Here is a 44,722-nt window from a genome sequence, read left to right as displayed (position 1 = left end):
TCCTTATGTTTTTTAAGACTGATTATATTTCATTCGAAAATGATTGACAAGAAATACCTTTAGGCTATCGCCTAACCGACATTCATCTCCCCCTTATCATTGGGCTTCGCACTTCACACGATTGAAGAGGGAGTCTTCTGTCGGAAAATGATAAATGGTATGGCCAAATGAAAGAAGCGATAGCAGTATCAGCGGCTACCAAGCACTACAAGCCATTAAGGATCAAATTAGAAAAACAGCTTAAGACTTAATTTTTTTGTGTCCAGATTATTGACTTAAGTCCATCCCTTCTTTTTTAGTTGATATCTAAACTTTATCCTCCTTTGATAAAAAACGGTCTCATTTTGACGTGTTTCTTCTATCTTTATTTTGACTTTTATTATGAGTGGATAAGGGGAAGGGTCAAGCCAGCGTCTTAATTTGACCCATTTTAAACTCAAAAATACACCAGCTATATATAAAAGAACTAAGACAGTCATCGTTATCATAGATCTCTTTAGTCCCAATTGTTCATCCGACAAAGGATGGGCAATAATGTTTCCAATTAAAATCGCCATAATAAAATCGAGCACTCTTAAAGGAGGAATTCTTCGCCCTCATTTTCATAAAGTGTAGGAGAAGGATAAGAAAGGTGGCGAAAAACACATATGGAAATACCGGTTACTGGTTTGATTATGCATTCAGACGATTCAAATTCAGATTCTGGCCATTCTCACCATTTGTATATTACAACATGGAATGGCCGGCCCGTACCCGTCCATATCCATCATTTTTCAGGAGTGACCTCTTTTAATGAAGGACATCATCATCACTATGCTGGAACAACGGAACCTGCGCCTACCGGAGTACCCCATACTCATCGATACTTTACGGTTACTTCATTTGATGATGGACACAAACATGAAATCCGAGGATTGACTGGTCCTGCTATTCCATTACCTAATGGTGGACATTATCATACTTTTCAAGGGGTAACGACCGTTAACGGCTCTCATCCCCATTCCCATAAATATAGGGGCAACACCAGCACCTGAAGCAGATTTATAAATAAGCTGTCGGAAAGTACCAACCGTTTAAGCCCACATATTTTAAATATGTGGGCTTTTTAATACAACATAATGTCCTTATGCTGCATTAGATTATGTACTTTCTGTTTGTTTAGCCGCAAAAAGTAAAAAGCAACAACTGCTCTTAAAACCCATTGAATGGCCGTAAATGATTCCTGTTCATGAACAAAATCCATTAATCCATTATATTCACGTCCTTTATTTTAATCAAATGGATGTTTATATCGTCTCCTGTAAATCAATATTTATGAGAAAGTCTGAAAAAGCTCCCCCTGGCAGGAGAGCTTTTTTCCATGACCTTCTATGTTTACTTTTTGCCAGTGCGACGGATATTGGAATCTAACTTTGTAGACTGGGTTCGTATATGTCTTTCTCGATAAATCAAGAATCGGCAAAGGTGACCACTGCAGAGACATGATCCTAACTCCTTCGATAAGGCGAATGGGAACAGGGTGATGGAGATCAAGAACCCATATCTCACTGGCAAACTCCTGTTCCTTGCAGCCGGAAAGATAAGCGATTTTTCTACCATTTGGTGACCAGGTGACAGGTGTCGCAAAGCAATTGGAGATCGCCCCTATCCGATCATTTTCTCCTTGGCGTCCCACGGTTCTGATCTGCGAGAAAGATCCTCTGTCGTCAAAAGCAGTCGCGCTGTAAGCAATTTGCGAAGAGTTAGGAGACCATTCCGGGAAATAATTTTTGGCAAGCGGGCCTCCTTTCACTTCAAACACATTGCCTGTTGAGAGCTCTACGGTGTGAATGATCGAAATACTAGCACCAGGCGTTGTATAAAGCGCAAATGTTCCATCGGGAGATAGACGAGCATTATGGAGAGGACCGTCCGTGTTTTTTGTGATTGGCTGTTTACCTGTTCCGTCTGTTCGAATACGGAAAAGCTGACTTATACTCGATGCGTCTGGTGCTTGAAACAGCAGTTCCGTCCCGTTTGGAAACCATCCGACATCGGATGCACCAGGCTGCCGAATGCTTTGCTCTTCGTGTGATAGGACGTTATACAAAACCATGTGTTCCTGCTTCGTATAGGCTAATTGTTGGCTGTCCGGCGACCACCCCAAACCTAATTCCGCCCCTTCCTCCAACTGATCAATACGGGCTATTGAACCGGTAGTGATAAAAATAACGTAGAGAATTCTTTTCTTCCCTACAAAAGCGATTTTACGGCTGTCCGGCGACCATATCGGTTTCGAGAAAGAGTCGCCTAATTCGTTTGTTAGCTGCACATTCATTCCATTTTGAGGATGATATAACCAAATATCGTCATGTCCACCGCGATCCGATGTATACGCAATCAGCCCTCGATCACCAGGAGGGGCGTAAGGAATGACTAATTTCATTCCCGGAAAAATGGTCGAGGATGGAAGTCGGTTGACCTGCCGGATCAGCTCGTAATTACTTTGTCCTCCCGTTGTCACGTTATAGCGTCTGGCGATCTGAAACAGTGTATCGCCGGATTGCACGACATAGTAAGGGACACCAGGCGGAATATTCAGTAGCTGACCGGCCTGTATAACGTAAGGGGGCTGAAGCCGGTTTGCTTCAATGATCACGGTTGACGGTACTCCATAAATTTGAGAAATCCGATTGATCGAATCTCCCGGCTGTACGCGGTATGCATTGACACCAGGCGGAATCGACAGCTGTTGCCTCACAAAAATCGTGTAGGGAGGCGTCAAATTGCTTGCCGCAATAACGGATTCAACTGGAAGTTCCCATCGCCTCGCAATCTGGTACAATGTATCACCGGGACGAACCGTATAAAAAAATTGCATCTTTATCACTTCCCTCTAGTGAAATTATATTTCGGCACTGGATCACGAGATTTTACAGACAAAAACGGTCTTCACCTCTCTGCCCATACGTTATGCTATTCGTATGGGCAAGGTGAGATTCAACAATCGGATGGAAAGTGGATTTTATCTATTCTCCCAAAAATCAAAATAAAAAAGAGCCCCTCATCGGAGCCCAAAATAATGCGTACACACATACCAAATCCCCAAAATCACCACCGCAAAAAAAGCCAATCGGAATAATTTTTTCAGAAGCCATATTACGATCAGCACAACGAGCAGGACAATGAGCACTGTCCGCGTTATCATTAACAGTTCTAACACCTTATCACTCCTTCTTTCAAATGGTTTGAACGATAAAATTTTTCAATTGTCGTTCAAATCCGCTGACGCCTGTTGTGTTTACATATTCAAACGGAACATCGTATTTGGCTGCCGCTTCTTTCGTTTTATAATAAAGCGAATGGCCCGCAAAACCGTGCATAAAAAAAACGACGTCTGCCCGGCTTACTGCACCGTCGACAAGTGTCAAATCGGTTTCTGATACAAAGTTCATTTTCCCGTTGTATTTATGAACAACTTTTTGGAAATGGCGCACTTTTTCCCCACCGATGAATGCGACAACCGCACCACGTAAATCAAGAACAGGTTCCTCTTTCTGTCCATCTGTTTCACGTTTCAACGTGCGAATGACAAGCGCCTGCTGTTCCACTTTATCATTCAGTTGCATCACGACATCATGACATATATTGCACTCTTCTTGCAGCGTAGTCACTTCCTTCGTCGCCTCTTCCAAAAAAGAATCCAATTCACATTGTATGTCCTCTTTTTCCTTTTGCAACAAACGAACCTGTTCGGTCAATTTTGCTATTTCGCGGTCTTTCTCCCCATCATTTCGTTCGTCGTCTAGAAGGTTGGATGGGGCTGTATCTTGCGTCTTTTTAAAAGAAAAGACATCACTCGGAATATCACCGGCAAAGGTCAACAGGTCTGTTTGCAATTTCACATACTCGAGTGGGGCGTGTTTGATCAAGTCGCCCATCCAGTCTGGGCGCTGGTCGTTTAGTGCCGTGAACAATATGGATACAGGTGACGGTTCCGCTAACTCATCTGCCATCGTCTCCTCTTTTCGTAACGCGACCGCCGCTTCACGTACCGACGATGCAACAATTTGCTCGACGCGCGCGCGTACAGTCGACTTATGATAGTGCCTGTACAGCCGCTCCATCGCACCTGTGGTCCCTTTCTTTTTATCCTTATCTGTCAATTGAATACCGAACGAGCCGAGTACACCCGACCGTTCACTCGGCGTCATCTCGAACATACTCTGCTTAAATATAAATAACTTCACTGCGTCGAGTTCTTCCACCCGAAGCAGTTGCCAATACCTCTTTATCTCTTTTATGTAAACAGGATAATCCGCTCCACTGACGTCCACACCTTGCTCCTTATAGGTAATAAGCGTGTCCACCGTTTGTTTTAATTTTAAAAAGTTTTCGTCGTTCACCATTTCTTACTTCCTTTCAAAAAAACGCCCCGGACTTTGTCCGAAAGCGTTCAGAAATATAACTTAAGTAAGTTTATTTGTATTATTGTTTGTACCATGGTTGTCTCATGATATCTTCCGTTTTCAAAAAGTAATCTGTACAGGAGTATTGTACCATGCTGGAGACATGTTCTACAAACGATGATCGAGATAAAAACGATTAATCTGCATATCTCTATACAACCTACTCTTTCATTCTCTGCAGTTGATCCAACAAGCGCAAAATACAATGGAGCGAGCAAATAATGCGCTCAGTAATGCTATCCAAAACAGTGAACATCTGGAACCTATTAACAGACTTCAAGAGCAGTTGCACCAAAATAAAGAGCAATTACAGCAGTTGCAGCTGCTAAAGAATAAATAATCAAAAAAGATTCATTAAAATGGATTTCTCATTGATGATTCTTTGTTCAGTTGCTTACACTTCTACTGCACTATCGCTTGGTGGCCTCTATGTAATAAAATGGGTCGAGACCTATTCCATTACATAGAGGAATCACTTTCTTCATACAAAACCATCTGTTTAGGCTTGTGGCTGTGGTTTTGACATTTCTGCCGTTGAAGGATGGGAAGACGGTTTTAATGATGGCATCTCTTGATCATTGAAGCCAGTAGCAATAATGGTTACGATAATTTCATCGTTTAAGTTTTCATTAACGACAGAACCGAAAATCATGTTTAACTCGTAGTCTGAAGCAGATGCAATAACATTTGCTGCCTCTTGTACTTCATATAGACTTAAATTGGTGCCGCCTGTGAGTTTCATTAGCACACCTTGAGCTCCATCGATGGATGTGTTAAGTAACGGACTGGAAATGGCTCTCTTTGCAGCTTCAGCAGCGCGGTCTTTACCTGTTGCCCTGCCAATACCTATTAAAGCAGATCCTTTATTAGACATAATCGTTTTCACGTCAGCAAAATCAACGTTGATTAAACCTGGTACGGTAATTAAATCCGAAATACCTTGTATGCCTTGGCGAAGGATATGATCTGCTTCACGGAATGCTTCAAGCATGGGTACATGTTTATCGATAATCTCCAATAAGCGATCGTTTGGAATCACAATTAATGTGTCCACCGCTTCCTTCATTGAGGCAATTCCGCCCGCCGCTTGTGTTGCACGCTTACGGCCTTCAAACTTGAACGGACGTGTTACAACACCAATGGTTAATGCACCAAGCTCACGGGCAATTTGAGCAATAGCAGAGGCTGCCCCTGTTCCCGTACCGCCGCCCATTCCGGCTGTAACGATTACCATGTCTGCACCTTTTAATGCTTTTTGGAGCCTCTCTTTGCTTTCTTTAACTGCGTTTTTACCTACTTCTGGATTTGCACCTGCTCCTAAACCTCTTGTCAATGTTGCACCGATTTGTATCTTGATCTCTGCTTTTGATAAATTAAGAGCTTGTGCATCTGTATTAACAGCAATAAACTCTACGCCTTGAACTCCGTGCTCGATCATACGATTAACGGCGTTGTTTCCTCCGCCACCAACACCGATTACTTTAATAGTGACTAATGGGCCTACACTTGTATCAAACTCCATCTTATCGTTCCTCCTAGTTCATCGTAATTACCTTGTTTCAAACTATTCAAAGAAATATTTGAAGCATTAATTCATTTTATTCGAAATGTTTTTTCTTTTGTTTTGATTTAGCAGGTTGTTAGGAGACTGACTCTTTCTCAACAATTACTTCTTCATACTGGCTGACTTCACTTATATTAAATACGCTAAATGAGACTGTTCAAAAGCGTGAAGCAACTGAAATTCTTTTACACAGCGATCAAGGTTCTGTATATACGTCCTATGCCTATTTAAGATTTATCTAAAGAAAAAGGCATTGCCATTAGCAGTCCCTTAAAGGAAGCTGCTTTGACAATGCCTTTCATTGAATCCTTTCATTCCTCGCTAAAGTCGGAAGGATTCTACACCCTAAAAAGGGAATCTTTACTCTATTTTAAGGTAGTACAACTTATAAATCAATATATACATTATTATAATCAAATACGTATTCAGGAAAATGGTTCTGATGCAAAACATTTACTAAAAACAGAAGAATTATTTACCATACCCCTCTTTTCCATCTCAAAGACCTTAAATAATAAAAAAGGAAGAGATATGATGAATCGTCTCTCTTCCTTTTATTTCTAATTCTACTTAGCTATTAAAGATACATGATCTGCAGTTGCCCAATTGTTCATTGGTACTACTGTGTATTTGACGCCTGATTGCAATGTTTTGTCGTTCAGCACATCAAAGATTCCAACAGGTCCTTTACGGGAGGAGAAGCGGTATTGGGCTTCTATACTTCTGCCGTCATCACCTTTTAATTGCACTTTACGACCAGCAAATAACTCCATACCCGGATCTTTATCTACTGTTATTTGGAACGATTTGCTGTCGATTGCTTCTGCTGACTTGATTGTAAGAGGAGCAATCTCTTCAGCAGTAAAGGTTGGGCTCTTGATCGTTGCCCAATCAGATGTCACCGTATATTCTGTACCAGGCGTTAATATTTGCCCTTCTGGTAAACGGAATTTTGGCGCTTGTCTGCCATCTGCAGCTTGGGTAAACGGAACATAATTTGCTGTGATTTTTTCCCCTTTATCCGATGTCATTGTGACTACACGATCTCGTAAAGATGAGATCACTTGATATTGTTTTCCATTTTCATCTTTATTTTCGTTATCTACTTGAAAAGCCAAATCACCTCTATCAGCCCGATACGCTTCAATAATATTCGCATAATCGGTTACGCCATCTTCTTTAAAGGATTCAATTTCAAATGTATCGTTTGTAACCTGTTTGGTTTGACGTATATTGATTTTCTCCTTACTCGCTTCAAAGGACTGTTTTTCTTCACCTTTATAACTAACTGTATATGTGGTTCCTGGTTTTTGGATTGTCACGGGCACAATATAGGTACTTTCTGTACCCGTCTTTAATCGTGGAACGTTGACAATGCTCATATCATTATCAAATCCAAAGTTTTTCTTAATATTTTCCAAGTTTTCTGTATTTACATCTTCCTCAAGTAATGGCTCAGTAAATGTTATTTGTAATGTCATCATATTTAACGGCTGTAACTCCGTAATTTGTGCTTCGTTTTGTGTTTCTTTTTGAGGTTGTTCTTGCTTCTGTTCACTTTGGGTGTCTTGTGTGTTCGTGTTACATCCTGTTATAACTAATGTTAATCCGAGTAGTAAAGGTGATAATACTTTTGCTTTTTTGTTCATGTCGTCAGCTCCTAATTATTTAATTTTGTTTATTGATAATCATTTCAATAAAACCATGTGATTTCACTGATGAAGGCTTGTACGATGGTTATTTTGCTCCTGCTTTTAACAAAATTTGTTCAATCTCTTTAAAGCCTTTCTCACGTGCATATTGTAAAGGGGGCACATTATTATGATCAGATATGTTCACATCCGCCCCATGATCTATAAGCAATTGCACCGTTTGCTGCTGTTTTTCATTTCCATCATTCAAAATAATTGCTTCTAATAAAGCCGTCCAGCCTAGGTCATTTACATGATTAACATCGGTATCCGTGTTGGTAAGAAGTTCTTTAACAACATTCACATATCCATGTTCCGAAGCAGATGACATTGCTTGTTCCAAAAATTTTTGAGGTTCTATGAGAATTCCCCCCTTATAAATTTTCAGTTGGACTTTGTGATTCCGTCTAAAATGTATGTTAGTACTTAATCTTAAACTCCCTCTAAACAATTTCTTAAAAAAAGATAAACTTATTAATAAAAGTTCTTAATATTTATAAAAAAATCCCGCCACCTTTGTGACAGGACATGAGACACACTATTTAAACATTGAAGCGATATCCTGCACCCCAAACGGTTTCCAAAAATTTTGGATGTGCAGGATCTCTCTCGATTTTTTCACGTAATTTTCTGATATGGACAGTCACAGTTGAAACATCTGCAGCTGACTCCAACCCCCAAATACGTTCATAAAGCTGCTCTTTACTCAACACTTGATTAGGGTGCTTCACAAAAAACACTAACAAATCGAATTCCTTCGTAGTAAATGGAATTTCCTCTCCGCTAATATGAACTTTACGAGCCAACTTATCAATCGAAATCCCATGGACAAAAATGGTATTTATTATCGCTTGGCTTCCTGCTAAACGTTCATAACGTGCTAAATGCGCTTTCACTCTTGCTACTAGTTCACTTGGACTAAATGGCTTAGTAATATAATCGTCTGCCCCTAAACCGAGACCTCGAACTTTATCGATATCTTCCTTTTTGGCGGATACAAGCAAAATAGGAATGTTTTTAACAGCGCGTATTTGTTTGCATATATCAAATCCATTTACCCCTGGAAGCATAATATCCAGAATAATTAAATCATAATTTCCTTGAAGACCCTGTTGAAGTCCACCATCACCTGTATGTTGAATATCGACATAAAAATCATTAATTTCTAAATAATCTCTTTGCAATTCTGCAATGCTTACTTCGTCTTCAATAAGTAATATTTTTTTCATATTTTCTCACCTTTCTTTAAAGAAAAGAAGACACTTGTGCCTTTTCCTATCCCACTAGTAGCCCAAATATCCCCTCCATGCTCCCTGATAATTTGTTTTGCGATTGCAAGTCCTAATCCACTTCCTCCTGTCTGAGAATTTCTGGATTGTTCAGCACGGTAAAAGCGATCAAAAATGTAAGGTAAAGCGGAAGGTTCTATTCCGTGCCCATTATCTGTTATCTGTACAGTGACATCATTCATTCCTTCCTGTAGAGAAATGATAATGTTCTTTTGATCTTTATTCATATACTTCACACAATTGCTGATTAAGTTAGCCATTACTCTTTTTAATTTCTCTCTGTCTGCTGTCACATAAACAGGCTGATCCAGAAGATGAAGGTCAATCTGGATTCCTTTTTGAAGTAAATCGAGATAAAGTTCTTCAACGAAGTCTCTCATATAGTTATTCAGTTCGACAGTTTCAAAAGTAAAGGGCTCTTTTTTTAAATCCAGCTTTGAAAATAAAAACAGTTCATCAATTAATGAATCCATATCTCTTGCTTTTAAATATACAGTTGATAAATACTTGTCCATTTTCTGTGGAGTATTTGCCACACCGTCTTTGATTCCCTCAACATATCCAATAATCGAAGTAATGGGTGTCTTCAAATCATGCGAAATATTGGACAGAAGCTCTTTTCGATTTTCCTCGTACTGAAGCTGGAGATTTACAGACTCTTTTAATTTTATTCTCATCTCTTCAAACGTTTGATTCAATTGTCCGATTTCATCATTCGAAGTAGCCATGATTTCAAAATTTAAATCGCCTGATTTGATTCGTTCTGCACCTTCTTTAAGAATGGAAATAGGCCTAATGATACTTCTTGAAACTAAATAGTTCAAAAGTCCAATAATTATGATAAACAAAAAAAGCAACAGGCCCGATAAAATGGGAAACAACTCTCGGATCAACTCAGCATAGGAACTTGCCTTTGTCAATACAAAAATGCTTCCTTTGCTTTTATCTGAAAAATAAAAGTCAAACTTCACATACGTGAAAAAATTTTTTTCCATTTTTATCGTATCACGCGTATTAATGTTCGTTTCTTCAAATCCAGGAAGAGACTTAAGCAATGACTGCTTGTCAAGTGTTGGGGAAGCGTACACGACATTCGTATCTTTTCTAACGACAATTTCGATATCCTTCTGTTCAATCTTCTTCAGCTGCTCTTCGTTTAGAAGCTGCTCAGGATTATTTTTAGCCAATAGCTTTAAATCGAGAAACATACTTTCTTCTACTGTAGTTAATGGTTTTTGAACATACGATTTTTTGTAAAAATGCTCTATCGATTTTATATCGCCTGTAATCGTAAAAATAATTAAAAACCCAGCTACCAACAGTAAAGCGATAGAGATAAGTATCACTCCGACGTAAGACAACAAAAATCTCGTTTTAATCGATATGATTAATCACTCCTTATCCGCCTTTCACTCTGTTAGAAAATTTTTATTGATAATTAGCTTGTTCTTAAAGTTCGAAAATCTCGTTTACAAACCACACTTTCACATTTAGAGATCATTCGCTCATAAACTAAAAGAACCTTATCACACATATCTTAAAACTTTCTAAAATATTTATGAAAAATCCCTAAACAGCTTACAATAAACGACTTAAATGTTTATGAGTCAAACTGGACTTGAGTCAATAACTCGAACACATCGTACAGGCATCCTTTGCGGCTAAAAGACAGAATGATTTCTTGTTTTTCAAGCACCTGGCCAACATCTTTACTCGTGTATGGCAAGCCAAGATCCATATGCAAAATGAGGTCAGGCTCCATCTGTTGGACAGAAACAGCATTGTCTAAAGCATGTAAAACAAGTTCTGTCATCACGGGACGAAAGATAGAATGCCCAATAAATTTGTTGGAATGAATGTATAAAACTTATGAATAAAAAAGGGGCTGTTTTTGCATAGTAAGAGCGTACTACTATCAAAAAAATGATATGGAGGATTTTGCTATGGTGGACCACACGAAAGTGAGCTGGAAAAATGAAAATGTCATCTCTCAATTGCGTAATTCTGTAGATCATGTAACGACAGCCGTAGAACAAGCTCAATCGCATCCTACTCCGCAATTGATTCAACAAGCACAAAATGTGATGGATCGGGCAGATAATGCGCTCAATAATGCGCTCCAAAACAGTGAACATCTAGAACCCGTTAACAGGCTTCAAGAGCAGTTGAATCAAAATAAGGAGCGATTGCAGCAGGTGCAGCCGCTAGGGGATGAATGAAGAAAAAGGATTCTCTTACACCATTTGTATATATTTAGATAATCGTTTCTTTTCGTTTTTAATTCGTTATAAGTTAAGTTTAGTTACTATAAATAGGAAAAACAGCCAAGACTTTGTTAAAAAAGCGCTTGGCTGCTTATTTATTTCTGGCCGTTCGGCTAAAAATAGGTTCCTCTTTAAGAAGATCATGAGCACTCCGACCGTCCATATCATAAAATCAACTCCTGAGAATAGCCCCTATCATGATCATAAATGAGATAATAGCAATTGATTGAATAACTTCGTTTAGTTCCCTATTAATACCGGCCTATTCCAATAACTTAACGAAAAATCGATAAAAACGATTATGCAATTTTATTTTTAAAACACTTCCGTATAAGGAATTTTATACCTTTTCATAAAGGCTTTATTAAGCATTCCTGTTGATATTTCGTCTTTGTTTAAACTTTAAAACAACGGGTATGCTACATAATAATTCAGATTTAGATAAAGGAGGACATAGAAATGGATTTTAAATGGAAAAAGAAATTAATCGTTGGTGGAATGGCTGCTACATTAACACTTGGCGGACTAGCCGGGTGTGCAGATGGAAAAGATCAGGATAATGGAGTGGATGACGGTGAAGTCGATGATCAGTTAGATCCAGAAAACAACCCTGTCGATGAAGACAACGGTGTAAACGATGGCGTTGATCAAGATAATGGAATGGATGATGGCGAAGTCGATGATCAGCTCGATCCAGAAAACAATCCTCCGAATAAAAGCAACAATCCAGACGATGGACTCGATCAAAATAATGGGATTGGGGATGGTGAAATCGATGATCAGCTCGATCCAGATGTCAATGCTCCAGAAGGGGATAAGAAACAATAAATAAGCCTGTTTGACGTTTCATTGAAAAATTCCCCAAAAAGCTTTTATTTAAAATGCACAACGCTTCCAAATGGTGATTACCACCCCGGAAACGTTGCGCTTTTTTAAAAAAATCGAAAAGTTTTAAGATGAGAGAAATGGCATTTATCGTTATCCACATAGCTATTCAAAGGCATACATTTTTAACCATTTCACTGTCATTGTTGCCTGCTCCTTTTGAAAAGCGTTACTCGTATATGGACGTAGCATGATATCCCTGTTCAATAAATAATTCATACGCCTTATCTGTAACATTCCTTTTTTTCTTATTCATATCATCTGTACTCCTAATGAAAGAATCAAGACATCGAGTCCACAAATGTTTTCCTCAGACACGGATTTGGAGGTACAATGGAATAAGTCCTGGGCCTGCCATCGAAGCAACAAAGGACAAAACCACTTATGTAAAGTATTTGACTAAGCTGCAAAAAACATTTTCCCCCAATTGATCATACCCTTCACGGTGCTATTGATACGCCCGAGGTTAGGTCTGTCGTTCATCTTCACGGAGCAAATGGATCAAATGTAGACTGGAAAAGCGATGGTCATCCGGAGGCCTGGTATTCACTGATGACGCTTGTCCAGTAAAATGGAGACCATTCACTCCCATCATTTTAGGCTTTTGCTTAATCTATTTACAATAAAATCTGTTTTTTGAAAATTTATAATTTTAAGTATTTACAACAAAAAAATTTTTTTGTATGCTTAACAAACTATAGCTAATATATAAAAGTGGGTGATACTAACGGCAGGTGAAGTCATGCTTATGTATATGCTGGGTATTAGTTTGGTTTTAAAACTCTAGTATGAGTTAATCATTAAGCCCTCTTAAAATAAGATTCTATAGCAATGAAAGAGTTAATAAACATAATGAGTAAGGAAATAAGTGTAAACAACCTTATTATTCTGATCAGAATGAATAAGGTTGTTTATTTTCGTTACAGGGGGTCCCACTAACATTTTGACGTAAAATCCATGATAATACATTTATTAGCAGTTAAATAGGTGTTTTTCTTACTCTAAGTCATTTCCCTCTAAAGTAAATAACCTTGTAGAAAGGGACTTTGATTTAGGGATAAGTTGAGGGAACGCAAAAACACCTAATTACCATTGTCAAAGTGTTACCGTTACTCCTTTTAGGTAATCACCTTATTTATCAAGGGTTTCAGCTATAGCGTTGGAAATGTGATAAAAAGTTGGTGCTACCCCATTACATAACTATGAGTTAACCCCGTCGTACATTATAAGATGCATTTATTTATAAATTTCACATGCTGTTAAATTAGACTCAGTCCTCCGAAATTAACCAAATGGCATCATTTATATTCAGATTATACAGACTATTATTATTATTATTATTCAAGAAAATTCTATGTGATAAGAGTCTGCTACTACAATCATTTATTTGGAGGAATAGCTATGGTCATGAATAACCTAATAGCTCTGGATAAGTATACTTGTCCGAAAATAGAAAAACTAAAGCTTGAACATGAATGGGAAAATTTTATTACTGGTAATAACACAACCCCAACAATCCGATCTTTAATGTATGATTCATGGCAACGTTGTTTGGAACATGGAATCAGTCCGCTTCAAAGTAAGACTTCCATCAACCTCAATGAAGAACAAATTAAGGAATATGTGTCAACAGATCCCTTATTTCGCACTTTAAAACCGGTACTTACGAAATTAAAGGATATGTATATGGATTCCGGCCATTTGATAACGTTTTGTAATCCTTCCGGCGATATTGTTTATTTAGACGGAGATTTGTCTTTAATGCTCAAAGCTGAAGATATGAATTTTGTCGCTGGCTCATCTTGGGCAGAAAATAACGCAGGTACGAATGCTATTGGAACAGCAATTGCCACCGGTTCTCCGATTCAAGTGTTTGCTGGAGAACACTTTTGTCAAGAGGTACAAAAGTGGACATGTACGGCTGCTCCTATCCGTGATCCAGCTACCCAAAAAATTTTGGGAGTCATTGATTTAACAGGGCTATGGGCAGTCAACCATCCTCATTTTTTGTCAGTAGTAACTTCAGCGGCACAAGATGGAGCTCAGATGCTGCTTAACCAATTAAAGTTGGAACGCTCTAAGCTATTCGAATATTATCAAAGCCAAAATATTTCTCGGCAGTCAAAGTCCTATTTAGTAGTTTTAGATCGCGGATGGAAGGTGATTAAAGCATCTCCTATTTTATATGAACAAGGTTTGATCGATTCGAACCATTTCTTGGTCAGCACCCCTTCTCTATCGCTATCCTTAACCTCAAGGAAACATTGGGAATATGAACATCCAAAAGGAATTTGGCGCTTTGAACTAACCCCGTATATTTATGGAGGAATGCCTATCGGTGCCGTTGTTCACGTTATTCCTCCAACCATACCAAGTTCTAAGGACATATCCTTTGCTACAAAATATTCCCTCCCTAGTGTGATAGATGGAACGCTCCAATCTTTATCAAGTATAGATAGTGGGGATTTAATTCCCAATCTTAATGACAAGGAACAAGTTATGGTGAAAAAATCGATTAAATGTGCAGAGTTTTATAAATCCCTTTTTGATCATCATCCTGATGGTATCTATTCTTGTGATTTACAGGCAAATTTATTGGATGCGAATCCGGTTTTGGAGAGACTGATTGGATACACGGTTGAAGAACTTCAAAAGATTACACTTCCATCCCTATTTCTGCCAGATTATCTAGAAAACGGATTGAAATATTTTGAAAAAACAATGAAAGGAAGGCCACAGGAATATGAGATGGCGTTTAAGCACAAAAATGGATACCGAGTAGATTTAAAAGTAAATAATTTCCCGATTTTTATAGATAATGAGATTGTTGGAGTTTATGGAATTGTAAAAGATATTACCAAAAATAAGAAAATGGAAGAAGATCTGCAATCGACCAAACAACAATTGGGCTTATTTCTTAAAAATACAGTGGATTCTATTATTATTTTCGACTTACAATGTAATGTCATAAAAGTGAATGAAGCTTTTGTAGAAGTATTTGGTTGGACTGAACAAGAAGTAATAGGAAGACAACTATCTATCGTTCCCGATTTTTTGATTGATGAGTGTAACGAAATCCATCAAAAAATATTGAACAGCAGGCATGTTATGTCGTTTGATACGATTAGGCAACGAAAAGATGGAAGTTTCATTGATGTTAGCAGCTTCGTTTCCCCAATTGTAAATGCGAAGGGAAATGTGACAGCTTTTGTATACATCTTAAGGGATATTACGGAACATAAACGAATGGAAGAAGCATTGAAAGAAAGTGAGAAACGATTACGTACTTTAATTAATGCCATGCCTGATGTTGTTCTCTTTAAAGATGGTGAAGGAAGATGGCTTGAAGCGAACGATTATGCTATTTCTTGTTTTCAGTTTGAGAATGTTCCTTATCAAGGTAAAAAAGATAGTGAATTGGCTGCCTATAATGAGTTCTATCGAGATACATTATCTTGTTGCGAGAAATCAGATCAAAAAACGTGGGAAAATGGCTGTGTTACCCGAAGTGAAGAAGTGATTCCACAATCTGATAGCAAATCAATTATTTTCGATGTTATTAAGGTTCCAATTTTTTATCCTGATGGCAGGCGTAAAGCACTTGTGATCATAGGACGTGATATCACAGAACTGAAGCAAACGGAAGAATTATTAAGAAAATCGGAGAAGCTTGCTGTAATCGGCCAATTATCAGCAGGAATTGCCCATGAGATTCGAAATCCATTGACTTCTGTCAAAGGATTTCTGAGTTTACTACAATCTTCTATAAGTGAAAACAATGATTGGTATTTGGATGTGATGGTATCTGAGATCAACCGAATTGAATCAATTACCAATCAATTTATGGCAGTAGCTAAGCCGCAGGCTGTCACTATTCGACTCCAAGATTTAAGATTGTTAATCGAGCAGGTTTCAGTTGTTGTTTATCCTGAAGCGATCATGAACAATATACAAATCATCATTGAGGCGGAAGCCGACATTCCATTAATTCGATGCGAAGTGAATCAATTAAAACAAGTATTTATCAATATCTTTAAAAACGCTATTGAAGCGATGCAAAGTGGAGGAAAAATAGTGGTCCAAGTAATGAAACTCGACCACAACCGCGTTTTAATTCGTTGTATTGATCAAGGATGTGGGATTCAAAAAGAGCGTATTCCATACCTTGGAGAACCTTTTTACAGTCTCAAAGAAAAAGGAACTGGCTTAGGACTAATGATGTGTTATAAAATTATTGAAGAGCATCAAGGAAAGATCACAATTGAAAGTGAAATCAATAAAGGAACAACCGTCGATGTCATTTTACCTATTCCGCCATTATTAGAAGAAGTGAGTTCAGATTTAACAGAAGGCAATTAATAATTCAAATATGATCATCATGAATAATCATTCAACGCATGTGGATTACGTCATTGTAAAAAAAGAAGCAGGAACCAATTATGTTTCCTGCTTCTTTCGTGTGTCCAGCATGAGCGTACGAAAATGCATGTATGAACCATTTATAAGCCAGATTGACCTGCGCTTCGGCGATCATCCGTTCATCGGAAAGATCATAGGGAATCTGGAGAAAAGCAATCGAAGCATCAGTTCCGGCCCATTCGCTGGGCGTCCATAATAGATACAATAGGATTCCTGCACAATCTCCTGAATGAATGAAAAATCGACAGTTTGATCCACTTTTTTCAACAGATGGTCTTCTGGAATTAACTCGTAGAGTTCTAAATGGAAAGACATCGCCGTTTATTTTTGGTTTCTTAACACGGTTATCACCTGTACCCCACATGGGTTCGTTAAGAATAGCTTACTAAAAAAGGATCAAAAGAAAAACACCCGAAAGAGAAATCATTCTTTCGGGCGTTCCCTTTAAAAGTAAGTGTTTTGCAGTGCCCTCTTAATTCGAACGGTGTCTTCTATTTAAAGCGATTTAAGTCATGTTAATAGTAACGGTCTTTTAGATGATCAGGATTCTCACTCTCATCTCTCAATTCCCTCGTCCATTTATGAACAACTTGTCCATACGCTTGCTCAATGACAATCATTACTTCAAACTCCACAAGCCCATTGCTACTGCCATTCCACTGACGATGTAATGGTCATTATCTTTCTCGCTATGATCATGGGGATTACCATTTCAACGATGAAATTTTCATCTGATCAAAAGTATACAACTGCCTTTTTTACATCGAGCAGCATTGCCTCTTTACTTATCACAATCGATTCGGCTCAAAAAACGGGCATTTTTCTGAGCGAACGGTTAGTTTCGCACTGTCTTTAGAAGCCGTCTTCAATTCTGACTGCGGGGTGCTGTGAATGGGGGTATCCATCGTTTTTGTAGTGAACATTGTCAATTTGCATCTCACAACAACCGACTTCTTTATCATCGTCTTCATTGCTACACTATGGTCGATCGGAACAGCCGCTGTACCAGCAGCTGGTTTAGTCACGCCGTCCGCCGTATTAATGATGTTGTTTGGTTTACCTCTTGAAATCGTTGCACTCATTGCCGGTGTTGACGCTCTTATTGGCATGAGGGGCACCACATCAAATGTGATCGGTGATATTGGGACTGCTCTCGTCAATCAATCCGAACGGAAACAAATCGCTTCCTATTCGGTTCTGCGTCAACAGCTATTCGACTTATTAATAAGCGCAATACTCCCAGATGATAATCACCGCCTCGGAAACATTGCGCTTTCTTTTAATGTGGTTCGTTATGAAGTGCAGAAATTGTCCGATGTATTAAGCAGCTTGCGGCTTTGATTAAATTTTAAATATGATTGGGATTAATATCAATATTTATACATTTATGGTTAATAATAACTTATAATCCACTATTTACTGTATATTTTTAGCACATTATTTAATTACAGTGCTTTATCTTTTTATGGTTGCCATGTTAATATAAACTAATAATAGTTGAATTTTAGTATGTTTTAAGGGTGATCATAATGTCTATAGGAGAACGTATTCGCGAACTTAGGATAAAAAAAGGATTGTCATTGACTGAGTTGGCTAATCGGGCAGGCGTAGCGAAATCGTATATATCTTCGGTTGAACGCCAACTACAATTAAATCCTTCCATCCAATTTCTATATAAAATATCTAGGGAGTTAGATGTGACTGTTGAGAAATTAATTCATGAAAATAACAATAAAGATGAAGAGATTGATATTGAGTGGCTTGAACTTGCTAAAGAAGCTATGGAGTCTGGTATTAGTAAAGAGCAATTTAAACAATTTCTTGAATTTCAAAAATGGCAGAAATCCAATAGTTCCGACAAATAATACAGCTTTTTTAGGACTTCCCTAATAGAGTATACTATGTATACTCTATTAGGGAAGTCCTAAGTAAACTACTCAATATCAGAATTCATCTGTCAATTGTGCCATGTCAGACCATTCAATTCAGCTCTTGCTATAAATGGTCTGACTAACGATTAACTTTTTCTTCTATCTATATTTTTTTAAAAATTCAGTTAAATGCTTCCCCACTTCGTTTGCTTAACCTATTATATGACCAGTCTAACAGGGAAATCATGGCTCATATGCTGATTTTTCCTTATATATACTTCCGCTTTTTAAAAATTTCTTTACTTCTTGAATAGATACCCCTAAATTTTTAGCCTCCTTCATTAACATCATCCACTCTCTTTCCACGAAAATTTGCTCCTTGTTCATAAAAAGAATCCCCCTAATTATCTAGGCAGCCCAGCCATCATAGCACCTTCCCCCTTAGACCTGTAGCTTTGCGTCCTTATTTTTCAATAAGTTTGCCTTTTCTTTGATTTTTATATACAATTTGGATTTTGAAAACAAGAAAATGTAAAAATCTATTGCTTTATCCTATATTATTCTAACTATATAAGTCCAACTTAATACTCATTGTTTTGTCCATTATCATTGATATATTGAGTACTTAAGTTCGTATCTAATTGGTTTTTCTCTGTTTTAGATGTGAATATAATGAGTGGATCATGATTTTGGATACGCTGCACATCCCACACTATGCTTTCAAATTGATTATGTGACCCATCAACCATTAATAATTGTTTCGTGTTTTCAGTCAGCTGTACTTGCAGACCTGTAAAAAGATTACCTGAACATTCATTTGGGATGTTCATTGAACCTATTATTTTAATACATTGAACACAATCTTCTAGCGTTATATTTTCAAAACGATTGGCGTTAACCCAGCTGTAAGTCCCTCCTTCCGGATTTTCTGCCTTTAGTTGAATACCTGTTTTGAAACCAACTATAGATATATTTTCAAAATTTACAAAACTAATGTTATGCCATGGACCTTTTGCATAAAGTGAAAGGCCAATACCTTCATGTTTACCGCTTTCATTAACGATCGTCATGTTTTCAATACGGGTTTTATTCGTTGCATCAAATTGCTCATTACCTTTTAAGTATATCACTTCTGATCCAAAAGAAGGGTCCATTACTTGAATGGTTCCGTTTATAATGACGGCATCCTTCTCCACATTCATCACCTGAAAATCTCCTGTAACTATTAGAATGGAATTTTGTCCAAATTCTACTTTTACTCCTTCTTTTACAGTAAACCCTGATTTGATCGTATACTTTTTATTAGCCTTCAATTTTACTTTTTCTTTTTTATGTGCAGCACAAAAATCAATGGCCTTCTGTATCGCGTCTGAATAGTCTTTCCGCGAGCCTTTTGTCGGTATTAAAAAGTCTTCTACTGCCACTACATCGTTCTCCTCAGAGGAACGATCAGTTGATGTAGAAGACTCCTCTTCTCCTTTCTCATTATTTGTTTTCTCTTGAAATAATAAGTAGAAGATAATGCCTGCAAGCAGGAGCATGAAAGCAAGCCCGCTTATTTTCATTTTCTTATTAATCATTTTGTGTTCTCCTGTTTTGCCCTTTTCATTTAGCTAACAACTTTATTACAGTACTCCATCACATCGTTCCATTCCATGTAAATGCGCAAAATGTCTTCTTCTACAAGACTTGTGCCTGACTGAACTTCAATAAACTCTAAGTCAGTGATTGCCTTAATTCCATGTTCCGCTCTAACTGGAATATGAAGCACATCTCCTGCTTTTACAGAATAAATACAGCCATTAAGGGCAAACTCCCCCTTCCCTTTAATAATGGTCCAAACTTCACTTCGGGCGGTATGCTGTTGGTAACTTAAGTTCCGATTTGCTTTTACACAGACCCGTTTTGTTAATACTTCTGTTCCTTCTCCCACTTGCGTGTGATCAAGAACACGGTACCAGCCCCAGCGCCGCTCCTCATACATTGGCCGTCGCTGAATTCCATCAAGTAATGCTTTAATTCTTGAGCTCTCATGTTTATCCGATACTAAAATACCATCCGGGCTAGCAGCGACTATTACATTATTCACACCGACCACTGTAATCGGAATACCAAGTTCATTAACAAGATGAGTATTGTTAGAATCGTTACTGACTATTCCGTTCCCAATTTGATTTGTGACCATCTCTTCTGTAAGCGTGTTCCACGTTCCTAAATCCTTCCAAAAACCATCGTATGGAAGAGCTACTATCTTTTTCGCCTTTTCCAATACTTCATAGTCAAATGAATTTTTTGGTAAGGTAGCATAGTTTTTATATAATTCCTCATACTGAATAGGAAGTCCTTTTTCTTCAAGTAAAGAAATTATATATCCTAGTCTAAATGCCACTACTCCTGCATTCCATAAAGCACGTTTTTCAATTAATTCAGCTGCTTGTAGTTCCGTTGGCTTTTCTTTAAAATGGCTTATCACTATATATTCTTCTTGATTATTCACTTTTCCAGGTACAATATAGCCATATTTAGAAGAAGGAAACGTTGGCTCTATCCCTATTAAAGCAAGCTCTGCCTGTGATGATAATAGCGCTTCCTCTAACTCTCCTATTCTATGAAAAAAACGGTCCTCAACAAATGGATCGACTGGAAGTACACCGACCACTTCTTGTAAACTTGCTCCTTTGATGCTATACAGATACACTGCGGCAAGAGCAATAGCTGCAAATGTATCTCTTCTCTCCGGTTCAATAAGAAGCGGGGCATGGGAGCCGAGCTGACTCTGTATCATATCTACTTGTGATTTGCTGGTAGCGATTAATGTTGATTGTTGCAGGCCAACGTGATCAAGCTGCTTCCACACTCTTTGAACCATCGATTCCATCTGACCGTTTTCACTAGCAAGTACTTTTAAAAATTGCTTTGATCTAGAATCATTCGATAATGGCCAAAGACGTTTTCCAGATCCCCCGGACAGTAGTATTAATTTCATTTTAATTCCTCCACTCCTGCAGTTTTTTGATAAAATTAATCGGTTCCCCTATAGGCCGAAACTAATTGATTTGCCACAATTTCCTCTGAAAAATGGCTTGCTACAAAATGGCTTGCCTGCTTCGCTAATGACTCTGCCAGATTTTGATTCAACAAAACCTGTTCAGTCTGCGCAACAAATTCTTTATTAGATTCACAAATGATCGCTTCTTCATTATTTGTAAAGCCTATACCGGAATTGGTTACATTGCTCATCACAATCGGGCAGCCTAGAGCAGCAGCTTCCAGTATTTTATTTTGTTGACCTGCGCCAAAGCGCAAAGGACAAACATACACAGCTGCCTTCCATTGCCACTCCCTAATATCTTCCACAAACCCTGTGACAGTTACCCCCTCAATTTTGTTTAGTTTTTTTACTTCAGCTGCAGGATTAGCCCCAACGATCCAGCACTCCAAGTCAGAAAACTTTTTCTTTAAAGGGCGGTAAATATCTTTTACAAGCCTTACCGCTGCATCTATATTTGGGGCATAACCCATTGTTCCTGTGAACACAATGGCTTTTTTTCTATTTTCAACAAACTTGTTCATATGAAAATAAGCTAAATCAATATAATTTGGGACAACATCCACCTGGCTTACTCTTCTTAGATGCAAAAACTCTTTATCTGCAGGAGAGATAATAATCGCCTTTGAGCATTGTTTTTTTATAAATGTTTCATATTTTTTCATCCTTCCAAGCTCGCCCTTAACCGCAAGTTTTTCAAGCGGTTTCTTCGTCCACTTGTATCTTCTTTCCAAATTGAGGCTAATGGCATCAATATAATCAATTAGGACAGTTGAACCTGGAATGCTGTTAGTAGAGAAATTATGAAGGACTTTTGATTGAATTTGGACAACATCATAATGCGTCTGATCCGTAATTTGTTTCAGAAATCCCTTTAAAGTCGGAAAGGAATGTAGAGAAACACTTAACGGGTAGCCCTTTAGAAAAAAACTCTTAGCAACTGACAGATGCTTACTTTTCGTCTTTATTTTATGTTTCTCTTTACTTTCTCCATTAATAATAGAGGTGGCACAGCACCAATAGGCTTCGTTCTTTTCTTGAAACAAACAATGAACAGTGTGTCCTTTTTTCAGTAAGCTTTTTATTTGCTGAAACGCTCTGACTTGATCACCTTTCCCCGGAACTTCTGGCTTTCCGTGTGTGATAAATAAAATATTCACTCCATACATCTCCCTTCATTGAGACCAGCAGCCTCATTTTGTCCCAGCAGCTGCAACAGCTGTTTTTCTCTCTGATAATCTTTTTCGTTAACACCATTAGCCTGCTCCCGCTGGAGAACGACCCGGATCGTTTGCAGTAAAATTTTAATATCCGCTGCAAATGAATATTGCCGGATATACATTAGATCAAATCGAAGCTTGTCCTCAACAGTCGTTGTATATTTTGCCATCACCTGTGCAAGTCCTGTTAGACCAGGTTTGACAGTCATTCTATATGCATAATCAGGTATTTGCTGCTGAAATTGATCGATAAAAAAGCTCCTTTCCGGTCTTGGTCCAATCAGACTCATCTCCCCTTTTAAGACATTGTATAATTGCGGCAATTCATCAAGTCGTGTAGCTCGAATCAATCTGCCGATCCATGTTATCCGCGGGTCACGTTCTGTTGCCAGTACAGGCCCTGTGTTTTTTTCTGCATCCTGCACCATACTCCTAAATTTATAAATTTTATAAGGTTTTCCATTTTCACCAATACGATCCTGTTTAAAGAAGGCCGGTCCCCGAGACGTAAGCGGAATAAGTATCCACAAAAAAATAGTGAAAGGACTAGTAACAGTTAATATTGCTGTAGCTGCGACGAGATCGAATGCACGCTTAACCGCACGCTGGGCCATGCTAAGCTCCGCGGGAGGGATAGACAAAACGAGCATATCATCCACTTGCTGAGGAGCTGAACCATGTATAAATATTTCAAAAAGCTTAGGTACGATTAATACTTCTTTTCCATATTTTACACACAAGCTGACCATTTCACTTTTTTGCTTTTCATCAATTGAAGGACTGACAAGCACAACATCAATTTCTTTTATGTAGCTTTTCAGTTTATGTTTTTCGCTTAAAAGTAAAAATCCGCTAATAATAAACCATCCTTTATTATGAGAAAGCAGTTTATCAGCTAAAGATAAACCCACTTTTTCATTTTCACCGATAATTAATAACTTTTTCTTTCCATATATTCTTCTTATGACATGCCAAATAAAAAAGCGACTCATTATTACCGAAATATTCTGAATTATAAAAGCAAGCATAATGTTTTTTATTGAAAAAATCTCAATCGGATAAAGAATAGCAACAGCCATCATCAAAACAGTAAACATTCCGAACGATAACAAGATCGTATATAGTACCTGCTGAAAGTTTTTTCTTTGCCAATCTGTATACATATTAAATAAGTAGAAAATAGTCAAAACTGCTGCTGAAATCCATGGTATTGCATCTATATAATAAAACGGATAGGAAAAACCATGCAGAATCCAGTATGCTGTTAAATAGCCCAGATGAACTATAAATATATCAGATAAAACAAGAATAATTTTACCAATGCGCCCTTCATCGCTCTTGCCCATTCTGACCCTTCTTTCGTTATTATCTTATTTTTAATCTATCTAAATTACTGTTTATAAAAAACAAGCGACATTCTTGTGTTTTCTTTATATGTTTAAATACTCTCTCATTGTGTAAGTAACCATTTTTTCTAAGGAGAAATTTTTCTGTACCCTATCGCGAGCACTATTTACTAGCTTATTTCTAAACTGCTGATCTTCCTTTATAGCCAATATATGTTCACAAAATCTATCGGCTGAATATCCTGACACAAGACAGCCGAATTCATCGCTTGTGATCGCTTCTTTAATTCCACCTATATTAATTGAAACAAGCGGTGTTCCGACAGCCATTGCTTCAAGAACGACCATGGGAAAGACTTCCCTATGAGAAGTTAAAACAAGTACATCCATATCTTTAATAAAGCTTTCTGGATTCTTCACTTCCCCAATCATCTGCACATGATGAGTAAGTTCGAACTCTTCAATCATTTTATGAATTTTTGGGTATTGGGGGCCATCCCCGCCTATATAAAATTTAATTTCTGGATACTGTTTCAACTTTTTAGCAATTTCCAAAAATAATTCATGATTTTTTTCTGGAGATAATCTCGCCAAAATTCCTACTTTATAAACGTTATCTTTTTCCTTTTGGTGATACATAAATTGACCTAAATCCACTCCGTTGTAAATCGTTGTGATCTTTTCCTTCTGAACCCCCAGCTGAAAAAGATTCTCCTGTTCATAACCACTAACCGTAATAATTTTCGTTACATACCGGTTTAATAATCTGGTGAAAACTGGTCGAAAACTTTTTTCTATCATCGTTACATTGTGCTTTGTATAAATAATTTTCAATTTTTTTTTCATCATTTTCTGAATGGCAACTGCGTACAGAACCATTCGTAAACTATTGGCATGAATGATATCAATATCGTATTCCTTCACTTTCCTTTTGATCATGATCAGATTAGCGATATGGTTGCTATGAGACATATTGATAAAATGTTTTTTATTGTTGATTTGCTCGTAAAGCTCACCGCCGCCTGCTGCCGTATAAAAGACAAGCTTTGAATGCTTTAGTTGATTTTCCAATTTGCAAAAGTAATATTCTGCTCCTCCTGTCATTAATTTATCTGTCATTAACAATACATTCATTTCCATGAACCTCCTTTGCAATCAATTGAGCATCCCTTGTTTTTTGTTTTTCTACGAGTTGTTTATTTTCCTTTTTTCTTACAATAACTGATAGAATAGCCAGGTATAGAAAGAATACTTCATTAATAATTAAAGATAGAGACATGATTTGTAGCAAAAATGCGATAAAGGACAAAAATAAATACGGTTTTTCCCACATTATGCGACTTTTAAGAAGCTGGATAAAAATAAGGAAAAGAACGGTGACGTACAAAGAAAATCCTAATAAACCAGATTCCGTTAAAATATGTAAAAACGTGTTATGAGTGTACAAACCTTCTCCATAATAAAATTTGTTGTATTCAATAAAGTTATCCGCTCCTATACCCATAACTGGATGTGCCAAAAAAAATTCCCAAGCCCGGCCCCACAACTCGAAACGTCCACTTCCCCCATCATTGGAAAAATCCTCAATTCGTGCTTCAAGCAGTTGGCCAATATCGAACGTCATTATAGATGTTGCCATATAACTAGCCGCTGCAAAAAATCCCCCCACAGCAATCAGTATTCTCCATCTTTTAGCAGGGCTGCATACGGCGATATATATTAAAATAATAACGAACATAGCCAAAATGCCGCCTCTTGAAAATGTCAAGATACTCGTCAACAAGCATAATGTGAAACCTATTTTATTTCTCCAACTTTTTATATTTGTTAAAAAATATGTAAAGAAGATTGTATTGTAAAAAACATAAAGGTTGGGGTCCTCAACCAAACCAATTAACCTTGGATAATCTCTATCCAAAAGCGTACCATAACTAGAAATCATCTCTCCCTGCGCTTGAAATCCAAGACTTTTCAAACCAATCACATACAAGACAAGACTTACGGCGTTAAACAACAAACCAGCTCCTGCCACTGCCTTTTGTATGGCATTATCTGAGTAACCCTCTAAAATAGATCGTAAAATAAAGTAGCAGAAGATGAGCAAAATGATTCCTAAAGTGATACGAAGACTAGCAAATGGATAAACCGAAAAAGCCCCAGTGAAGCTGTAAAACAAATAAAACAATAACAACATGGATTCAAAGGGATATAGTTTCTGAAAAGAAATAGCTGAAAGACGAAAAAGTAAGAACAAAATCAAAAAGATCATATAAGGCTTAAGCGCAAATCCAATATAAATGTTATATTTACCTAACATAAAGAGGAAAAACAGTAAAAACAGACCGGTGTTGCGCTTCGTCTGACTGGCATCATTAAGAAGTGCCATCTTTTACCTCCCGTTCCACTGCTTTTTTTCAAAGTTTTTCTTTTGATTGATGAAACTTATTAATTTTCGTGCCAATTCCGGATCCACTCCTATTATGATAAGAAGACACAACAAATGAAGAGCAACAGCAGAAATCGGTTGTGCTGATAAAAAGTGCGTAATGACTGCAAGCAAAATGATAAAGGTAGAAATATAAGGTAGTAAGACTTTTTTTGCTATTTCCCCCCTTTTCGGGTTTAATAACCAGAAACCAGCGAAGGAAAGGATCTCAACAGCAATTCCAGCGAAAGCCGCTCCTTCCACTCCGTACTGTCGACTGAAAAAAGTATAAAACCCAATCCCTCCGGCAACAGCTACCGCCTGGACAATCGTTCGACGAGTCTGTAAAGCTTTTGTTGTCAGTCCGTCAGCAAGTGCCACATTTATACTTTGCAGCACAAGCATAAAAGACAATATCTGTAAAGCGCTAGATGCAAACAACCATTTTTCCCCAAACAGCGAGTGGATGATGATCTCCGGCATGTAATACAAAGGAACCGTCATTGCCATACCTGTTAACGCCATCATTTTAAGTTGCAAAATATTCAGCTGTAAATGTTCCGATCCCCCCTTGCTGTTATAACTTTTAAACAGCACTGGATAGAAAGCTCCTGCGAGCACACCTGGGATTTGATACAAAGCAGAGGGGATCCGGTAAGCAACAGCGAAAAACCCTACCTGCTTTAATGTTAATGTTTTTTCTAGTACGAGCGGTCCAAGTTGCGGAAGAATCACAATAAGTAAGCCACTTATAATAAAGGACAGCATATTTTTCAATAGATCTTTATGAAAAGCGCTTTTAAAACGGATTTCCACTCTTTTACTGGTTAAGTACATGCCACCCATTCCTGCAAACAAATAAGAACAGCCATATAAAAGAGCAATGATGGTCGGCTTTAGTGAAAAAAACATGCCCAATGAGATGGAAATAACAAGGAACACCGCTGAACACATGCGGATAAGCCCAGAATACTGCATTTCTTCTACCAGTTGAAAATAGGTAACACTGATGCTTTGCATAGTCAATCCTATTACCATCGGAAAAATCAAATAATACATTGTCTGCATCAACTCTGGCTGATCTTGGTAGAGTAACTGAATAAAGAAAAATCCGCCTACAAAAGTAACTCCTAATAATACTAGCCTGATTTTAATATAGGAAGAAATCACAGTGGATAAACTTATTCCTTTTTTTGATCCTTCTCGCAGCATCGTTACACTCATTCCCACATCTGTGAAATATCCCATAATCAGCGAGAATGCCAGTGCAATGCTGAACATTCCATAGCTGCTAGACTCAAGGTAGTTTGCCAGAACTACTAGAGTAAAAGCATTCAACCCGCTTGAAAAAGCAGTACTATAAAATAAATGAAATACATTTTTCCCAATAGAATTCTTTCTTACATGACCCATCTATCATCACCTGCATACTTTTAACTTGTTTGATAAATCGCCCCTAAAATAGGATATCCTCCTCTTTCTAACATCTTTTTCGTTCTCAGAACATCCTCTTTTTTTGTCTGATTTTCTTGAATCACAAGGATCATACCACTACACGCGGCTAACAGAATTTGAGAATCGGCCACTTCTAAAAATGCTGGTGCTTCCACAATAACAGCATCATAATAGCGCTTCCATTCAGTCATTAATTGTTCGATCTTTTCAAAGCCTTCCAGGTGCATAGAATAAGATCCTGTAGGCAGCATATAGAGATTTTGAATAAATACTTCACTGGCCTCCCCTTCTTCATCCATTAAGAGATTGCTCAGTCCTATCCTGTTATTGATGCCAAACAATTCATGCAAAGCTGGCTTTCTAAAATTGGCATCGACAAGCAGCACTTTTTTTCCAATTTCAGCAAATGAGATTGCCAGCTTAGAAGATATTAGCGGCTGTAGTTCATTTTCTTTAGGAGATGTTACCATTAATACTGGCTTTCCATGATTTGTTTCATTTAAAATGTTCGTTCGAACCATTCTAATTTGCTCAGTATTTAGCCCCCTTTCAGGAGATCGTAGTTGCTCTATCCGCTTGGTTTTTCTTTTCTTTAGCACTGAACTTTCTCCTTTCTTTGTAAAATTCTTTATAGTTAGGAATTCCTTTGCCACTTTTTTGGATCTTGGCTTTGCCGTCAAACTTCCCTAAAATCGATAAACCGATCAACTCTTCCACCGTTCTCTCATTTTTTATCGAGTCATCTAACTGTTCAAGAATGACCGCCAGACCAATTCCTAAAAACACTCCTACGATAAGAGAAATAGTCATTGAGGAGACAACATTGTTTTCTTTAATAGGGTCTTCATTTTGTTCTAAAATTTTCACCTCATTAAGCTTAAGAAAAACATTCATTTTTTGGATCGATATAGCCGCAGTCGTCTTTGCGATTTTTTTTGCCAGTTCTGCATCTTGATCTTTGACATGAATCGTAATAATCTGTGAATCTTTATTATTTTCAATCATCATTTTTTCTTCTAGTGACACTTCTTGTAAACCGAGCTCTTGTTTCACTGCATTCAGAACAATTGAACTTTTAATAAAATCAACAGAAGAAGCCAGCGTTTGTGGAATTTTTTGTGTTTCCTCATAAGAATTCTCTGCATTGGTAATTTGCAAATTTCCTATTAAAATATGTTCGCTAGCCTCGTACACCGGCCTAAAAAGAAAGATTGTAACAAAGGCCGTAATCACCATTACCATAGCCGCTATCACGCTTATCACAATGATTCTTTTCTTAATTAAATGAAAAAAATCCTTTATAGTCATTTCACTCTGCACAACGGCCCATCCTTTCTTTTAATTAGCTTCGTACGATCATTTCCTTTTGATAAAAATAAATCGTTTCTTTTAATCCTTCTACAAATGAATAATCTGGTTTCCAATTCAGCATGTTTTTTGCTTTGGTATTTGCCAAAATGCTGTCTTTAATATCTCCTTGCGATTCAGGATAAAAAGCAGGAAAAATATCACTGTTAGTTATCGCTTTCAATTCGTTCACAATATTTAATATAGACGTTTGCTTTTCTGTGCTAATGTTAATAACTTCATTTTCTCCCTTTGTTAACGCAGCCACATTCGCTTTTGCCACATCTTTCACAAAAATGAAATCCCTGGTTTGGGCTCCGTCTCCGAAAATGCTGAGCGGTTGATTGTTTAAAAACCTCTTCATAAAAGTGGCCACTACACCCGCCTCCCCCTTTGTATCCTGTCTCATGCCATAAACATTGGCATAACGTAAAATCGTATACGTTAGCCCATGATATTGAGCAAACATTTTGATATAGGTTTCTGCGTGTTTCTTAGATAATCCGTAAAAAGAGATTGGATTAACTGAATGCTGTTCATCAACCGGCAAATACTTCGGGCTGCCATATAAAGCAGCGCTGGAAGCAAAAATCAATTTTTTCACATTGTGTTTGACACAAGCTTCGAGCACATTAATCGTAGCTAAAGTATTTTCTTCACTATCCTTGAGCGGATCTTGAAGTGACTTTGCTACAGAAACTTGGGCAGCTTGATGAATGACATAGTCTGGCTGAAAATCCGAAAAAATTTCATGAAGAACCTCGTTTTTAATATCCTCTTCATAAAATGTTGCCCCTGATGCCACTTGATTTCTTTTGCCACTAGAGAGGTTATCCACAACCGCTACCTGATGATTTTGCAAAAGTAGCTCCTCTGTAATATGCGAACCGATAAACCCCGCCCCGCCCGTAACTAACACCTTCATTTTCTCACTCTCCTAATTAATCTGTTAAAAAACCAGTCACTCACAATCAGTAAGCCCTCTTTTCATTAATTAACTTTCTTTATAAAGTACATTTTGATTATTTTTGTTCTTTATAAAGATCATTTCTTACGGAGAGTATAGCATGTATCCAACTAAAAAATAATAGGTTTATATACCCATTTATTCTTTTTAAAGAACAAATCAAGGGTTATTATTAAATAAAAATACACAAAATCAAAAAATGTGCGTTATAATGAACAAAAACCAAGAAAGGGGTATTTCATATGATAGGAAACCGTATTAAACAATTACGAGAAAAAAGAGGTTATACTCTTACAAAACTTGCCCAAGAGGCACAAATATCCAAATCCTATTTATCTAATTTAGAAAGAAAACCAACTGTCAACCCTTCACTATATATTCTTTCTAAAATCGCTGCCGCGCTTGGGATCACAACCGATCACCTAATCAAACCAGAACAACTTATACAGTCAGAAACAAAAAATGAATGGACAGAGTTTTTACACGAGGCTGAAAAAGCAAGTATGAATAAAGTTGATCTTCTAAAGTTTCATCATTATCTGGGAACAAAAAAAGGGGGCTGATTCAAAAAATCTCTGACATTTGAATATGCTAATACTACTTTGAAAATCTTGTTAGAGATGATGAAAGAACGGGGTCTATCGATTGAACATAACATCATTATGCGAAAAGTTTATCAATTAGATCATCAACACTCCTAATCTTAGTATGCTTTTAAAAGGAGGTTAAGGGATGGGTAGAAAGAAAAGGAAGATCATTCTCATAATGGTCTTGGTTTTACTATTAAGTGTAGCGGGGTTCATATTTAGCGCCTACGTCTCCTTACATCAAACGCTGAATGGGATACTAAATGAGTCGGCACTTGAAAAGTCAGAAAAGCGTCCTCAAAAAGTTTCGTTAAAAAACAAAGATGGGTTTACGGTGCTTTTATTAGGAGTGGATGAACGTGAAGGAGATAAAGGTCGTTCTGACACGATGATGGTTATGTCAGTGAATGGACAAGATCATTCGCTGAAGGTCGTTAGCATCCCACGAGATACTCGTGTGAATATTGCAGGGAAAGAGAAAGTAGATAAGATCAATCATGCCTATGCATTTGGAGGTGTAAATATGTCGGCAAAAACGGTTGAAGAATTTCTCGATATTCCAATTGATTATTACGTAAAAGTGAATATGGATGGTTTTAAAGATATGGTAGATGCAGTGGACGGAATTTCTGTAAACAATGTGTTTGCATTTTCATATGATGGGGCGGACTTTCCTACAGGAAACATTACATTAAATGGAGAAGAGGCGCTGAAATACTCTAGAATGAGATATGAAGACCCACAAGGAGACTTCGGAAGGCAAACACGGCAGCGGCAAATTATTCAGGGAATACTCGATAAAGGAGCAAGTATAGATTCAATGTGGAGCTATAATGACATTTTAAGTACCTTGAAGAAAAACATCGAAACAAATATGACAATCCATGAAATAAAGACGATTCAAAAAAATGATGCAGTTGCTAGTAATAATATTAAGCAAGAGCAAATAACGGGTACGGGTAAAAGAATAAACGATATTTATTATTATTTAGTACCTGAGGAAGAAAAACAGCGTGTTTCTTCCATCTTTAAGAATCACTTAAATATTAATTGAGATTAAAAAGAAACAGGCTTTCCTAAAAGAGCATTTGTCGGATGCCCGTTTTATCAGATTGGGTTAGTATAATGCAGCAAGTTCATCTACCATCGTCAAATCTCAATAAGCGTATGGTCTGTTTGAAGCTAGGTAACAATGGTTATTGATTACAGTTTGTCATTGATTAAAAAAACGCTATATCATACCTATAAGGAGTGGTATTTATGGTTGAGGTAATTAATAAAGCATTAAATGTTTATAAGTCCAAATCAATCAGAGAGATTCTCAGTTTTATGAATAACTTGACAAGAGGTTTTGTTATTTCACGCAAATTTGATAAATGCGGTCATTTTTTAAAAGTAGCCGGTAAAATACGATTCATTAAAAAAAATGGGTATGTGGAACTTGGAGATAATGTCTTACTTTATGCAGATGTTAAACTTAGCGTAGTTGGGACAGACCATAAGTCAAAATTAACGATAGGAAATAATATCGCTATTGGAGATAGAACCGAAATTCACTGTGGCAAAGAAATCGTTATAGGGGATAATTGCAATATATCGTGGGATGTTGTCATTATGGATAGAGATTATCATAGATTAAACAAGCAAGAACACGTGTATAATCCCGTTTATATAAGCGATAACGTTTGGATCGGCTGCAGATCGGTCATATTGAAGGGTGTTAAAATCGGAAAGGGGGCTGTAATCGCAGCAGGCAGTGTAGTGACAAAAGACGTTCCTCCTAATACTGTAGTGGGTGGAAATCCCGCAAAAATATTAAGAGATAATATCTATTGGCGTCCATAAAGATTGTTGTTAAGCGTACCATCTGATAACAGATTTGTACGCCTTTTTCTTATTTCCGATAAATTATGGATTACTTTTCTTCAGTTACCACTCCTGTGTACGTGTAAATACAGACACTTGCCATTAAGCCAAGGAAAAGTCTCGTATCGCTAGCATCAAGAATTCCCCATATTTTTTAATCCATATCTATGCCCCATTTTAATTTCAGAAAAATGGTCGTCACCCCTAATATAAAGCACTTCTACCTTAGATAAGTATTAAATAATTGAAAACATACACAATAAACGTTTTTTCATTTAAGCTGCTCCCGCCTTTGTTCTCTTATAATTTAGTTAGTTATTGGTAAATATAGTTTATTTCATTATGCTTTTTATTTTGACTCGCATAAACTATGCGTAAGTATCTATCATTGCAAACACAAATGATAATAGAGTTAAATCTTTGGTATCGTGTTCTATACTTTCTTGACGATGATGGCCTACAATCAAAAACCAAGCATGATCATTGTCAAGTTATGTAGTAGCAACATCTGTAAAACTGACCTCTTGATAACGGATCTTCCATTATTTTATTTAGGATATTACGCTATTTTGCATACGGCATATAAGCTCTAAACTCATCTGTAACAAGCAAATTCTCAAGATTCCATTTAGAGACGATCATTTTATCAAACATCCTTATACACACCACTTTAGTATCAGTTGATTCGGTTCAGTCTCTTGCTACTAAAACATAACTTGTTCTTGACTGATACCTTTTCATTTAGATTTACCACCCTTACCCCTGACATTTTAAACAAACGCTATGTCACTTAAGTCAACCATCTGATTATATCGCTTTTTCATACATGTATAATCATTTTTTTAGACCGGCTAGAGCAGCCCGGGTCTACTAAAATACTTACAGAGAGGAGAAAAGAAAGTGGCACAAATAGAAAAAGTATATGTGGAGGATTTTAGCGGAACAGGCTCCGTTCAGGTACAAAATGCGATTGAGTATGCCAAAATTAACAATATCAAAACGGTTATGGCCGCAGATAAGTCATATACTCTTACTACCCCTATAATTGTACGAGAAGGGGTAAAACTTGAGTTTGGTTATGGAACCATCTTTGTCGTATATGGAAATTTCAAAGTAATCGAACTAGAAAAAAATGCTTCACTAAAAGGTGCGTACATTGCCATTGATGATGTTGCATTTAATTCAGAGGTGATCCGTTTAGACGGCAAACACAAATATTATAATTTATGGAACAGAAGCAAAATTGAAGATTTAAATATTATAAATTGGTCAGGAAGCCACAAAGGTGTAGGATTATCTCTGTTTTCCGGTGGCAGCGGCCATGAGATTTCATTCGTCAATTTTGAAAATGTGAAAATAGCAGGCATGAACATTGGAATAAAACTAAAAGCACAAAAACCAACAACCGGTATGGCGTGGGTGAATGCGAACCGATTTAATAATGTATCGCTTGATGATTGCGTAAATATGATTCAAATGGAAAGCAGTTTGACTGTGCCTTATGAATGTAGCGGTAATCAATGGACAAACTTGCAAATACAGCCGTCACCTGCTACCCAAAAGATCATGAGAGTAACGGGACAATACAACAAATTTGAAGGCATGATATGGGATTTGCACTCTATTACGCATCAAAATCCGGTTATTGAGCTGACAGCAGCATCGAATTCAACCGACTTTATGATCCCATCTATACCGCTCAATCGAATTAGTGATGTCGGAACGTCTAATAGACTCCATAGATAATGAAGTAGAGAACAACGGATGGCTATTCATCGGCACTTCTGATGATTTTACAAAAAAAAGAAAACATTTGAGAATTCCTAGGCTTCATGTAAGCGATCAAACGGAATCCAAATGTTTTCTATATCGCTAAAATAGCTAGAATTCCATGTTCACATACAATTTATACGAGCCGTCAAATACGACAAGTCCTTCTTCACTTGTCATCTTGTTAGATGATTTATTTTTATCATTCCAACTACATCACATCTGTAAGGGCCAGTATTTCCTTATGTTCCCGCACCATGACACACTGTCTATCACTGGTTTCTCTCCTCTGAAAAACTGTACCGGCACCAATATTTAATCGCGATTTCACGCGTTTTTTCGTTGTAGCGGATCAAATCAAAGTGCTCTTCAAATCGCTCACTGTTTCTCATCCTTCTCTGATCTTTCACCCATACTTGTTGTGCCTTTTTATTGAAAAAACACGAAGTCCTAGCCGGTAATAAGGTATGTTTCCTTCTTTCACATATCGATAAAGCATACCTGAATAAATATTTGAAAACGCTGCTGCTTCTGGCACATTTAACCCCGTTTTCACTCCTTCCACTCCTTTCACTGATTACTTACAGCGAAAAGGAAAAAAACGATATTTTTAAAAGAAAGAAGAAAGTTTAAGGTAAAAATGAGTTGATTTTTTAAAAATGATTTGAATTTTGCACAATGATCATTTAATATAAGAGCAGCCTCCATGCACGGTTGTTTTTATTTTTATCTTCATATTCATCTTGTCTACGTATTGAGTCCGAATCAAATGCCTATCCTTGTTCGAAATAACGTTAAACATTTTGATTATTTACTTGTGAGGCAATCGAGAAGCGAAACAGCATATCGAACAAATGGGCATACTCACTGACCGCAAATCCGATGATTCAAAAGAGATTGAGCATTTTAGATAAAAAGCTTTAACTTAAAAATTTGTTTTAAAAATGCCATCCCCTCATTACGTTACGGTAATGAGGGGATGGCATCGAAACAGTTGCTTATTCTACATCAAAGTACACTTTCTCCAAGCCTGTAAACGGAACAGATGAACCGCCCAGCTTGACTTCCGAGAAAATAAGCAATGTTTGCTTAAGGATTATTTTGATTCAAGTCACGCGTTGTTTCATCCTATGCATTTCAATTAGACGATGTCGGTGTCTCTTGTTCCGTGACCGATTTATGCTTGGCTGCACTTTTTAGTAAGAAGAACGCGGAGACAAGATGCATGCCCACACCGACAACAGGAATCCACCCGACGATGGATGTGACAATCCCTAAGATAGAAGCTGTTTTGTTGGTTTTTTCTTTCGCACTGTAAAACAAAGCGAACATGTGTAAAAATAACATAATAACAAGCGGACGCCACTCCCATGATACGACAAATGCAAGACTGATGTAAGGAATGCCCAAAAGAGCCTCAAGACCGCCTGTCGTCCATTTTAAACTTCTTGATACCAAACTCCACCACCTCCAATTCCCCTCTTATATTCATATATGAGAGAAAGTAAAGGTTTATACGAAACAAGAAGCAGATGGTTTTCTTGTTAGGTTTCTGTATGTGGATTTGGCTGTTATTCGATTCATTATAAGGAAGATGCATGAATGGTTCTGGGTGTCTTAACAAGGAAGAAACCCATAAAATCATTAAAAAATACATCCATTGTTTTGTCTTGCCTTTCCCAAACAAATAATAAGAAGTGGCTTCCCGAACGATATCATTCCAAACGGATAGCGGCTTCCCGCTGCATGATTCTCAATTCATCATATAGCTTTTCATCATAGGGAATTTGAAAGGAATGTGTCACAAACATAGGGGCCGTCCCTCCTTCCTCGCTTTATACATCCATCACAATCGAATATACGTTCTTGAAGCAAGTGATATGCAGTGAAAAAACAAAAAATCCGAACGATTGACGCGTCATAAGACACGCATCGTTCGACCTCACTCTCATCTCCTGTCTAAAGAAGATGAGCTTTCCCGTTCGAAAAATCCGTAAACTTCTTCGTTCGAATACCTTCTTCCTTGGGGTAAGTCCATTTCTACTAACTATACATATTTTCTTATTTTCCTTGTTCCTTATTCCATTCTTGTTTGTCGTACACTTTAAAGAATGGGAACCAAATGAGGAACATGATCGCTAAAACAATTGCTAGTAAAATTAATCCAGTTATCCCTGAAATAATGTACGTTGATATACCAAGTGGCGTATACCAGAGCTGGAATAGCATGCTCGGAATTGGAACAAGTCCACTGTTAAGAACAATGTATACAATGATTGGTGATACTAACGCATTTAGCCAAAAAGGAATCATTAAGATTGGATTAAAGGCAACTGCTCCATAAACGATTGGTTCATTAATATTAAATAAGGACGGAACGAGTGTTGTCTTCCCAATAGATTTTAAGCGAGAGGATTTCGCAAAGAGTAGCAAAATCACCAGTGGCAGTGTTGCACCTAAACCTCCGACTCCAAGCCAGCCAGAGAAAAACGTTTCAAATGTGTTAATATTAGCTGGATCTAATCCTTGTTCAACAAGTGAAGCATTTTCATTAATCGCTTGTAGCCAGATTGGCATTAAGATTGGCATTAATACCCATGGACTCATCCCAAATGAATAAAGGAAAACGAGAATGAAATTAATGATCACAAATCCAGCAAAGCTTTGACTAATTAACGTAAGTGGTTGAAGCATTCCTACTATCACATCGAACATATCAATTTGCAGTTGATAAATAAATACCCAACCTACAAGTAATATAAAGGTAATCGGAACTAATGAATCAATCCATTCTATAATAAATTCCGGAAGCTCACTGCCTTTTTTAAAGAATGAAAAGCGTTTAAAAATACTCATCACTAAGCCGACGAACATACCGACAATTAGCGCATTCATCATGCCAGTTGGTCCAAGTCTTTCTAAAATAAAGCTAATGTTCCCATCATCTGAGATTGTTGGTGATAAGAGCATTAAAAATAGTGATAGTCCAGTTGCACCAGCAATGATCTTGTTTTTATCATAGCCTTTTTTATCCATAATATAGTATGGCGTTAGGAAAGAGATAAACAGGCCAAATAATCCGAAACTGAATGTCGTTATTGGTGATAAATTAGGCAGCCAAGAGATAAAATCATTCAAAATCGAGAATAAGGTTAACAAGGAACCAACAAGGATCATTGGTAATATAATCATGATCGCTTCTGAAATGGAGGAAATCCACACATTTTCTGTAAACTTGTTTAATTTGGGCGCAAACTTTTCATTCATCCAATTAATTAACTTATTCACTTACAATCCCCCCTCAGAAGTTTTATTTTCATGATTAACTTGGGCAATCAACTGATCTAATGCAGCACCAGCATCATTGGTATCCATCCATTTTTGACCGAATAGAGAAATCACCGCGGGAATTGGACATTCCTTAAGAAAAGATAAGGTGTATTTATCTTTCACATTCAATTCGTCACTAAGTTGAGCAAAGAATTCCATAATAATTTTCTTGCCATTTTCATCTTGTAACCATTCTTTTGTTAAACTTTTTTGTGTAAATACGGGCTTCTTCACTTCAGTCGATGTTACATGAATTGTAGTCGATAAACGAATATCCGCTACGGAACGTCCAACTAAAAGATCGAATAATCCTGTTTCAACACGCCACCCTTGAGAAGCCATATCATAAAATGCAAAATCACGTTTCGCTAATGTAAAGGTAATCTGCTTTGCTTCACCAGATTGTAAATGAACTTTTTCGAATTTCTTTAGTTCTTTTAATGGACGAATCACACTGGATTCGTAGTCATGAACATAAAGTTGGATCACTTCCATTCCATCCATTGCTCCACTATTGCGAACCGTTACAGACACTTCAACTGTTTCAGTATCGTTTATTGCTTTTTTATTCACTTGAATCGATTCATACGTAAACTCTGTATATGATAAACCATGTCCAAATGGGAACAGTGGCTTGATATTCTTTTTATCATAGTAACGATAGCCTACGAAGACTCCTTCATGATAATGAACCTTGCCATTTTCACCTGGGTAAGTTAAATGCGCCGGATTATGGGCCATATGTTCAGGGAATGTTTCAGACAGCTTACCCGATGGATTGGCTAACCCGAATAAGATATCAGCAATCGCACTTCCACCTGCTTGTCCAGCGAACCAGCCTTCAACTAAGGCAGGTACTTGATCTATCCAGCCAGTCATTGTTAGTGGCGAACCATTCGATAAGACAACTGTCATATTCGGTTGTTCTTGTACAACAGATAAGATAAGATTGATTTGTGACTCTGGCAATTTAGTCACTTCCTTATCAAATCCCTCTGCCTCCTCTAGTTCTTCTGGTATTCCGGCAAAGATAATGACTTTGTCTACTTGTTTCGCTAAAGCAATCGCTTCTTTCTGATTCATTTCGTTTTTACTCGGATCAAAATCATCATATCCACTCACATAATGTATCGTAATATCATCACCAGCAATTTCCTTCATTTTTTCCAATGGAATGTCTAAGCTATACGGCGTAACCATTGCACTTCCACCTTTACCGCCGATCCGAGGATTAATTGCATGTTGGCCAATCACTAACACCGATTTCGTTTTCTCTTTTTTGATCGGTAAGACATCGTTATCATTTTTCAATAACACTGTTCCTTCAACAGCTACTTGCTTTGCGATTAAATGATGTTGGTCGAAGTCATAAGTGTCTTTCGCAAATTTTTTCCCTTCAATCGCTTTCACAACTAATTCAAGGATTCGTTTCACACTAGCTTCAATCACAGCCTCATCGACTTCGCTATTACGAATCTGTTCGACTAATTGTTTTTGCCTAGAAAGAGATGGTCCTGGCATTTCAATATCTAGTGTAGCTTGCAATCCTTTTAAGCGATTCGTCACAGCTCCCCAGTCGGAAATCGTTACACCGTTATAATTCCATTCACTTCGCAAAATTTGGTTCATTAAAAGCGGGTTCTCTTCCGAGCGGTAACCATTGACTTTATTATAAGAAGTCATGACAAGCCACGGATTCGATTTTTTCACAGCGATTTCAAAAGCAGTTAAATAAATTTCACGTAGTGTTCGTTCATCAACTTCTGAACTAATCGTCATCCGTTCAAATTCAGAATTATTCGCTGCATAGTGTTTAAGAGACGTACCAATTCCGTTTTCTTGTAAACCATTAATATAAGCACTAGCTATTTCACCTGCTAAAATCGGATCTTCGGAAAGATACTCGAAGTTTCTGCCTCCTAATGGAGTTCGTTTGATATTCACCCCAGGTGCCAAGAGTACATGAACACCGTAATGGTGACATTCATTTGCTAATGTTTCTCCTACTTGGTAGGCTAAATCGACATTCCAAGTTGAAGAAAGCGCTCCTAATATAGGAAAAGCTGTCGCTGCATTATTCCCCTCGAATATTCCAGTAGTATGAATGTCGATTGGTTTACGAACACCATGAGGTCCATCTACCATAATCACATCTGGAATGTCGCGAATACCAGCAATCTCCCACATCCCTTTTCCGAATAGTAGGGATACCTTTTCTTCTAATGTTAGCGTTGAGTAGATTTCATCTATTTCCATCATCTCTTCATCTCCTGATGTAGAATCTATTTATCGTATTTCTTCTAAGCTATTTGTGTCAATTGAACTTACAATCACATTTTAATGTAAATTGTTAACGTTTACATTGTAAATTTTGTTGAGTTTTACGGCATTTTTTGTTGTCTTTATAAATCGAATCATACATTCACATTAGGGAAAATCAAAAGACAACAAAAAACACCCCTGCTAATTAGCAAGAATGCCTTTTTTCATTAGATGATTTTGTTAAGGGTAATTAATTGAACACCAAAAGACGGGATTTCCATTGTCACTTGGAAGGAGGAATCAATAACAAGCTGTTCCGTTCGAATCGTTGGCCCACTTCTTTTTTTCAAATAATTAATTTCCTCTACGGAAGGAGATTCAGGGGCACCCATTGCTAACCACTCATCGAAGACAGAGCCATGCTTGCGGTCCAACTGATAGTGCGTATATTTATAAACTCCGGATAAGTTATGGATCGTCAATTCAAGACTTAATTGTTCTTTTAATTCAAACACACTGTACCGATTTTTTTCCGTAATACCAGACCAGTCACCTTCCATAAACAGTTGATCCACATGACTATAGTTAAAGGCTAGTATTTGGATGTCCTCATTTTGTTTCGTGATGATATATCGTTCACCTTTCACAAGAATATGAGACCCTAATCTTTTCAGCATATAATAGGCGTAATAGGATGGCTTCTTTAGTCCTTGCATATTCATCAAGCCAAACCCACCATGAAAAATCGAGGTACCTGCAAGAAATTCTTCAAAGATGTCGGTAAATGTCCAAAATCCTAATGACTGAATCTTGCCGATTGAATCAAGGACATGCTTGAGAATAAACGGGCCCATGAACATCGTATCATGAATAAGATTCCGCGAAAAAAGAGAAAAATTCCACTCTGTAACATGCAGACTTAAATCGTTTCGATGAACACGAGACAATGTTTCTTGCACACTGTTAATAATTTCTTGATAAAAAGTCGCTTGCTTGATTTCGGTTAAACTAGTGGATGTCATCTTCTCTGTATCAATGTATTCCGAATACATATGAAACGAAACAAAATCAATCGGTACTTCGTTTTGTTCGCAAAAATTAAGAAAATCTGTCAGCCACGTTTTTTGCAAGGCTGTGCCATAATTGAGAGCAGGACCTCCTACATTCAATTCAGACGAAACGGACTTAATCGCATTCGCTGTCGCTTGATAAAAGTCGAAATACTCCTCACGGGTCCCGGCCCAGCAGATTCCTTCTAAATCCGGCTCATTCCATACTTCAAAATACCAATTCTTCACTTCCTCAATTCCATAACGCTGAATACAATGACGAATAAAATTCTCAACTAAATCGATCCATTTTTTCATGTCATGGGGCGGAGCAATATTGCCTTTCCACCAAAATATCGTCTCATCCGAACGTTTTAAACTAGACGGCATAAACCCTAATTCAACAAAAGGATGTGTCTTCATCTTAATCAAGAAATCGTATAATTTATCTACGTAATTCCAATTATAAATACTTTTCCCATCAGGAGATTCATGATAAACCATCATTTCATCATTAAAGATTCCATGGAAACGAATGTACTGAAAATCTAATTCTTCTTTCAACATAAGAAATTGTTCTTGCCAATCGGCACGAAGACCTTCTGATGCTCTTCCCGCAGTCGTTAACACTTGCCAATATGGCTCATACGGTTGCCCAGTCTGGTCTACATCAACTTCCACAAAAAGTTGGTCGAGCGTAGTAAGTTGATTCGCTACATGAGTCTCTTCATTAGGCAAATATTCAAATAAATTTTCTAAGGTGTTTACTTTTGAAACATCTGAATAAATACCATTAGGCGTTTCCTCGATAATTAATGGGATTGACGGCGGAAGAAGAGATTGATGCTCCATATGCTGCTGACGATACTTGGTTGGCGTCATCCCAAACTTATCTTTAAAGCTCTTGTTAAACGCTTTATTATTCGCAAAGCCGCAATCATAGGAAATATCCAAGACACTTTTATCTGTTTTTAACAACTGACTCGCTGCTTTATCTAACCTGATTAAAGTTAAATATTTCTTAAAAGGCACGCCCATCTTATCCTTAAAAAAATGCGAAAAATAGTAAAAACTAAGATGCTCTCGTTCAGCCATTTCATTTAATGACAGCTTTCGCATATAATTTTCATCAATGTATTGAATAATCTGGCTTAATCGTTCCATATCATGATTATTGGATAGAATCATTTTCTCATCTTTCAATTCATGAGGAAAAGAGCGAAATAAATAGCCAATTAATAAATAAAGAATCCCCACTAGATTTGATCGATATCCTTTTACACGTTTATTGAGTTCCCAGGCCATTTGTGCAAGATAACACCGAATAATATCATATGCTTCTTGTTGCTCTGTATCTTGTGAATTACAGTGGAATATTACTTTTTCTAATTCAGGAATATAATGATTCGTCAGCTCTAGATCAATTTGTAACGTTAACAACACATTCTCCGAATCGGTTTTATCAATTTTATGCACGTTCATACTATTAATCACAATAAAATCTCGTTCATTCAGTACATATCGCTTACTTTCTACAATTAACTCAATAGATCCTTCTACAACAAAAATAAGCTCGATTTCTTTATGCCAATGAAATGGAATATAATTCACACTATTGATAAACATTTTAAAAGGTAAATTTTCTTGAAGTTCAATAAACTCATATTTATGTCCCATATTTAACACCACCTGCCTAGTGCTTTTCTTTATATAATGTACATGATAGGGTTGGTGGGGACAAGCAAGGGAACATATAAGGTGATCGTAAAATTAAAATAAAGAACTACTCTATAGTTGAATAGCTGAAGAATTCAAGCGTATTTTAGGTAATAGCCATTCTTCAAATAAAATGTCAGTTTCCTTTTATACAGTCACTACATGAAAACTTGCCCCTATCTTCAGATGGCTATAGTCTTCCTTTCCCCTGCACGACAGCAAAACATTTGCCATATGATGTATGGAGAGTGCATATATTTTTCACTATATTTCCGTCATGTTGATTTTATCAATAAGTAAGGAAAGCTGGGGTGCTACAATGTGAAGTATTTTCCAGTTTATAATCATTCATTTCAAAATCTCCAGGAATATAATATGTCATTTGAAGAGGTTTTCAATCATATTGTCAAGTTCATGACAATAAATCCAAGGGGCAAGTATCGATTAATGATAGGTACAGATTCCCAAGTTCATACCGCACATACCATTTTTATTACAGGGATTGTGATACAGCAGGAAGGACATGGTGTATGGGCATGTATAAGTAAAGTGATCATCCCCAGAAGAATGACGCAATTACACGAACGTATTTCCCAAGAATTATCTTTAACGGAGGAGATTGTTTCCCTGTTTACGGAAGGTAGAAAAAATCAGTTAATCAATATCGTTCTTCCTGCTGTATACGAAGGGGCAACATTCACGATGGAAGGCCATATTGATATTGGAGCCGGTAAACGGAATAAAACAAGGGAGTTTGTAAAAGAAATGGTCGCTAGAATGGAATCGATGGGCGTTGAACCTAAAATTAAACCAAATGCTTTCGTTGCTTCAAACTATGCCAATCGTTATACAAAATAAGAAAAGCCATGTCCTTAGTTTAAAACTTCTTCCCAAGATAAAACATCGTTACAGCTCCCCTCCGCCAGAACTTTTTTTGTTTTTATTTTCTATATTCATTATTTTTTTGTATTGTTATGTATTCTTTTATCTGTAACATTCTTATATAAGAAAGAATAAACCTATATAGGACAAGGGATGGAAGGCGTTACAGATCTTTTTTGGATCTGTAAAACAGTCTTAAATCACGGGTGTTACAGATCGTCTTCCGGATCATCTGTAACGAGCCTATCCATTCGTAACTGTTTTCCTTTTTTCATACGGCGTCCAAACTCGGTATGGCCGGTCGGACACCTTTGATCGCGGATAACCGGACATGAACGGCGTAAGCCTCCTATAGCTATGTATACCGGAAATTTAGTGAACTAAAGTCAAATCTAAATTGTATAAAATTCAGACGGCAATTTCCCATTCTGATGCAGCTGCATCATTTATTGTTGAATTCTAGCATGAAAGTGCCGCGTTTCAGCTTCTTCTTTTTTTCGATTCCCCAGCTGTTTTAGGTCAAGTGTACGTGACCTACATTTTTCTGTCCGGATAAATATAGACGATCCAGAGTAGCTGTAGTACATAAAATTCTTCCCTAGTTGTATACTTAAGACACTCAAGAGTTTGATCATGAAAGAATTTTAAGCTATATGTCATCTCCTAATTTAAAAGAAGAGGTGGGAACAATGTCCATTTTACGTTCCATTCGAAAAATATATCAGTTTTTTATTGATATACCGATGAAAGAAGGGACGGTTTTGAACGATCAATACGAGGTTTTGAGTGTGATAGGAACGGGAAGCTATGGGATGGTTTATCTTTGCAAAGACTTGAAAACAAAGGAGAATAGAGTGATCAAACAGCTTCGGCCAAGTAAGCGCCGTAACCAAAAAGAGGTAGAGCTATTTGAAAATGAAATTTCGATTTTGCGTACGCTAAACCACAAAAAGATGCCCATGTTATATGAACATTTTTCAACTCCCATGAAAATTAAAATCTCCGATTTAGAGAAAAAGG

Annotated in this window: 36 protein-coding genes, 3 pseudogenes and 1 riboswitch; of the genes and pseudogenes, 13 read left to right on the top strand and 26 right to left on the bottom strand. The window is 37.3% G+C overall.

The features are described from left to right. Positions 1–275 precede the first annotated feature (275 nt). A complete protein-coding gene (locus tag AWH49_RS20545) occupies positions 276–557 on the bottom strand; it encodes a hypothetical protein (RefSeq protein WP_211268406.1) in 282 nt (93 codons plus the stop codon). Between the two features lie 90 nt (positions 558–647). On the opposite strand from AWH49_RS20545, the gene AWH49_RS19535 reads away from it, so the two are divergent. Continuing rightward, positions 648–1,034: a YmaF family protein gene (locus AWH49_RS19535; RefSeq protein ID WP_082862891.1), complete on the top strand. Its 387-nt coding sequence runs from the start codon at positions 648–650 to the stop codon at positions 1,032–1,034. 278 nt (positions 1,035–1,312) lie between these two features. Here AWH49_RS19535 and AWH49_RS15370 read toward each other — a convergent pair whose 3' ends face one another. The 3 genes from AWH49_RS15370 to ftsZ form a co-directional block, all read right to left on the bottom strand. Continuing rightward, entirely contained in the window at positions 1,313–2,860 is a 1,548-nt protein-coding gene (locus AWH49_RS15370; protein WP_244886891.1) for a LysM peptidoglycan-binding domain-containing protein, read from the bottom strand. Positions 2,861–3,218: 358 nt separating this feature from the next. After that, a complete protein-coding gene (locus tag AWH49_RS15365; protein ID WP_063966449.1) occupies positions 3,219–4,388 on the bottom strand; it encodes a DUF2325 domain-containing protein in 1,170 nt (389 codons plus the stop codon). A gap of 559 nt (positions 4,389–4,947) precedes the next feature. Continuing rightward, positions 4,948–5,970 carry a cell division protein FtsZ gene (ftsZ, locus tag AWH49_RS15360; RefSeq protein ID WP_063966448.1) on the bottom strand — a complete coding sequence of 341 codons (1,023 nt, stop codon included), beginning with the start codon at positions 5,968–5,970 and terminating at the stop codon, positions 4,948–4,950. A gap of 333 nt (positions 5,971–6,303) precedes the next feature. Here ftsZ and AWH49_RS21365 point away from each other — a divergent pair, with 333 nt between their 5' ends. After that, positions 6,304–6,576 (top strand): IS3 family transposase, encoded by a 273-nt coding sequence (locus AWH49_RS21365; RefSeq protein WP_063966447.1) that lies wholly within the window; start codon positions 6,304–6,306, stop codon positions 6,574–6,576. A gap of 2 nt (positions 6,577–6,578) precedes the next feature. Here the strand turns inward: AWH49_RS21365 and AWH49_RS15350 are convergent, their stop codons facing one another. From AWH49_RS15350 to AWH49_RS20165, 5 genes and pseudogenes are all read right to left on the bottom strand, one after another. Next, a complete protein-coding gene (locus tag AWH49_RS15350; RefSeq protein WP_063966446.1) occupies positions 6,579–7,661 on the bottom strand; it encodes a hypothetical protein in 1,083 nt (360 codons plus the stop codon). An 88-nt stretch (positions 7,662–7,749) separates the two neighbouring features. Then, positions 7,750–8,037, bottom strand: a pseudogene (locus tag AWH49_RS15345) (ankyrin repeat domain-containing protein); the annotation flags it as partial. A gap of 208 nt (positions 8,038–8,245) precedes the next feature. Then, on the bottom strand, positions 8,246–8,932 hold the full coding sequence (locus tag AWH49_RS15340) for a response regulator transcription factor (RefSeq protein WP_063966445.1): 687 nt from the start codon (positions 8,930–8,932) through the stop codon (positions 8,246–8,248). Further along, positions 8,929–10,377 carry a sensor histidine kinase gene (locus AWH49_RS15335; RefSeq protein ID WP_063966444.1) on the bottom strand — a complete coding sequence of 483 codons (1,449 nt, stop codon included), beginning with the start codon at positions 10,375–10,377 and terminating at the stop codon, positions 8,929–8,931. The genes AWH49_RS15340 and AWH49_RS15335 overlap by 4 nt, the downstream gene beginning before the upstream one ends. Before the next feature lie 215 nt (positions 10,378–10,592). Next, on the bottom strand, positions 10,593–10,805 hold the full coding sequence (locus AWH49_RS20165; RefSeq protein WP_157723752.1) for a hypothetical protein: 213 nt from the start codon (positions 10,803–10,805) through the stop codon (positions 10,593–10,595). A gap of 130 nt (positions 10,806–10,935) precedes the next feature. Between AWH49_RS20165 and AWH49_RS15330 the strand changes: the two genes are divergently transcribed. The 3 genes from AWH49_RS15330 (at position 10,936) to AWH49_RS19525 (ending at position 16,500) form a co-directional block, all read left to right on the top strand. After that, a complete protein-coding gene (locus AWH49_RS15330; RefSeq protein WP_018393651.1) occupies positions 10,936–11,211 on the top strand; it encodes a hypothetical protein in 276 nt (91 codons plus the stop codon). A 504-nt stretch (positions 11,212–11,715) separates the two neighbouring features. Then, positions 11,716–12,084 (top strand): hypothetical protein, encoded by a 369-nt coding sequence (locus AWH49_RS15325; RefSeq protein WP_063966443.1) that lies wholly within the window; start codon positions 11,716–11,718, stop codon positions 12,082–12,084. 1,458 nt (positions 12,085–13,542) lie between these two features. After that, positions 13,543–16,500: a PAS domain S-box protein gene (locus AWH49_RS19525; protein ID WP_082862890.1), complete on the top strand. Its 2,958-nt coding sequence runs from the start codon at positions 13,543–13,545 to the stop codon at positions 16,498–16,500. A 130-nt stretch (positions 16,501–16,630) separates the two neighbouring features. Here AWH49_RS19525 and AWH49_RS20840 read toward each other — a convergent pair. Then, a pseudogene (locus AWH49_RS20840) lies at positions 16,631–16,875 on the bottom strand (transposase); the annotation flags it as partial. 576 nt (positions 16,876–17,451) lie between these two features. Between AWH49_RS20840 and AWH49_RS15310 the strand changes: the two are divergent. After that, a complete protein-coding gene (locus AWH49_RS15310; protein ID WP_063966441.1) occupies positions 17,452–17,901 on the top strand; it encodes a cation:dicarboxylate symporter family transporter in 450 nt (149 codons plus the stop codon). A 188-nt stretch (positions 17,902–18,089) separates the two neighbouring features. Further along, entirely contained in the window at positions 18,090–18,425 is a 336-nt protein-coding gene (locus tag AWH49_RS15305; protein WP_063966440.1) for a helix-turn-helix domain-containing protein, read from the top strand. 249 nt (positions 18,426–18,674) lie between these two features. Here AWH49_RS15305 and AWH49_RS19520 read toward each other — a convergent pair whose 3' ends face one another. The 11 genes from AWH49_RS19520 to AWH49_RS15255 all read right to left on the bottom strand — a co-directional run bounded on the left by AWH49_RS19520 (position 18,675) and on the right by AWH49_RS15255 (position 30,198). After that, the gene (locus AWH49_RS19520) at positions 18,675–18,818 is read right to left on the bottom strand and encodes an anti-repressor SinI family protein (RefSeq protein WP_082862889.1); all 144 of its coding nucleotides are present in this window, start codon (positions 18,816–18,818) and stop codon (positions 18,675–18,677) included. A 21-nt stretch (positions 18,819–18,839) separates the two neighbouring features. Next, a riboswitch (cyclic di-GMP riboswitch) is annotated at positions 18,840–18,925 on the bottom strand. Between the two features lie 87 nt (positions 18,926–19,012). Then, on the bottom strand, positions 19,013–20,011 hold the full coding sequence (locus AWH49_RS15300) for a hypothetical protein (RefSeq protein WP_082862888.1): 999 nt from the start codon (positions 20,009–20,011) through the stop codon (positions 19,013–19,015). Positions 20,012–20,040: 29 nt separating this feature from the next. Next, a complete protein-coding gene (locus tag AWH49_RS15295) occupies positions 20,041–21,417 on the bottom strand; it encodes a sugar phosphate nucleotidyltransferase (RefSeq protein WP_063966439.1) in 1,377 nt (458 codons plus the stop codon). A 35-nt stretch (positions 21,418–21,452) separates the two neighbouring features. Continuing rightward, on the bottom strand, positions 21,453–22,640 hold the full coding sequence (locus AWH49_RS15290; protein ID WP_063966438.1) for a glycosyltransferase family 4 protein: 1,188 nt from the start codon (positions 22,638–22,640) through the stop codon (positions 21,453–21,455). Continuing rightward, a complete protein-coding gene (locus AWH49_RS15285) occupies positions 22,637–24,046 on the bottom strand; it encodes a sugar transferase (protein WP_063966437.1) in 1,410 nt (469 codons plus the stop codon). Before AWH49_RS15285 ends, AWH49_RS15290 begins: the two co-directional genes overlap by 4 nt. Before the next feature lie 84 nt (positions 24,047–24,130). After that, positions 24,131–25,180, bottom strand: a complete 1,050-nt coding sequence (locus AWH49_RS15280; protein ID WP_063966436.1) for a glycosyltransferase family 4 protein — start codon at positions 25,178–25,180, stop codon at positions 24,131–24,133. Then, complete coding sequence (locus AWH49_RS15275; protein ID WP_063966435.1) at positions 25,155–26,432, bottom strand: O-antigen ligase family protein; 1,278 nt, start codon at positions 26,430–26,432, stop codon at positions 25,155–25,157. The genes AWH49_RS15280 and AWH49_RS15275 overlap by 26 nt, the downstream gene beginning before the upstream one ends. 3 nt (positions 26,433–26,435) lie before the next feature. Then, positions 26,436–27,884 carry an oligosaccharide flippase family protein gene (locus AWH49_RS15270; protein ID WP_063966434.1) on the bottom strand — a complete coding sequence of 483 codons (1,449 nt, stop codon included), beginning with the start codon at positions 27,882–27,884 and terminating at the stop codon, positions 26,436–26,438. Between the two features lie 20 nt (positions 27,885–27,904). Then, positions 27,905–28,525: a CpsD/CapB family tyrosine-protein kinase gene (locus AWH49_RS15265; RefSeq protein ID WP_157723751.1), complete on the bottom strand. Its 621-nt coding sequence runs from the start codon at positions 28,523–28,525 to the stop codon at positions 27,905–27,907. Beyond that, positions 28,476–29,246 (bottom strand): YveK family protein, encoded by a 771-nt coding sequence (locus tag AWH49_RS15260; RefSeq protein WP_063966432.1) that lies wholly within the window; start codon positions 29,244–29,246, stop codon positions 28,476–28,478. The genes AWH49_RS15265 and AWH49_RS15260 overlap by 50 nt, the downstream gene beginning before the upstream one ends. Before the next feature lie 22 nt (positions 29,247–29,268). After that, entirely contained in the window at positions 29,269–30,198 is a 930-nt protein-coding gene (locus AWH49_RS15255; RefSeq protein WP_063966431.1) for an NAD-dependent epimerase/dehydratase family protein, read from the bottom strand. 284 nt (positions 30,199–30,482) lie between these two features. Here AWH49_RS15255 and AWH49_RS15250 point away from each other — a divergent pair, with 284 nt between their 5' ends. The 4 genes and pseudogenes from AWH49_RS15250 to AWH49_RS15235 all read left to right on the top strand — a co-directional run bounded on the left by AWH49_RS15250 (position 30,483) and on the right by AWH49_RS15235 (position 34,439). Beyond that, positions 30,483–30,803, top strand: a complete 321-nt coding sequence (locus AWH49_RS15250; protein ID WP_063966430.1) for a helix-turn-helix domain-containing protein — start codon at positions 30,483–30,485, stop codon at positions 30,801–30,803. A 169-nt stretch (positions 30,804–30,972) separates the two neighbouring features. Continuing rightward, positions 30,973–31,881: an LCP family glycopolymer transferase gene (locus tag AWH49_RS15245; RefSeq protein ID WP_063966429.1), complete on the top strand. Its 909-nt coding sequence runs from the start codon at positions 30,973–30,975 to the stop codon at positions 31,879–31,881. Positions 31,882–32,498: 617 nt separating this feature from the next. Beyond that, positions 32,499–32,648: pseudogene (locus AWH49_RS21360) on the top strand (DapH/DapD/GlmU-related protein); the annotation flags it as partial. Positions 32,649–33,593: 945 nt separating this feature from the next. After that, positions 33,594–34,439 carry a hypothetical protein gene (locus AWH49_RS15235; protein WP_063966428.1) on the top strand — a complete coding sequence of 282 codons (846 nt, stop codon included), beginning with the start codon at positions 33,594–33,596 and terminating at the stop codon, positions 34,437–34,439. Between the two features lie 430 nt (positions 34,440–34,869). Here the strand turns inward: AWH49_RS15235 and AWH49_RS20160 are convergent, their stop codons facing one another. The 5 genes from AWH49_RS20160 to AWH49_RS15215 form a co-directional block, all read right to left on the bottom strand. Beyond that, positions 34,870–35,019 carry a MerR family transcriptional regulator gene (locus tag AWH49_RS20160; protein WP_157723750.1) on the bottom strand — a complete coding sequence of 50 codons (150 nt, stop codon included), beginning with the start codon at positions 35,017–35,019 and terminating at the stop codon, positions 34,870–34,872. 581 nt (positions 35,020–35,600) lie between these two features. Continuing rightward, a complete protein-coding gene (locus AWH49_RS15230) occupies positions 35,601–35,921 on the bottom strand; it encodes a hypothetical protein (RefSeq protein WP_063966427.1) in 321 nt (106 codons plus the stop codon). Positions 35,922–36,524: 603 nt separating this feature from the next. After that, positions 36,525–37,751, bottom strand: coding sequence for a PTS sugar transporter subunit IIC (locus AWH49_RS15225; protein ID WP_018393657.1), 1,227 nt, complete (start codon positions 37,749–37,751; stop codon positions 36,525–36,527). Continuing rightward, positions 37,752–40,052, bottom strand: coding sequence for a glycoside hydrolase family 3 C-terminal domain-containing protein (locus AWH49_RS15220; RefSeq protein ID WP_063966426.1), 2,301 nt, complete (start codon positions 40,050–40,052; stop codon positions 37,752–37,754). It lies immediately after the preceding gene. 230 nt (positions 40,053–40,282) lie between these two features. Then, a complete protein-coding gene (locus AWH49_RS15215; protein ID WP_063966425.1) occupies positions 40,283–42,781 on the bottom strand; it encodes a GH39 family glycosyl hydrolase in 2,499 nt (832 codons plus the stop codon). 360 nt (positions 42,782–43,141) lie between these two features. Between AWH49_RS15215 and AWH49_RS15210 the strand changes: the two genes are divergently transcribed. Together AWH49_RS15210 and AWH49_RS15205 are read left to right on the top strand one after the other, a co-directional pair. Continuing rightward, positions 43,142–43,678: a ribonuclease H-like YkuK family protein gene (locus tag AWH49_RS15210; RefSeq protein WP_082862886.1), complete on the top strand. Its 537-nt coding sequence runs from the start codon at positions 43,142–43,144 to the stop codon at positions 43,676–43,678. Between the two features lie 785 nt (positions 43,679–44,463). Next, positions 44,464–44,722 (top strand): protein kinase domain-containing protein (locus AWH49_RS15205; protein WP_244886889.1); only part of this gene is annotated, 259 nt, incomplete at its 3' end.

This window comes from Domibacillus aminovorans (assembly GCF_001643235.1).
In the GTDB taxonomy this organism is placed as follows: domain Bacteria; phylum Bacillota; class Bacilli; order Bacillales; family Domibacillaceae; genus Domibacillus; species Domibacillus aminovorans.
This window is presented reverse-complemented; position numbering and strand designations above follow the sequence as displayed.

What these genes read in the sequence shown, in the direction of transcription:
- AWH49_RS20545 (WP_211268406.1), bottom strand. Translation starts at nt 557, where the DNA reads ATGGCGATTTTAATTGGAAACATTATTGCCCATCCTTTGTCGGATGAA.
- AWH49_RS19535 (WP_082862891.1), top strand. Translation starts at nt 648, where the DNA reads ATGGAAATACCGGTTACTGGTTTGATTATGCATTCAGACGATTCAAAT.
- AWH49_RS15370 (WP_244886891.1), bottom strand. Translation starts at nt 2,860, where the DNA reads ATGCAATTTTTTTATACGGTTCGTCCCGGTGATACATTGTACCAGATT.
- AWH49_RS15365 (WP_063966449.1), bottom strand. Translation starts at nt 4,388, where the DNA reads ATGGTGAACGACGAAAACTTTTTAAAATTAAAACAAACGGTGGACACG.
- ftsZ (WP_063966448.1), bottom strand. Translation starts at nt 5,970, where the DNA reads ATGGAGTTTGATACAAGTGTAGGCCCATTAGTCACTATTAAAGTAATC.
- AWH49_RS21365 (WP_063966447.1), top strand. Translation starts at nt 6,304, where the DNA reads ATGCCTTTCATTGAATCCTTTCATTCCTCGCTAAAGTCGGAAGGATTC.
- AWH49_RS15350 (WP_063966446.1), bottom strand. Translation starts at nt 7,661, where the DNA reads ATGAACAAAAAAGCAAAAGTATTATCACCTTTACTACTCGGATTAACA.
- AWH49_RS15340 (WP_063966445.1), bottom strand. Translation starts at nt 8,932, where the DNA reads ATGAAAAAAATATTACTTATTGAAGACGAAGTAAGCATTGCAGAATTG.
- AWH49_RS20165 (WP_157723752.1), bottom strand. Translation starts at nt 10,805, where the DNA reads ATGACAGAACTTGTTTTACATGCTTTAGACAATGCTGTTTCTGTCCAA.
- AWH49_RS15330 (WP_018393651.1), top strand. Translation starts at nt 10,936, where the DNA reads ATGGTGGACCACACGAAAGTGAGCTGGAAAAATGAAAATGTCATCTCT.
- AWH49_RS15325 (WP_063966443.1), top strand. Translation starts at nt 11,716, where the DNA reads ATGGATTTTAAATGGAAAAAGAAATTAATCGTTGGTGGAATGGCTGCT.
- AWH49_RS19525 (WP_082862890.1), top strand. Translation starts at nt 13,543, where the DNA reads ATGGTCATGAATAACCTAATAGCTCTGGATAAGTATACTTGTCCGAAA.
- AWH49_RS15310 (WP_063966441.1), top strand. Translation starts at nt 17,452, where the DNA reads ATGGGGGTATCCATCGTTTTTGTAGTGAACATTGTCAATTTGCATCTC.
- AWH49_RS15305 (WP_063966440.1), top strand. Translation starts at nt 18,090, where the DNA reads ATGTCTATAGGAGAACGTATTCGCGAACTTAGGATAAAAAAAGGATTG.
- AWH49_RS19520 (WP_082862889.1), bottom strand. Translation starts at nt 18,818, where the DNA reads ATGAACAAGGAGCAAATTTTCGTGGAAAGAGAGTGGATGATGTTAATG.
- AWH49_RS15300 (WP_082862888.1), bottom strand. Translation starts at nt 20,011, where the DNA reads ATGATTAATAAGAAAATGAAAATAAGCGGGCTTGCTTTCATGCTCCTG.
- AWH49_RS15295 (WP_063966439.1), bottom strand. Translation starts at nt 21,417, where the DNA reads ATGAAATTAATACTACTGTCCGGGGGATCTGGAAAACGTCTTTGGCCA.
- AWH49_RS15285 (WP_063966437.1), bottom strand. Translation starts at nt 24,046, where the DNA reads ATGGGCAAGAGCGATGAAGGGCGCATTGGTAAAATTATTCTTGTTTTA.
- AWH49_RS15280 (WP_063966436.1), bottom strand. Translation starts at nt 25,180, where the DNA reads ATGAATGTATTGTTAATGACAGATAAATTAATGACAGGAGGAGCAGAA.
- AWH49_RS15275 (WP_063966435.1), bottom strand. Translation starts at nt 26,432, where the DNA reads ATGGCACTTCTTAATGATGCCAGTCAGACGAAGCGCAACACCGGTCTG.
- AWH49_RS15270 (WP_063966434.1), bottom strand. Translation starts at nt 27,884, where the DNA reads ATGGGTCATGTAAGAAAGAATTCTATTGGGAAAAATGTATTTCATTTA.
- AWH49_RS15255 (WP_063966431.1), bottom strand. Translation starts at nt 30,198, where the DNA reads ATGAAGGTGTTAGTTACGGGCGGGGCGGGGTTTATCGGTTCGCATATT.
- AWH49_RS15250 (WP_063966430.1), top strand. Translation starts at nt 30,483, where the DNA reads ATGATAGGAAACCGTATTAAACAATTACGAGAAAAAAGAGGTTATACT.
- AWH49_RS15245 (WP_063966429.1), top strand. Translation starts at nt 30,973, where the DNA reads ATGGGTAGAAAGAAAAGGAAGATCATTCTCATAATGGTCTTGGTTTTA.
- AWH49_RS15220 (WP_063966426.1), bottom strand. Translation starts at nt 40,052, where the DNA reads ATGATGGAAATAGATGAAATCTACTCAACGCTAACATTAGAAGAAAAG.
- AWH49_RS15215 (WP_063966425.1), bottom strand. Translation starts at nt 42,781, where the DNA reads ATGGGACATAAATATGAGTTTATTGAACTTCAAGAAAATTTACCTTTT.